This window comes from Pseudomonas sp. zfem002 (assembly GCF_032621685.1).
Taxonomy (GTDB): Bacteria; Pseudomonadota; Gammaproteobacteria; order Pseudomonadales; family Pseudomonadaceae; genus Aquipseudomonas; species Aquipseudomonas japonica.
The window spans coordinates 1-54,011 of the sequence record NZ_JAVYJH010000010.1 but is presented as its reverse complement, the minus strand read 5'-3'; the positions used below and the strand labels follow the sequence as shown (position 1 = coordinate 54,011).

The 54,011-nt window shown below is 62.6% G+C and carries 63 protein-coding genes, 1 pseudogene and 1 riboswitch (1 of these 65 running past the window's edge); of the genes and pseudogenes, 19 read left to right on the top strand and 45 right to left on the bottom strand.

The window, feature by feature from the left end:
* Both RTI28_RS13605 and RTI28_RS13600 read left to right on the top strand, forming a co-directional pair.
* Nucleotides 1-4,874: the 3' portion of an Hpt domain-containing protein gene (locus RTI28_RS13605; protein WP_316920914.1), read on the top strand. The gene continues 415 nt to the left of window position 1, outside the view; the window shows 4,874 of its 5,289 coding nt (coding positions 416-5,289); the start codon falls outside the window, past its left edge; its stop codon occupies nt 4,872-4,874.
* Complete coding sequence (locus RTI28_RS13600; protein WP_316920913.1) at nt 4,867-5,322, top strand: chemotaxis protein CheW; 456 nt, start codon at nt 4,867-4,869, stop codon at nt 5,320-5,322. The genes RTI28_RS13605 and RTI28_RS13600 overlap by 8 nt, the downstream gene beginning before the upstream one ends.
* On the opposite strand, the gene RTI28_RS13595 is transcribed toward RTI28_RS13600, so the two are convergent.
* The 3 genes from RTI28_RS13595 to RTI28_RS13585 form a co-directional block, all read right to left on the bottom strand.
* Nucleotides 5,319-6,038, bottom strand: coding sequence for a 16S rRNA (uracil(1498)-N(3))-methyltransferase (locus tag RTI28_RS13595; RefSeq protein ID WP_316920912.1), 720 nt, complete (start codon nt 6,036-6,038; stop codon nt 5,319-5,321). The genes RTI28_RS13600 and RTI28_RS13595 overlap by 4 nt on opposite strands.
* Nucleotides 6,039-6,184: 146 nt before the next feature.
* A complete protein-coding gene (locus tag RTI28_RS13590; protein ID WP_316920911.1) occupies nt 6,185-7,591 on the bottom strand; it encodes an adenosylmethionine--8-amino-7-oxononanoate transaminase in 1,407 nt (468 codons plus the stop codon).
* A 116-nt stretch (nt 7,592-7,707) separates the two neighbouring features.
* Nucleotides 7,708-8,268, bottom strand: a complete 561-nt coding sequence (locus RTI28_RS13585; protein ID WP_316920910.1) for a hypothetical protein — start codon at nt 8,266-8,268, stop codon at nt 7,708-7,710.
* Between the two features lie 232 nt (nt 8,269-8,500).
* Between RTI28_RS13585 and RTI28_RS13580 the strand changes: the two genes are divergently transcribed.
* Entirely contained in the window at nt 8,501-8,680 is a 180-nt protein-coding gene (locus RTI28_RS13580; protein WP_316920909.1) for a hypothetical protein, read from the top strand.
* Here the strand turns inward: RTI28_RS13580 and RTI28_RS13575 are convergent.
* Nucleotides 8,656-9,180, bottom strand: a complete 525-nt coding sequence (locus RTI28_RS13575) for a hypothetical protein (RefSeq protein ID WP_316920908.1) — start codon at nt 9,178-9,180, stop codon at nt 8,656-8,658. The two genes, RTI28_RS13580 and RTI28_RS13575, sit on opposite strands and share 25 nt — an antisense overlap.
* A gap of 213 nt (nt 9,181-9,393) precedes the next feature.
* Here RTI28_RS13575 and RTI28_RS13570 point away from each other — a divergent pair, with 213 nt between their 5' ends.
* From RTI28_RS13570 to RTI28_RS13560, 3 genes are all read left to right on the top strand, one after another.
* Entirely contained in the window at nt 9,394-11,154 is a 1,761-nt protein-coding gene (locus tag RTI28_RS13570) for a flavin monoamine oxidase family protein (RefSeq protein WP_316920907.1), read from the top strand.
* A 401-nt stretch (nt 11,155-11,555) separates the two neighbouring features.
* Nucleotides 11,556-12,107: a cytochrome b gene (locus RTI28_RS13565; protein ID WP_316920906.1), complete on the top strand. Its 552-nt coding sequence runs from the start codon at nt 11,556-11,558 to the stop codon at nt 12,105-12,107.
* Between the two features lie 31 nt (nt 12,108-12,138).
* Nucleotides 12,139-12,717: a YceI family protein gene (locus tag RTI28_RS13560; protein ID WP_316920905.1), complete on the top strand. Its 579-nt coding sequence runs from the start codon at nt 12,139-12,141 to the stop codon at nt 12,715-12,717.
* A gap of 60 nt (nt 12,718-12,777) precedes the next feature.
* On the opposite strand, the gene RTI28_RS13555 is transcribed toward RTI28_RS13560, so the two are convergent.
* The 4 genes from RTI28_RS13555 to ahcY all read right to left on the bottom strand — a co-directional run bounded on the left by RTI28_RS13555 (nt 12,778) and on the right by ahcY (nt 18,120).
* Complete coding sequence (locus tag RTI28_RS13555; RefSeq protein ID WP_316920904.1) at nt 12,778-14,694, bottom strand: DEAD/DEAH box helicase; 1,917 nt, start codon at nt 14,692-14,694, stop codon at nt 12,778-12,780.
* Nucleotides 14,695-14,916: 222 nt separating this feature from the next.
* A complete protein-coding gene (locus RTI28_RS13550) occupies nt 14,917-15,702 on the bottom strand; it encodes a transporter substrate-binding domain-containing protein (protein ID WP_316920903.1) in 786 nt (261 codons plus the stop codon).
* Nucleotides 15,703-15,771: 69 nt separating this feature from the next.
* Nucleotides 15,772-16,617 (bottom strand): methylenetetrahydrofolate reductase [NAD(P)H], encoded by an 846-nt coding sequence (metF, locus tag RTI28_RS13545; protein ID WP_316920902.1) that lies wholly within the window; start codon nt 16,615-16,617, stop codon nt 15,772-15,774.
* Nucleotides 16,618-16,710: 93 nt separating this feature from the next.
* Nucleotides 16,711-18,120: an adenosylhomocysteinase gene (ahcY, locus tag RTI28_RS13540; protein WP_316920901.1), complete on the bottom strand. Its 1,410-nt coding sequence runs from the start codon at nt 18,118-18,120 to the stop codon at nt 16,711-16,713.
* A 21-nt stretch (nt 18,121-18,141) separates the two neighbouring features.
* Nucleotides 18,142-18,244: riboswitch (S-adenosyl-L-homocysteine riboswitch) on the bottom strand.
* A 218-nt stretch (nt 18,245-18,462) separates the two neighbouring features.
* On the opposite strand from ahcY, the gene RTI28_RS13535 reads away from it, so the two are divergent.
* Entirely contained in the window at nt 18,463-18,864 is a 402-nt protein-coding gene (locus RTI28_RS13535) for an acyl-CoA thioesterase (RefSeq protein ID WP_316920900.1), read from the top strand.
* 157 nt (nt 18,865-19,021) lie between these two features.
* Here RTI28_RS13535 and RTI28_RS13530 read toward each other — a convergent pair whose 3' ends face one another.
* A complete protein-coding gene (locus RTI28_RS13530; protein WP_316920899.1) occupies nt 19,022-20,260 on the bottom strand; it encodes a sodium:proton antiporter in 1,239 nt (412 codons plus the stop codon).
* 194 nt (nt 20,261-20,454) lie between these two features.
* Here RTI28_RS13530 and RTI28_RS13525 point away from each other — a divergent pair, with 194 nt between their 5' ends.
* The 3 genes from RTI28_RS13525 to RTI28_RS13515 all read left to right on the top strand — a co-directional run bounded on the left by RTI28_RS13525 (nt 20,455) and on the right by RTI28_RS13515 (nt 22,884).
* On the top strand, nt 20,455-21,288 hold the full coding sequence (locus RTI28_RS13525; protein WP_316920898.1) for an EamA family transporter: 834 nt from the start codon (nt 20,455-20,457) through the stop codon (nt 21,286-21,288).
* A gap of 36 nt (nt 21,289-21,324) precedes the next feature.
* On the top strand, nt 21,325-21,711 hold the full coding sequence (locus RTI28_RS13520; RefSeq protein WP_316920897.1) for an MAPEG family protein: 387 nt from the start codon (nt 21,325-21,327) through the stop codon (nt 21,709-21,711).
* Nucleotides 21,712-21,921: 210 nt separating this feature from the next.
* Complete coding sequence (locus RTI28_RS13515; RefSeq protein WP_316920896.1) at nt 21,922-22,884, top strand: transposase; 963 nt, start codon at nt 21,922-21,924, stop codon at nt 22,882-22,884.
* 165 nt (nt 22,885-23,049) lie between these two features.
* On the opposite strand, the gene RTI28_RS13510 is transcribed toward RTI28_RS13515, so the two are convergent.
* Entirely contained in the window at nt 23,050-23,394 is a 345-nt protein-coding gene (locus RTI28_RS13510; RefSeq protein ID WP_316920895.1) for a hypothetical protein, read from the bottom strand.
* Nucleotides 23,395-23,527: 133 nt separating this feature from the next.
* On the opposite strand from RTI28_RS13510, the gene RTI28_RS13505 reads away from it, so the two are divergent.
* The 5 genes from RTI28_RS13505 to RTI28_RS13485 all read left to right on the top strand — a co-directional run bounded on the left by RTI28_RS13505 (nt 23,528) and on the right by RTI28_RS13485 (nt 27,469).
* A complete protein-coding gene (locus RTI28_RS13505; RefSeq protein ID WP_316920894.1) occupies nt 23,528-24,112 on the top strand; it encodes a DUF2796 domain-containing protein in 585 nt (194 codons plus the stop codon).
* Nucleotides 24,113-24,159: 47 nt separating this feature from the next.
* Nucleotides 24,160-24,879, top strand: a complete 720-nt coding sequence (locus RTI28_RS13500) for an ABC transporter ATP-binding protein (RefSeq protein WP_316920893.1) — start codon at nt 24,160-24,162, stop codon at nt 24,877-24,879.
* Nucleotides 24,879-26,144 carry an ABC transporter permease gene (locus RTI28_RS13495; protein WP_316920892.1) on the top strand — a complete coding sequence of 422 codons (1,266 nt, stop codon included), beginning with the start codon at nt 24,879-24,881 and terminating at the stop codon, nt 26,142-26,144. The genes RTI28_RS13500 and RTI28_RS13495 overlap by 1 nt, the downstream gene beginning before the upstream one ends.
* Nucleotides 26,145-26,155: 11 nt before the next feature.
* Complete coding sequence (locus RTI28_RS13490) at nt 26,156-26,677, top strand: DUF3299 domain-containing protein (protein ID WP_316920891.1); 522 nt, start codon at nt 26,156-26,158, stop codon at nt 26,675-26,677.
* Nucleotides 26,678-26,785: 108 nt separating this feature from the next.
* On the top strand, nt 26,786-27,469 hold the full coding sequence (locus tag RTI28_RS13485) for an OmpW/AlkL family protein (protein ID WP_316920890.1): 684 nt from the start codon (nt 26,786-26,788) through the stop codon (nt 27,467-27,469).
* An 81-nt stretch (nt 27,470-27,550) separates the two neighbouring features.
* Here RTI28_RS13485 and RTI28_RS13480 read toward each other — a convergent pair whose 3' ends face one another.
* Nucleotides 27,551-28,480: an NAD-dependent epimerase/dehydratase family protein gene (locus RTI28_RS13480; protein WP_042123583.1), complete on the bottom strand. Its 930-nt coding sequence runs from the start codon at nt 28,478-28,480 to the stop codon at nt 27,551-27,553.
* Complete coding sequence (locus RTI28_RS13475; protein ID WP_316920889.1) at nt 28,473-29,357, bottom strand: sugar nucleotide-binding protein; 885 nt, start codon at nt 29,355-29,357, stop codon at nt 28,473-28,475. Before RTI28_RS13475 ends, RTI28_RS13480 begins: the two co-directional genes overlap by 8 nt.
* Before the next feature lie 296 nt (nt 29,358-29,653).
* On the opposite strand from RTI28_RS13475, the gene RTI28_RS13470 reads away from it, so the two are divergent.
* A complete protein-coding gene (locus tag RTI28_RS13470; RefSeq protein WP_316920888.1) occupies nt 29,654-30,697 on the top strand; it encodes a TauD/TfdA family dioxygenase in 1,044 nt (347 codons plus the stop codon).
* Nucleotides 30,698-30,728: 31 nt separating this feature from the next.
* Here RTI28_RS13470 and RTI28_RS13465 read toward each other — a convergent pair whose 3' ends face one another.
* A complete protein-coding gene (locus tag RTI28_RS13465; RefSeq protein WP_316920887.1) occupies nt 30,729-31,547 on the bottom strand; it encodes a helix-turn-helix transcriptional regulator in 819 nt (272 codons plus the stop codon).
* A gap of 179 nt (nt 31,548-31,726) precedes the next feature.
* Here RTI28_RS13465 and RTI28_RS13460 point away from each other — a divergent pair, with 179 nt between their 5' ends.
* Both RTI28_RS13460 and RTI28_RS13455 read left to right on the top strand, forming a co-directional pair.
* Nucleotides 31,727-33,169 carry an alanine/glycine:cation symporter family protein gene (locus tag RTI28_RS13460; RefSeq protein WP_316920886.1) on the top strand — a complete coding sequence of 481 codons (1,443 nt, stop codon included), beginning with the start codon at nt 31,727-31,729 and terminating at the stop codon, nt 33,167-33,169.
* A gap of 92 nt (nt 33,170-33,261) precedes the next feature.
* Nucleotides 33,262-34,251 carry an asparaginase gene (locus RTI28_RS13455; protein WP_316920885.1) on the top strand — a complete coding sequence of 330 codons (990 nt, stop codon included), beginning with the start codon at nt 33,262-33,264 and terminating at the stop codon, nt 34,249-34,251.
* A 109-nt stretch (nt 34,252-34,360) separates the two neighbouring features.
* Here RTI28_RS13455 and RTI28_RS13450 read toward each other — a convergent pair whose 3' ends face one another.
* Together RTI28_RS13450 and RTI28_RS13445 are read right to left on the bottom strand one after the other, a co-directional pair.
* Entirely contained in the window at nt 34,361-34,873 is a 513-nt protein-coding gene (locus RTI28_RS13450; protein ID WP_042123551.1) for a single-stranded DNA-binding protein, read from the bottom strand.
* A 9-nt stretch (nt 34,874-34,882) separates the two neighbouring features.
* Entirely contained in the window at nt 34,883-36,277 is a 1,395-nt protein-coding gene (locus tag RTI28_RS13445; RefSeq protein ID WP_316920884.1) for an MFS transporter, read from the bottom strand.
* A 128-nt stretch (nt 36,278-36,405) separates the two neighbouring features.
* On the opposite strand from RTI28_RS13445, the gene uvrA reads away from it, so the two are divergent.
* Nucleotides 36,406-39,240, top strand: coding sequence for an excinuclease ABC subunit UvrA (uvrA, locus tag RTI28_RS13440; protein ID WP_316920883.1), 2,835 nt, complete (start codon nt 36,406-36,408; stop codon nt 39,238-39,240).
* A gap of 68 nt (nt 39,241-39,308) precedes the next feature.
* Here the strand turns inward: uvrA and bfr are convergent, their stop codons facing one another.
* From bfr to RTI28_RS13290, 30 genes and pseudogenes are all read right to left on the bottom strand, one after another.
* Entirely contained in the window at nt 39,309-39,773 is a 465-nt protein-coding gene (gene bfr, locus RTI28_RS13435) for a bacterioferritin (protein WP_042123545.1), read from the bottom strand.
* A 238-nt stretch (nt 39,774-40,011) separates the two neighbouring features.
* Nucleotides 40,012-40,398, bottom strand: a complete 387-nt coding sequence (rplQ, locus tag RTI28_RS13430; protein ID WP_042123543.1) for a 50S ribosomal protein L17 — start codon at nt 40,396-40,398, stop codon at nt 40,012-40,014.
* Between the two features lie 42 nt (nt 40,399-40,440).
* Entirely contained in the window at nt 40,441-41,442 is a 1,002-nt protein-coding gene (locus RTI28_RS13425) for a DNA-directed RNA polymerase subunit alpha (RefSeq protein ID WP_003186012.1), read from the bottom strand.
* Nucleotides 41,443-41,464: 22 nt separating this feature from the next.
* Nucleotides 41,465-42,085, bottom strand: a complete 621-nt coding sequence (gene rpsD / locus RTI28_RS13420) for a 30S ribosomal protein S4 (RefSeq protein ID WP_316920882.1) — start codon at nt 42,083-42,085, stop codon at nt 41,465-41,467.
* Between the two features lie 15 nt (nt 42,086-42,100).
* A complete protein-coding gene (gene rpsK, locus RTI28_RS13415; RefSeq protein ID WP_002555466.1) occupies nt 42,101-42,490 on the bottom strand; it encodes a 30S ribosomal protein S11 in 390 nt (129 codons plus the stop codon).
* A 30-nt stretch (nt 42,491-42,520) separates the two neighbouring features.
* Entirely contained in the window at nt 42,521-42,877 is a 357-nt protein-coding gene (rpsM, locus tag RTI28_RS13410) for a 30S ribosomal protein S13 (protein WP_009397487.1), read from the bottom strand.
* Between the two features lie 131 nt (nt 42,878-43,008).
* Nucleotides 43,009-43,125 carry a 50S ribosomal protein L36 gene (gene rpmJ / locus RTI28_RS13405; RefSeq protein WP_002555468.1) on the bottom strand — a complete coding sequence of 39 codons (117 nt, stop codon included), beginning with the start codon at nt 43,123-43,125 and terminating at the stop codon, nt 43,009-43,011.
* A gap of 26 nt (nt 43,126-43,151) precedes the next feature.
* The gene (gene secY / locus RTI28_RS13400) at nt 43,152-44,483 is read right to left on the bottom strand and encodes a preprotein translocase subunit SecY (protein WP_316920881.1); all 1,332 of its coding nucleotides are present in this window, start codon (nt 44,481-44,483) and stop codon (nt 43,152-43,154) included.
* Entirely contained in the window at nt 44,484-44,918 is a 435-nt protein-coding gene (rplO, locus tag RTI28_RS13395; protein ID WP_009397491.1) for a 50S ribosomal protein L15, read from the bottom strand.
* Between the two features lie 3 nt (nt 44,919-44,921).
* A complete protein-coding gene (gene rpmD, locus RTI28_RS13390; protein WP_009397493.1) occupies nt 44,922-45,098 on the bottom strand; it encodes a 50S ribosomal protein L30 in 177 nt (58 codons plus the stop codon).
* Between the two features lie 2 nt (nt 45,099-45,100).
* On the bottom strand, nt 45,101-45,601 hold the full coding sequence (rpsE, locus tag RTI28_RS13385) for a 30S ribosomal protein S5 (RefSeq protein WP_042123536.1): 501 nt from the start codon (nt 45,599-45,601) through the stop codon (nt 45,101-45,103).
* Between the two features lie 3 nt (nt 45,602-45,604).
* Nucleotides 45,605-45,955 carry a 50S ribosomal protein L18 gene (gene rplR, locus RTI28_RS13380; RefSeq protein ID WP_042123534.1) on the bottom strand — a complete coding sequence of 117 codons (351 nt, stop codon included), beginning with the start codon at nt 45,953-45,955 and terminating at the stop codon, nt 45,605-45,607.
* A 10-nt stretch (nt 45,956-45,965) separates the two neighbouring features.
* Nucleotides 45,966-46,499 (bottom strand): 50S ribosomal protein L6, encoded by a 534-nt coding sequence (gene rplF / locus RTI28_RS13375; RefSeq protein ID WP_009397497.1) that lies wholly within the window; start codon nt 46,497-46,499, stop codon nt 45,966-45,968.
* Between the two features lie 12 nt (nt 46,500-46,511).
* Nucleotides 46,512-46,904 (bottom strand): 30S ribosomal protein S8, encoded by a 393-nt coding sequence (rpsH, locus tag RTI28_RS13370; protein ID WP_042123529.1) that lies wholly within the window; start codon nt 46,902-46,904, stop codon nt 46,512-46,514.
* Nucleotides 46,905-47,112: 208 nt separating this feature from the next.
* Entirely contained in the window at nt 47,113-47,418 is a 306-nt protein-coding gene (rpsN, locus tag RTI28_RS13365) for a 30S ribosomal protein S14 (protein ID WP_316920880.1), read from the bottom strand.
* 13 nt (nt 47,419-47,431) lie between these two features.
* On the bottom strand, nt 47,432-47,971 hold the full coding sequence (gene rplE / locus RTI28_RS13360) for a 50S ribosomal protein L5 (protein ID WP_009397500.1): 540 nt from the start codon (nt 47,969-47,971) through the stop codon (nt 47,432-47,434).
* 20 nt (nt 47,972-47,991) lie between these two features.
* The gene (gene rplX / locus RTI28_RS13355; protein WP_009397501.1) at nt 47,992-48,306 is read right to left on the bottom strand and encodes a 50S ribosomal protein L24; all 315 of its coding nucleotides are present in this window, start codon (nt 48,304-48,306) and stop codon (nt 47,992-47,994) included.
* 11 nt (nt 48,307-48,317) lie between these two features.
* On the bottom strand, nt 48,318-48,686 hold the full coding sequence (rplN, locus tag RTI28_RS13350; RefSeq protein WP_009397502.1) for a 50S ribosomal protein L14: 369 nt from the start codon (nt 48,684-48,686) through the stop codon (nt 48,318-48,320).
* Nucleotides 48,687-48,709: 23 nt separating this feature from the next.
* Nucleotides 48,710-48,976: a 30S ribosomal protein S17 gene (gene rpsQ, locus RTI28_RS13345; protein WP_031303185.1), complete on the bottom strand. Its 267-nt coding sequence runs from the start codon at nt 48,974-48,976 to the stop codon at nt 48,710-48,712.
* A gap of 2 nt (nt 48,977-48,978) precedes the next feature.
* A complete protein-coding gene (gene rpmC, locus RTI28_RS13340) occupies nt 48,979-49,170 on the bottom strand; it encodes a 50S ribosomal protein L29 (RefSeq protein ID WP_042123524.1) in 192 nt (63 codons plus the stop codon).
* Nucleotides 49,170-49,583: a 50S ribosomal protein L16 gene (gene rplP, locus RTI28_RS13335; RefSeq protein ID WP_009397508.1), complete on the bottom strand. Its 414-nt coding sequence runs from the start codon at nt 49,581-49,583 to the stop codon at nt 49,170-49,172. The genes rpmC and rplP overlap by 1 nt, the downstream gene beginning before the upstream one ends.
* Before the next feature lie 12 nt (nt 49,584-49,595).
* The gene (gene rpsC / locus RTI28_RS13330) at nt 49,596-50,282 is read right to left on the bottom strand and encodes a 30S ribosomal protein S3 (RefSeq protein WP_009397510.1); all 687 of its coding nucleotides are present in this window, start codon (nt 50,280-50,282) and stop codon (nt 49,596-49,598) included.
* 13 nt (nt 50,283-50,295) lie between these two features.
* On the bottom strand, nt 50,296-50,628 hold the full coding sequence (gene rplV / locus RTI28_RS13325; RefSeq protein ID WP_003103908.1) for a 50S ribosomal protein L22: 333 nt from the start codon (nt 50,626-50,628) through the stop codon (nt 50,296-50,298).
* Nucleotides 50,629-50,639: 11 nt separating this feature from the next.
* Entirely contained in the window at nt 50,640-50,915 is a 276-nt protein-coding gene (gene rpsS, locus RTI28_RS13320; RefSeq protein ID WP_002555486.1) for a 30S ribosomal protein S19, read from the bottom strand.
* A gap of 16 nt (nt 50,916-50,931) precedes the next feature.
* Nucleotides 50,932-51,756 (bottom strand): 50S ribosomal protein L2, encoded by an 825-nt coding sequence (gene rplB, locus RTI28_RS13315; RefSeq protein WP_042123521.1) that lies wholly within the window; start codon nt 51,754-51,756, stop codon nt 50,932-50,934.
* A 14-nt stretch (nt 51,757-51,770) separates the two neighbouring features.
* Nucleotides 51,771-52,070: a 50S ribosomal protein L23 gene (gene rplW, locus RTI28_RS13310; protein WP_042123520.1), complete on the bottom strand. Its 300-nt coding sequence runs from the start codon at nt 52,068-52,070 to the stop codon at nt 51,771-51,773.
* A complete protein-coding gene (gene rplD, locus RTI28_RS13305; RefSeq protein ID WP_042123518.1) occupies nt 52,067-52,669 on the bottom strand; it encodes a 50S ribosomal protein L4 in 603 nt (200 codons plus the stop codon). Before rplD ends, rplW begins: the two co-directional genes overlap by 4 nt.
* Nucleotides 52,670-52,681: 12 nt before the next feature.
* Complete coding sequence (gene rplC / locus RTI28_RS13300) at nt 52,682-53,317, bottom strand: 50S ribosomal protein L3 (RefSeq protein ID WP_316920879.1); 636 nt, start codon at nt 53,315-53,317, stop codon at nt 52,682-52,684.
* 81 nt (nt 53,318-53,398) lie between these two features.
* Nucleotides 53,399-53,710, bottom strand: a complete 312-nt coding sequence (gene rpsJ / locus RTI28_RS13295; RefSeq protein ID WP_003186070.1) for a 30S ribosomal protein S10 — start codon at nt 53,708-53,710, stop codon at nt 53,399-53,401.
* A gap of 141 nt (nt 53,711-53,851) precedes the next feature.
* Nucleotides 53,852-54,011, bottom strand: a pseudogene (locus tag RTI28_RS13290) (elongation factor Tu); the annotation flags it as partial.

Genomic DNA, 54,011 nt, shown 5'->3' with positions numbered 1-54,011 from the left:
TTGCCACGGGGGAGGCGTTCGGCCTGTCGCTGGATGCCTTGCAGGGGCATCTGCCGGACATGCCCGGCCGTGACGCGATGCGCTCGGTGGTGGCGGCGATCAGCGAGGACCTGTTGCGTATCAAGGAGCGCATCGACCGCTTCGTCCGTGGCGAGTCGCGCCAGACGGAAGAACTGGAGCCGCTGCTGGCGCCGCTGCGGCAGCTCTGCGACACCCTCGCCGTGCTCGGTTTCAACCAGCCGCGGCGGGTCATCCTCGACCAGGTGGCGGCCCTGCAGGGCATGGTCAGCGGCCAGCGCGCCAGCGAGCTGCCGGCGCTGCTCGATGTGTCTGGCGCCTTGCAGTATGCCGAGGCGAGCCTGAGCGGGATGGTCGGTGCCATGGAGTCGCCGCAGCACAACCCGCCGACCGGTACCGATATCGGCGAGATTCGCCAACTGGTGCTGGATGAGGCGCACGGCGTGCTGCTGCAGGCCCGCGACCTGATCGCCGATTGCCTCGAAGCCGGCTGGGAGCGCCAGCGCCTGCAACCCTTGCCGGACCTGCTCGGACAGATTCGCGGCGCCCTGGCCATGCTGATGCTGCCGCAGCCGGCGGCGGTGGTGCAGCGCTGCACCGATTACCTGCAGGCCCATGTGCTGCAGGCCGAAAGCCTGCCCGGCAGTGTCGAGCTGGAGCACCTGGCGGATGTCATCAGCAGCCTGGAGTGCTACCTGCAGGCCCTGAGCATCGATCTGCAGGCCGATGTCGAAGCCTTGCTCGCCCGTGCCCGGCGGGCCCTGAGCGACCTGGGCTTCCCGGTGCTGGCGCGGCCGGTGCAACTGGCGCCGCTGACCATCGCCGCGCCGGAACCGGTGGACGACGAGCTGCGCGAAGTGTTTCTCGAAGAGGCCGAGGAAGTCCTGCAACAGCTCGACCAGGACTGGCAGCGCTGGCGCGGCGAAGGCTATCCGCGCGAGGCGCTGATCGAGCTGCGGCGGGGCTTCCACACGCTCAAGGGCAGTGGCCGCATGGTCCGCGCGCTGGTCCTGGCCGAACTGGCCTGGGCCGGCGAGCACCTGCTCAACCGCATGCTTGAAGGCCGCGTCGGCGGCAGCGAAGTGGTGCTCAAGGCCATCGGCCAGGCCATGACCCTGATGCCACCGCTGGTCGCCGAGTTCGCCACCGGCGAAGTGCATGCCCATGCCCATGTCGAGCACCTGGCCAGTCATCTGCACGCCCTGGCGATGAACGATGGCATGGGCGCCGAGGACCACGCCGAAGCCATCGACCCGCAACTGCTGGAGATCTTCCGCAACGAGGCACAGACCCACCTGGCCAGTCTCGATGTGTTTCTCGAAAGCGCCGAGTTGTACCTGCCGGCGCCGGTCAGCGACGACCTGCAGCGGGCCCTGCACACCCTCAAGGGCAGCGCGGCCATGGCCGGGGTCACGCCGATCGCCGAGCTGGCCGGCGCCCTCGATCTGCTGGCCCGCGAGTTCAAGGCGCACCAGGTCGGTTTCGACCTCGACGAAATCTATCTGCTGCAGACCGCCGAGCCCTTGCTGCGCCGCGGCCTGGAGCAGCTTGAAAGCACGCCGCTGGCGCCGATCAAGGGCGCAGACATCCTCATCGAGCAGGTCGACCAGGTCGTCGGCGCGCGGCTCAAGGCGCTGCTCGAATCCCCGGACCAGAGCCTGCGGATCAAGCGCGATCCGCAGCTGATCGCCAGCTTCCTCGAACAGGGCATGGACATCCTGCTCGATGCCGAGTCGCTGCTGCTGCGCTGGCAGGAGCACCCTGGCGAGCGCCAGGAGCTCAATGCCCTGCTGGACGAACTGACCACCCTCGGGCAGAGCGCGCACCTGGCCAACCTGTGGCAGGTGGACGAACTGTGCGAAGCGCTGCTGGACCTCTACGGCGCGGTGGAGGAGAGCAGCCTGGGCGCCGATGCGCGCTTCTTCGAGGAGGCGCAGGCGGCGCACGAAGCGTTGATCAACATGCTCGACCAGATTGCCGCCGGCCAGGAGGTCGAGCCGTGCCCGGAACGCCTGCACGGGCTGCGCGAACTGCTCGAGCAGGGCCTCGACCCGGGCGCCATGGGACTGGTGCGCAGGCAGGCCGACGGTACCTCGCGCATCAGCGAACTGACCGACGTTACCCGCGACCTGGCTGAGCAGGACAGCGATCATGAACTGGTGGCGCTCTTCCTCGAAGAAGCCATCGATGTGCTGGACAGCGCCGACCAGGCCCTCAAGCGCTGGCTCGACGATGCGGACAACGCCTCCGCGCTGTCTTCGCTGCAGCGCGACCTGCATACCCTCAAGGGCGGTGCGCGAATGGCCGGCATCGGGGCGCTGGATGTGCTCGCCCATGAACTGGAGCTGCTCTACGAAGGCCTGGTGGACCGCCGCTACAGCCCGACCCTGGAACTGCTCAGCCTGCTGCGCGCCAGTCACGCGCTGCTGGCCAGGCTGCTGGCGCAACTGAGCCAGGCGCAACCCCTGGAGTCGGTGGTGGAAACCCTCGCCGCGCTGCGCGAGTTTCGCCATCACGCGCAGCCGGCCGGCACTGCCGGCAAGGCCGAACAGCCAGCCCAGGAAGGCGACAAGGAACTGCTGGAGGTGTTCCTCGAAGAGGGCGTGGACATCGTCGAGAGTGCCGCCGCCGCGCTGACCCGCTGGCAGGCCGAGCCGCGCAACACGGTCGAGGTGGAAAACCTGCTGCGTGACCTGCACACCCTCAAGGGCGGCGCGCGCATGGTGGAAATCGCCCCGATCGGCGACCTCGCCCACGAGCTGGAATTCCTCTACGAACACCTCGCCGCCGGGCAACTGCAGCCCAGCGCGGCGCTGTTCAGCCTGCTGCAGAACTGCCATGACCGCCTCGCCCACATGCTCGACGCGGTGCGCCTGCAGCAACCGCTGCATGCGGCCACCGCGCTGATCGACTACATCCGCAACTTCAGCAGCGCCGCCCTCAGCGACAGCGCTGCCAGCGCCCCGGGCAACGAGGCCGCGCCCGCCGAGGCACCGGCGCCGGCCCCGGAGCGGGCGGCTCTGGACATGGTCAAGGTGAATGCCGAGCTGCTCGACGACCTGGGCAACCAGGCCGCGGAAACCTCGATCCTGCGCGGGCGCCTGGAGCAGCAGATCAACGACGCGCAGGTCGCCCTCAACGAGATGGAAACCACCCTGGAGCGCATGCGCGATCAGTTGCGCCGTCTCGACACCGAGACCCAGGGCAGCCTGCTCAGCCGGCTGCAGATCGACGGCGATGCCTACGAAGATTTCGACCCGCTGGAGATGGACCGCCACTCGCAGCTCCAGCAACTGTCGCGGGCGCTCTCCGAGTCGGCGTCCGACCTGCTCGACCTGAAGGAAACCCTGACCACGCGCAACCAGATGGCGCAAAGCCTGTTGTCGCAGCAGGCGCGGGTCAACAGCGAGTTGCAGGAAGGCCTGATGCGCACCCGCATGGTGCCGTTCGAGCGCCTGGTGCCGCGTCTGCAGCGCGTGGTGCGGCAGACCGCCAGCGAGCTGGGCAAGCAGGTCGAGCTGGTGGTGGGCAACGCCGAAGGCGAGATGGACCGCAGCGTTCTCGAACGCATGGTGGCCCCGCTGGAGCACATGCTGCGCAATGCCGTCGACCATGGCCTGGAAAGCCGCGAGGCACGCCTGGCGGCGGGCAAGCCGGAGCAGGGCATGATTGCCCTGAACCTGCTCCACGAAGGCGCCGACATCGTCATCGAGATGTTCGACGACGGCGCCGGGGTGCCGCTGGAGGCCGTGCGCAACAAGGCGATCAAGCGCGGCCTGCTGGACCCGCGCAGCGAGCTCAGCGACCACGAGGTGATGCAGTTCATCCTCCAGCCAGGCTTCTCCACCGCCGAGAAGATCACCCAGATTTCCGGACGCGGCCTGGGCATGGACGTGGTCCATGAAGAGGTCAAGCAACTGGGCGGTTCGATGGTCATCAGTTCGGTGGCGGGCAAGGGCGCGCGCTTCCTGATCCGCCTGCCGTTCACCGTGTCGGTCAACCGCGCGCTGATGGTGCATTGCGGCGAAGAACAGTACGCCGTGCCGCTGAACGCCATCGACGGCGTGGTGCGGGTACCGCCGGCGGAGCTGGAGGCCTGCTACCGCCTCGATCCGCCGCGCTACGAATACGCCGGGCGCGGCTATGAATTGCGCTACCTCGGCGAACTGCTGCAGGGCGAGCGCCAGCCGCGCTTGCTCGGGCAGACCCTGCCGCTGCCGGTGCTGCTGGTGCATGCCCATGACCAGCAGTTCGCCGTGCAGGTGGACAGCCTGTCGGCCAGCCGCGAAATCGTGGTCAAGAGCCTCGGCCCGCAGTTCGCCGCGGTGCAGGGCCTGGCGGGTGCGACCCTGCTCGGTGATGGCCGGGTGGTGCTGATTCTCGATGTCCTGGCGCAGTTGCGCGGCCTGCACCTGCGCCTGGCGCAGCAGGCCGGACGCGCCGAGCACCAGCCGTTGTTGCCGGTTGGCAGCGGTCCGGCGCGGCCGCTGCTGGTGCTGGTGGTGGACGACTCGGTCACCGTGCGCAAGGTTACCGGGCGCCTGCTGGAGCGCCATGGCATGAACGTGCTGACCGCCAAGGACGGTGTCGATGCCATGGCCGTCCTGGCCGAACACCGCCCCGACGTGCTGCTGCTGGATATCGAGATGCCGCGCATGGACGGCTTCGAGGTGGCGACCCAGGTGCGTCAGGACCCGTGCTTGCACGACCTGCCGATCATCATGATCACTTCGCGCACCGGGCAGAAGCACCGCGACCGGGCCATGGCGATCGGCGTCAACGACTATCTGGGCAAGCCGTATCAGGAATCGGTGCTGTTGCAGAGCATCGCCCGCTGGAGCCAATTCAATGCTTGAACAAGCACCCCGCAGTGGCCGGCGCAGCAGCCTGACCGGGTTGTTGCTGCCGCTGAGCGACCGCAGCCTGGTGCTGCCCAATGTGGCGGTAGCCGAGCTGATCGGCTACCAGCACTGTGCGCCGGCGCCGGAGCATCCGGCCTGGTTGCTGGGCTGGATCGACTGGCGCGGCCAGCGCCTGCCGCTGTTGAGTTTCGAGGCGGCCTGCGGTGGCCAGACCCAGGTCGGCGCGCGGGCGCGGATCGTCGTGCTCAACGCCCTCGGCGGTACCACGCGCAGCTTCTTCGCCCTGCTGGTGCAGGGTATTCCCCGCTCCTGCAAGCTGGACAGCCAGCTCAACTACGTCGATGTACCGCTCGGCGAACTGGAACTGGCGGCGGTGCAGGTGGGCGAGCAGGTCGCCCGGGTGCCGGATCTGGTGGCGCTGGAGAAGCTCCTGCCAGCCTAGAAATCACCCCACAGTTGCTGCGCCACGGCCAGCGCCACCACCGGCGCGGTTTCCGTGCGCAGTACCCGCGGACCGAGGCGGGCGGAATGGAAGCCGCTGGCCTTGGCCTGTTCGACCTCGGCGTCTGACAGGCCGCCTTCCGGACCGATCAGGAACGCCAGACTGGCCGGGCGCTCATGGCTGACCAGCGGCTCGGCCACCGGGTGGAGGACCAGTTTCAGTGCTTCGTCGCGGGCGGCCAGCCATTCGGCCAGGGTGGCCGGTGGCTCGATGCGCGGCACGCTGGAGCGGCCGCATTGCTCGCAGGCGCTGATCGCCACCTGGCGCCAGTGGGCCAGGCGCTTGTCGGCGCGTTCGTCCTTGAGGCGCACTTCGCAGCGCTCGCTGACGATCGGGGTGATCACGTCGACGCCCAGCTCGGTGGCTTTCTGGATCGCCCAGTCCATGCGTTCGCCACGGGACAGGCCCTGGCCGAGGTGGATGCGCAGGGGCGATTCGGCCTGGCCGGGGAGGGCCTGGTCGAGGCGCACGCGCACGGTCTTCTTGCCTACTTCCAGCAGCTCGCCGAGGAATTCCTCGCCGCTGCCGTCGAACAGTTGCACGGTATCGCCGGCGTTCATGCGCAGTACGCGGCCAATGTAGTGGGCCTGGGCTTCAGGCAGGTCGTGCTCGCCGAGGCTCAGCGGGGCATCGATGAAAAAGCGGGAGAGTCGCATTGGGGGCTCTACTGTTCAAAGGTATCTGCGTTGACCTTGCGGGCCTCATCGCGGGCAACGCCCGCTCCCACGGAACCTGCGGTGCACGCTGTCCTTGTGGGAGCGGGCGTTGCCCGCGATGAGGCCAGAAAGGCCACTGAAATCAATCAACCCGGATCGCGGAAATCCGGATGGAAATCCGCCGGCACCGCCATGCTGATCTTGTCCCGGGTGGCAATGTCGATCCCCTCGCTGGCCACTTCGGCCAGGAAGTCGATCTGCTCCGGGGTGATCACATACGGCGGCAGGAAGTACACCACGCTGCCCAGCGGCCGCAGCAGCGCACCGCGGGTCAGGGCGTGCTCGAAGACCTTCAGGCCGCGCCGCTCCTGCCAGGGATAGGGGGTCTTGCTCGCTTTGTCCTGGACCATCTCGATGGCCAGTGCCATGCCGGTCTGGCGCACCTCCGCCACATGCGGATGGTCGACCAGGTGCGCCGTGGCACTGGCCATGCGCTGGCTCAGGGCCTTGTTGGCCTCGATCACGTTGTCCTGCTCGAAGATGTCCAGGGTCGCCAGCGCTGCCGCGCAGGCCAGCGGGTTGCCGGTGTAGCTGTGCGAGTGGAGGAAGGCGCGCAGGGTCGGGTAGTCGTCATAGAAGGCGCCATACACCTCGTCGGTGGTCAGGCAGGCGGCCAGCGGCAGGTAGCCGCCGGTCAGGGCCTTGGACAGGCAGAGGAAGTCCGGGCGGATACCGGCCTGTTCGCAGGCGAACATCGTCCCGGTGCGACCGAAGCCCACGGCGATCTCGTCGTGGATCAGGTGCACCTCATAGCGGTCGCAGGCCTCGCGCAGCAGCTTGAGGTACACCGGGTGGTACATGCGCATGCCGCCGGCACCCTGGATCAGCGGCTCGACGATCACCGCGGCGATACTTTCGTGGTGTTCGGCGAGGGTCTGCTCCATCGCCGCGAACATCGTCCGCGAATGCGCCTCCCAGCTCACGCCCTCGGGGCGCAGGTAGCAGTCCGGGCTTGGCACCTTCAAGGTGTCCAGCAGCAGCGCCTTGTAGGTTTCGGTGAACAGCGGCACGTCGCCCACCGACATCGCCGCGATGGTCTCGCCGTGGTAGCTGTTGCTCAGGGTGACGAAGCGCTTCTTCTGCGTGCGGCCCTTGTTGAGCCAGTAGTGGAAGCTCATCTTCAGCGCCACTTCGATGCACGACGAACCGTTGTCGGCGTAGAAGCAGCGGTTCAGTCCCTCGGGGGTGATGCTGACCAGGCGCTCGGACAGCTCGATCACCGGCTGGTGGCTGAAGCCGGCGAGGATCACGTGCTCCAGCTGGTCGACCTGGTCCTTGATGCGCTGGTTGATGCGCGGATTGGCGTGACCGAACGCATTGACCCACCAGGAGCTGACCGCATCGAGGTAGCGCTTGCCTTCGAAGTCCTCCAGCCAGACGCCTTCACCGCGTTTGATCGGAATCAGCGGCAGTTGCTCGTGGTCTTTCATCTGGGTGCAGGGATGCCACAGGACCTTGAGATCGCGGTCCATCCACTGTTGGTTGAGGCCCATGGGCTTGTACTCCTGGCAACGCGGGTTGGGGAAACCCGGACAAGCCTAAGCAAAGCCGGAGGGCAGGACAATGTTTCAGTTCGCCTGGCCGCTCTGGTCGACAGGCCGGCCGTCGATCAGACGGCCGGTTTCCAGTTGAAGTTGTCGAACCACACTTTCCCGCGTCTGGAGGTGGTGAAGAGAATTTCGTCCAGTTCGATCCCTGCCAGGCTCACGTTGCTCAAGGAACTGACCGGTGGCGAGTAGTTGCTCCAGGCATAGGCCTTGCCTTCCCGGCGTAACTCCATGCGGATCGGTTCGGCGAAGACGATGCGTTTGTTCTCGAAATCGATCGCGTCCTGTTTCGCGTCTTCCGCGGTGTAATCGGGATGGCTGGCCCAGCCGAACTTGACGTCCTTGACCAGCATCGGTTTGCCATTCGCATCCTTGAACTGCATGCGCACTTCCGACTGATCGCCGAGGATCAGCGACAGCCCCTGGGTGTTGGCTTTGCCGTCGGCCAGGACAACTTCATCGATGCAACTTTGCAGCGTGCCGGCCGTGTTGGGGCGTTCGATGAATGTCAGCAGTACGCCGCACTTGGGATCGTCGTATCGTTCGCCGGGTTTGAATAAATGTTTATTCACGGCGAAATCGAAGTCTTCGATGTGAACCTTGTCTTTTTCCATCACGAACATGATCGGTCTCCTGTGGAAAGTTGCACTCTGATGGAAACTTGAAGCGCTGACTCGTCATGCGCGGATATCGTCGCGCTCGCTGCGCACGTCGTCTACTGACAGAAATATCAGGTGCCCGCTGTGTTTCATGCCCATGCGCTGTCGAGCCCGGTAGCCGTGACGTATCCTTCAGAGCATCTTCCCGGGGATTTCCTTCCCCGTTTTTCCTGCCTTGAAATCCGGAGTTCGACACATGTCTGCTGGTTGGCTGCGCGCTGGCATTTATCGGGTTGTTCAGCGCAGGAGCGCTGGCTGCGAACAAGACCCCGGCAACAGCAAGGCGCAGCCGGTGCTCAACCAGTACCTTCGCGCGGCGAATGTGTCGCGCGAGACGGGCAAACGAGTGGCTTACGCGATTTTCCAGGTGAAATGATCGAAGTGAACCTTGCCGCGCCGTGAGGTGGTGAAGAGGATTTCATCCAGTTCGATGTTCTTCATCTCGACCTGCGTCCAGGCCTTGCTTGGCGGCGTGTAGTTGTTCCAGGCATATGCCTTGCCTTCCCGGCGCAGTTCCATGCGCACCGGTTCGGCGAAGGTGATGCGCTTTGCGCTGGCATCGATGGCATCCTGCTTGGCATCTTCATCGGTGTAGTCGGGGTGGGTCGCCCAGTGGAATCCCACCTCGGTGACCAGGACCGGTTTGCCGCTGTCGTCCTTGAATTGAATACGTACTTCCGAGTGGTCGCCGATATTCAGAAAGGAATCATTTTCCTCGCGTGATAGTCCACTTGGCAACGTCCCGGCGGTGTTGGGGCGGGCGATCAAGGTAATGATCAGGCCGCATGACGGATTATTGAACGTTTCATCGGTTTTCAGCGGTGCGGAGCTCAACTTTTCGAAGTTCTCGACAAAAACCGATCCGATCTTGTGCATGATCCCTCTCCAGATTGTTCAACCAATTGGGTGCCGATGGGGGAATAATCTTCGCGTTGATGTCAAAGCCCGTCTACTGACAGAAATATCAGGTGCCCGCTGTGTTTCATGCCCACGCGCTGGCGAGCCCGGCAGCCGTGACGTATCCTTCAGAGCATCTTCCCGGGGATTTCCTTCCCCGTTTTTCCTGCCTTGAAATCCGGAGTTCGACACATGTCTGCTGGTTGGCTGCGCGGCTGCGCGCTGGTATTTATCGGGTTGTTCAGCGCAGGAGCGATGGCAGCGAACAAGACTCCGACGGCCATCGTCGTCGGTGGTGGCCTGTCGGGCCTGACCGCGGCCTACGAACTGCAGAACAAGGGTTGGCAGGTGACCCTGCTGGAAGCCAAGTCCGGCATCGGCGGCCGCTCCGGGCTGGCCACCAGCGAATGGATCGGCAACAGCAAGGCGCAGCCGGTGCTCAACCAGTACCTGGATACCTTCAAGATCACCACGCTGCCGGCGCCGGAGTTCGTGCGTACGCCGGGCTACCTGATCGATGGCGAGTACTTCAGCGCTGCCGACCTGACCACCAAACAGCCGGCCACCGCCGAGGCGCTGAAGCGCTACGAGAAGACCCTCGACGACCTCGCCGCCTCCATCAGCGATCCGGAAAACCCGGCGGCCAACAGCACCCTGTTCGCCCTCGACCAGATGAACGTGTCGGCCTGGCTGGACAAGCTGCAACTGCCGACCACCGCGCGACAACTGGTCAACCAGCAGATCCGTACCCGCTACGACGAGCCGTCGCGCCTGTCGCTGCTGTATTTCGCCCAGCAGACCCGGGTCTACCGCGGCGTCAACGACCGTGACCTGCGCGCCGCGCGCCTGCCCGGCGGCAGTCCGGTGCTGGCCCAGGCCTTCGTCAAGCAACTGAAGACCATCAAGACCAGCTCGCCGGTCACCGCCATCACCCAGGACAAGGACGGCGTGACGGTCAAGGTCGGCAGCGTCGGCTACCAGGCCGATTACCTGGTACTGGCGGTGCCGTTGCGCGCGCTGTCGAAGATCCAGTTGACCCCGGCCCTGGGCAGCCAGCACCTGGCGGCGCTCAAGGGCACCAACTACGGCTGGCGCGACCAGTTGATGCTGAAGTTCAAGAGCCCGGTGTGGGAAAGCCGCGCGCGCATGTCCGGCGAGATCTACAGCAACACCGGCCTCGGCATGCTGTGGATCGAACCGGCGCTCAAGGGTGGCGCCAATGTGGTGATCAACCTGTCCGGCGACAACGCACGGGTGATGCAGGCATTCGGCGACAAGCAGATAGTCGACCAGGTGCTGATCCGTCTGCATGCGTTCTATCCACAGGCCCGTGGTGCGTTCACCGGCTATGAGATCCGCCGCTACAGCACCGACGTCGGCACTGGCGGTTCCTACCTGGCCTATGGTCCGGGGCAGATCAGCAAATACTGGCGTCTGTGGGAGCGTCCGCTGCAGCGCATCGCCTTCGCCGGCGAGCATACCGACGCGCTGTACCCGGGCACCCTGGAAGGTGCGTTGCGCAGTGGCAAGCGTGCGGCGGGGCAGGTCGAGGACCTGGCCGCGGGCAAGTCCTTCGATGCCAGGCCGGCGGTAGCGGCTGCGGCGGCCGGTGCCGCGGCGGCGGCAGTGGCGAGCAAGGGCAAGGACGACAAGCCGGGCTTCTTCTCGCGCCTGTTCGGTGGCGATGACAAGCCGGCGGCGGCGGAGACGACCAAGGCGGCGGAAACGACGGTAGCGCCGGCACCTGCTCCGGCAGCGGCACCGGCTGTCGTGGCCAAGGAAGAACCGGCCAAGGTCGCGCCTGCCGCCAAGCCGGCGCCTGTGAAAAAGGCGGAAAGCAAGCCGGCGCCAGTCAAGAAAACCGCGACCACCCATGCGCCGGCGAAGAAGACCGAGGCCAAGGCTCAGCCGGTCAAGAAGCCGGCGGCAGACAGCCAGGCCAAGGCCGACTGACAGCCTGGCGTCATGCCCTCGTAGGAGCGCGGCTTGCCCGCGAAAGGAGCGCGCAGCGGTCCCTATCCCACGCAATCCCGATTTGGGACCGCTTTGCGGTCCTTTCGCGGGCAAGCCGCGTTCCTACGGGGTGTTTCGCGGGCAAGCCGCGTTCCTACGGGGTGTTTCGCGGGCAAGCCGTGTTCCTATGGAGCGTTTCGCGGGGCCAGCCGGTTCCGTGCCTTGCCTCCCGGCGACGCAAAGCCCCCCTCTGCAGCCTTTCCCCCGGTGTTAATGTTTCCTTAACGCCCTTCCTACAGACTTAACATCTATTTTTCTGATAGTTCAAAGCGAAATTTTCCGCTTTATATCGATAGATAACCGGTTAGTCTTGGTAGCAATTCTTACGGGGAAACGGGTAAATGCAGCTTCGCAATTCATCTTCTCGTTACGGTCTGGTCAGCATCGTCATGCACTGGGGTATAGCCCTGGCGGTGTTCGGGCTGTTCGGTCTGGGCCTCTGGATGGTCGGCCTGGATTACTACAGCTCCTGGCGGCACACCGCGCCGGAACTGCACAAGGGCATCGGCCTGACCGTGCTGGCGCTGATGCTGCTGCGAGTGCTCTGGCGTTTCCTCAGCCCGCCGCCACCGGCACCGGCCAACCACGGTCCGCTGACCCGCGTTGCCGCCAAGCTTGGGCATCTGCTGCTCTACGTCGGCCTGTTCAGCGTGCTGATCGCCGGCTACCTGATTTCCACCGCCGACGGTGCCGGGATTCCGGTGTTTGGCCTGTTCGAAGTCCCTGCACTGATTTCCGGCCTGCCCGATCAGGCCGATATCGCAGGTCTGGTTCACCTCTATCTGGCCTGGGGACTGGTGGTGTTCGCCGTCCTGCACGGGCTGGCCGCTCTGAAGCACCACTTTATCGACCGTGATGCGACCCTGACACGCATGCTGGGCCGCAAGGCTTGATGTTCAACCTCCACTCAAAGGAATCGAAAGTATGTTGAAAAAGACTTTTGCCGCTCTGGCACTGGGTACTGCTCTGCTCTCGGCTGGCCAGGCAATGGCCGCCGACTACAAGATCGACAAGGAAGGCCAGCACGCATTCGTCGACTGGAAGATCAGCCACCTGGGCTACAGCTTCATCCACGGGACCTTCAAGGACTTCGACGGCACCTTCTCCTGGGATGCGGCCAAGCCTGAAGCCAGCAAGATCAGCGTCGATGTGAAAACCGCCAGCCTGTGGTCGAACCACGCCGAGCGTGACAAGCACATCGCCAGCGCCGACTTCCTCGACGTGAAGAAATACCCGGACGCCAAGTTCGTCTCCACCAGCGTCAAGTCCACTGGCGAGAAAACCGCCGACGTGACCGGCGACCTGACCTTCCACGGCGTGACCAAGCCAGTCACCTTCAAGGCGACCTTCGTTGGCGAAGGCAAGGATCCATGGGGCGGCGAGCGTGCCGGTTTCAACGCCACCACCACCGTCAACCTGAACGATTTCGGTATCAAAGGCCCGGGCCCAGCGTCCCAGACCTTCGATCTGGACATCTCCCTGGAAGGCGTGAAGCAGAAGTAATTTCCGCCGTGCCAACAAAAACGCCGCCCTTCGGGGCGGCGTTTTTGTTTCAGCGAAGACTCAGCGATTGCGCGTCAGCAAGGCCGGCTTCTCGCCACGTGGGCGGCTTGGCAGTTGCTCCAGCTGTTCCATGGACGGGAAGCGATCGATCTTCGATTCCTTGTGCATGATCTTCGGCTGGTTCTGTGGCTGGCCTTCACGCGGGCTGCGTACCGCCGGCTCCTGACGATCGTCACGGGCCGGACGGCGGTTGCGGTTGTTGCTGCCGTCGCGACGTTGCTGGCCATCACGAGCGCCACCACCGTTGCTACCGCCGCCATTGCGCGCACCGCCACGTTTCTCGCCGTTGGCCGCGCCACCGCTACGTGGCTGGGCGGAGCCGCCGTTGTTGTTACGCGGCTGATTGCCACGGGACTGGCCGCCCGCGTTGCCGGCACCGGCCTGGGCACCCGGACGCCGATTGCGACCCTGGCCGCCCTTGTTCTGGTACGGGCTGACGTAGTCGGCGCGGTTGCCGAAGTTGTCGACGTCGTCATCCAGGAACTCTTCCGGATCACGATCGACCGGCGCCGACGGGGCGGCCTGCTGGCCGTTCTGCTGCTGACGCGGCTTCTTGTCCCGCGGCTTGCGCTGCTCCTGACGACCCGCGGTGGATTTCTCCGCGGCTTTCTCGCCGGCCGGCTTGTCCTTGCTGGCGTCTTTCTCTTTGCCCTTGTCCTTGCCCTTGTCCTTGCGGCCACCGGCATTGCTGCCATCGGCACGCTGGCCACGGCGCGGGTTGTTCTGCGGACGCGGCTCGCGGACTTCCGGTTTTTCCGCCTCGACGGCGGCGAAGTCGAAGCCCATCAGGTCGCCATCCGGAATCTTCTGGCGAGTGACGCGCTCGATGCTCTTGAGCAGTTTTTCCTCATCCGGTGCGACCAGCGAGATGGCCTCGCCGGAGCGGCCCGCACGACCGGTACGGCCGATACGGTGGACGTAGTCCTCTTCGACGTTGGGCAGCTCGAAGTTGACCACGTGAGGCAGTTGGTCGATATCCAGGCCGCGGGCGGCGATATCGGTGGCGACCATGATCCGCACGGCACCCGACTTGAAGTCGGCGAGGGCCTTGGTGCGGGCGTTCTGGCTCTTGTTGCCGTGGATCGCGGCGGCGGTGAGGCCGTGCTTTTCCAGGTACTCGGCGAGACGGTTGGCGCCATGCTTGGTGCGGGTGAAGACCAGGACCTGTTCCCACGCGCCGGCGGTGATCAGGTGCGCCAGCAGGGCCCGCTTGTGGCTGGCCGGCAGGCGGAACACGCGCTGCTCGATGCGCTCGACCGTGGTGTTCGGCGGCGTGACTTCGATGCGTTCCGGGTTGTGCAGGAGCTTGTCGGCGAGGTCGGTGATGTCCTTGGAGAAGGTCGCCGAGAACAGCAGGTTCTGGCGTTTCGCCGGGAGGCGGGCGAGGACCTTCTTCACATCGTGGATGAAGCCCATGTCGAGCATGCGGTCGGCTTCGTCCAGGACCAGGATCTCGACGTGACTGAGGTCGACGCTGCCCTGGCCGGCCAGGTCGAGCAGGCGACCGGGGCAGGCCACCAGGACGTCGACGCCACGAGCCATGGCCTGGACCTGCGGGTTCATGCCGACGCCGCCGAAGATGCAGGCGCTGACGAACTTCAGGTCACGGGCGTAGATCTTGAAGCTGTCGTGCACCTGGGCCGCCAGCTCGCGGGTCGGGGTCAGGACCAGCACGCGCGGCTGACGCGGACCATGGCGCTGGGACTTGTCGGGGTGACCACCGGGAAACAGGCGTTCGAGGATCGGCAGGGCGAAACCGCCGGTTTTACCAGTACCTGTCTGTGCGGCGACCATCAGGTCACGACCTTGCAACACGGCGGGAATGGCCCGCTGTTGCACCGGAGTAGGCTGGGTATAGCCCGCAGCCTCGATAGCGCGGACTAGAGCCTCGGAGAGACCGAGGGATGCAAAGGACATGAGAAATCCTGTTCTAGTGGGGGCTGTGCCCTATGGGGATGATCGTGCCTGGCGCGAGGGGCATCGGGTCGATGCTGTCGCGTCCGGTCCTGCTGGTCTTTACCGCGCATCCGGGAGCGGCGGACGGGCCTTGGAGGCGCGCAATCCTGCGGTCGGGATGCCTTTTGCAAGGCCAGCGTCCGGGCGTAAGCCTGGCGGAAAGGCCCGAGTATAACAGAGCAATCAGGGAGTGCTGCGTTCCTGCTGCTCAACGGTTTCTGTAGCGGTCGGCATTACAACGTGATAACGCGCCTGCAACTCGGCGTAGGCCGGCTCGTGCTTGAAGCGGCGCAGTTCGGCGGCGAAGCGCTGGGCCAGCAGGTCCATGCCGGCATTGCGGCGCACGGCGAGGTACTGGGCCTGGCGGCTGATCACCAGTGGCAGTTCGCTGACCTGGCCCTGCAGGCCGAGCTGGTTGACCATGAACTGGCCGACGCGGCGGTCGGTGATCAGCAGGTCGATGCGTCCGAGCAGCAGCTTGCCGAAGTTGGCTTCCTGGGTCGGCGCGGCTTCGCGGCGAAACAGCGGTGATTCGAGAAACGCCTCGCCGTAGTTGTAGCCCGGCGAGGTGCCGACATTGAGGCCGCGCAGGTCTTCCAGGTCGTCGACCGCATGGGGGCGCGCGTTGGTCTGGTAGAGCACGAACTCGACGTGCGACAGCGGCTCGCTGGGGTAGAACAGCTGGCTGTCGCGCTCGCTGGTCTGGAAGATATCGATCACCCCGTCCGCCAGGCCCTGCTCGAGCATCAGCAGGCAGCGCCGCCACGGCATGAACTCCCAGCGCACCTCGATACCGAGCCGGCGGAACACCTCGGCGGTGACTTCGTAGTCGATCCCCTTGGGTTCGCCGTTTTCCTCGTAGACATACGGCGCCCAGGGGTCGGTGACGATGCGCAACTGTTCGGCACGGGCCAGCAGGCTCATGCAGCTCAACAGCACAATGATCGACAGTCGGGCGAGATAGGACATTACGGGCGGGCCGGAAGGCCGGAGACGGCGATGAAGCTGAAGGATACAGGCATCATCGCCGCTCGGGGATCAGCGTGGCAGCTTCAGGTTGTTCCAGATCGCCAGGCTCGGTTCAGCCTGGTTCAGGGTATAGAAGTGCAGGCCCGGTGCGCCGCCTTGCAGCAGTTGTTCGCACATCTGGGTGATGACCTCTTCGCCGAAGGCCTGGATGCTCTTGACGTCGTCGCCGTAGGCTTCCAGCTGCTTGCGGATCCAGCGCGGGATCTCGGCGCCGCAGGCGTCGGAGAAGCGCGCCAGCTTGCTGTAGTTGGTGATCGGCATGATGCCGGGCACCACCGGGATCTTCACGCCCAGCTTCTGCACACGTTCGACGAAGTAGAAATAGCTTTCGGCGTTGAAGAAGTACTGGGTGATGGCGCTGTCGGCGCCGGCGTTGGCCTTGCGCACGAAGTTGGCCAGATCGTCCTCGAAATTGCGTGCCTGCGGATGCATCTCCGGGTAGGCGGCGATTTCGATGTGGAACTGGTCGGCGGTTTCCTGGCGGATGAACTCCACCAGTTCGTTGGCGTAGCGCAGCTCACCGCTGGCCATGCCCATGCCCGACGGCAGGTCGCCGCGCAGGGCGACGATGCGCTTGATCCCGGCAGCCTTGTACTGGGCGAGCAGGGCGCGCAGTTCGGCCTTGCTGTCGCCGACGCAGGACAGGTGCGGTGCGGCGGGGATCTTCACTTCGCTTTCCAGCTGCAGCACGGTGTTCAGGGTGCGGTCGCGGGTCGAGCCGCCGGCCCCGTAGGTGCAGGAGAAGAAATCCGGGTTGTAGCTTGCCAGGGTGCGGGCGGTGGCGAGCAGTTTTTCATGTCCAGCGTCGGTCTTGGTCGGGAAGAACTCGAAGCTGTAACGGCGTTCCTGAGTCATTTCGAAAGTTCCTTCAGCGTCGGATTGCACACCGCAAACCGCCGGCAGGCACCGTGGAAACGGTACCCGCCGGCGGCTGGGGTCGCCTGCGTATCAGTAGCGATAGGCGTGCGGCTTGAATGGACCTTCGACGGCCACGCCGATGTACTCGGCCTGTTTCGGGGTCAGCTGGGTGATCACGCCGCCGAAGCCGCGCACCATTTCCAGGGCCACTTCCTCGTCGAGTTTCTTCGGCAGGACTTCGACGGTCAGGCGCTCGGCCTTCTGCTCGGCGTTCAGGCTGGCGAACTTCTGTGCGAACAGGAAGATCTGCGCCAGGACCTGGTTGGCGAAGGAACCGTCCATGATCCGGCTCGGGTGACCGGTGGCGTTGCCCAGGTTCACCAGGCGGCCTTCGGCCAGCAGGATCAGGTAGTCGTCGTTCTGCGGGTCGAAGTCGCCGTGACCGGTGCGGTGGATCTTGTGCACCTGTGGCTTGACCTCTTCCCACGCCCAGTTCTTGCGCATGAAGGCGGTGTCGATCTCGTTGTCGAAGTGACCGATGTTGCAGACCACGGCGCGCTTCTTCAGGGCCTTGAGCATGTTGGCGTCGCAGACGTTGACGTTACCGGTGGTGGTGACGATCAGGTCGATCTTGCCCAGCAGGGCCGCGTCGATGCTGGCTTCGGTGCCATCGTTGATGCCGTCCTTGAACGGCGAAACCACTTCGAAACCGTCCATGCAGGCCTGCATGGCGCAGATCGGGTCGACTTCGGTGACCTTGACGATCATGCCTTCCTGACGCAGCGACTGGGCCGAGCCCTTGCCCACGTCACCGTAGCCGATCACCAGGGCCTGCTTGCCTGACAGCAGGTGGTCGGTACCGCGCTTGATGGCGTCGTTCAGGCTGTGACGGCAGCCGTACTTGTTGTCGTTCTTGCTCTTGGTGACCGAGTCGTTGACGTTGATCGCCGGGATCTTCAGCTCGCCCTTGGCCAGCATGTCCAGCAGGCGGTGCACGCCGGTGGTGGTCTCTTCGGTGACGCCGTGGATCTTGTCCAGCATCGCCGGGTATTTCTTGTGCAGGATCTCGGTCAGGTCACCGCCGTCGTCGAGGACCATGTTGGCGTCCCATGGCTGACCGTCCTTGAGGATGGTCTGCTCGATGCACCACTCGTATTCCTGCTCGGTTTCGCCTTTCCAGGCGAACACCGGGATACCGGCGGCGGCGATGGCGGCAGCGGCCTGGTCCTGGGTGGAGAAGATGTTGCAGGACGACCAGCGTACTTCGGCACCCAGGGCAACCAGGGTTTCGATCAGCACGGCGGTCTGGATGGTCATGTGGATGCAGCCGAGGATTTTCGCGCCCTTGAGCGGTTGCTCTTCCTGGTACTTGCGGCGCAGGCCCATCAGTGCGGGCATTTCCGATTCGGCGATGATGACTTCGCGACGGCCCCAGGCGGCCAGGGAGATGTCGGCGACCTTGTAATCGGTGAAACCTGCAGGCGTGTTTACAGCGCTCATGTAGAGCCTCCATTCGTAGTGTGCGAATGGGCGCCGTTGTGCGTTGAGCGTCCGCGGGCGAGCCGTGGACAACGCCCCGACCGAGCCTGACAGGAGCGAACCTGCTGCAGCGCCCCTCGGTCGGGTGGCGGGAGCGACGACCGCGGAGGGTCGGCGCCGGATAAAAACGCGGGGATTATAGCCGGGCTTTCGTGTCGGCCCAAGGATTAAAGCAGCGCGCACGACCGGTGACTGGACCATGGTCGTACAAAGGCCGTGGACATGGCCTGCAAAAATGCGGCTACCCTGTACGGGCGGGGCCCGGGAGGCCCTGCTTCACCTGTCCGGTTGTCAGGAGCACGCATGAATTTCCACACCCGCAAGTGGGTCAAACCCGAAGACCTCAACCCCAACGGCACCCTGTTCGGCGGCAGCCTGCTGCGCTGGATCGACGAGGAAGCGGCGATCTACGCGATCGTCCAGCTGGGCAACCAGCGCGTGGTGACCAAGTACATTTCCGAGATCAACTTCGTCAGCGCCTCGCGCCAGGGCGACATCATCGAACTGGGCATCACCGCCACCGAGTTCGGCCGCACCTCCATCACCCTCAAGTGCGAAGTGCGCAACAAGATCACGCGCAAGGCGATCCTCACCGTCGACCGCATGGTCTTCGTCAACCTTGGCGAGGATGGTCTGCCGGCGGCGCATGGGCGGACGCAGATCAAGTATGTCCAGGACCAGTTCCCGGACAGTACGGTGGAATAACCGGCGTGCGGATGGGGCCCCCGTAGGAGCGTGGCTTGCCCGCGAAAGGACCGCGTAGCGGTCCCGATGTGGTTTACCCCGTCATCGGGACCGCTACGCGGTCCTTTCGCGGGCAAGCCACGCTCCTACGAGGTGATGCGCGCGTGCCTCAGGGCTGTCAGGTTGGTTGCTCGCTGACACCCCGAACGACGCGGCCGACGGTCAACCCCTGTACCAGGATCGACGACAGCACCACGATGTAGGTGATCGACAGCAGCAGGTCCCGCTCCTCGCCCACCGGCAGCGACAGCGCCAGGGCCACCGAGACACCCCCGCGCAGACCACCCCAGGTCAGCACCCGCACCGTGCCCTTCGGCACACTGCGCCAGCGTCGCAGCAGGAGGATGGCCGGCGCCACGGTCAGCAAGCGCGAAGCCAGCACCGCCAGCGCCAGCACGCCGCCGGCCGCCAGGTGCATCCAGTTGAATGGCAGCAGCAACAGCTCCAGGCCGATCAGGGCGAACAGCAGGGCGTTGAGCATGTCGTCGATCAGTTCCCAGAAACCGTCCATGTAGCGCCGGGTCATGTCGTTCATCGCCAGGTTGCGTCCCAGGTTGCCGATGATCAGCCCGGCCACGACCATGGCGATCGGCGCCGAGACGTGCAGCTCGTAGCACATCGCCGAGCCGCCGATGACCAGGGCCAGGGTCAGCATGACCTCGACCTGGTACTGCTCGATGCTCTTGATCATGCGGTAGGTGGCGTAGCCGATCAGGCCGCCGAAGATCACCCCGCCGATGGCCTCGCGCACGAACAGGAGGGCGGTGTCGGAGACGCTCGGGGTCTCGCCGAGCTGGATGATCCCCAGCAACACGGTGAACACCACCACCGCGGTACCGTCGTTGAACAGCGATTCGCCGACGATGGTGGTCTTCAGTGGTTTCGAGGCGTTGGCGGTACGCAGCGCGCCGAGCACCGCGATCGGGTCGGTCGGCGAGATCAGCGCGCCGAACAGCAGGCAGTAGATCAGGCTGACGTGCCAGCCGAACAGGGCGAACACCCAGTGGGCCAGGTAACCGATCACCACGGTGGCGATCAGCACGCCGAAGGTGGCCAGCAGGCCGATCGGCCAGCGATAGCTGCGCAGGTCGGTGAGGTTGACGTGCAGGGCGCCGGCGAACAGCAGGAACGACAGCATCCAGTGCATCAGCAGGTCATTGAAATCGATCTGGTTCATCAGGCCCTCGACCCGCTCTTCCAGGCCGGGGTAGCCGATCAGGCTCAGGCCTTGAAGCATCAGGGAGAACAGCAGGGCGGTGACCATCACGCCGATGGCGGGTGGCAGGCCGATGAAGCGGTAGTTCACGTAGGTGAGCAGAGTGGTGAGGCAGATAAACGCGGCAACTAATTCGAGCATCCTGATTCCTGTAGCGGCTTCCAAGTCGGTGCCCACGCGCGGCGGGCACCAGGTTTGATGACCGTTCGCGCGCTTGGGGACACAGTTTTTTTCAATGTCGCGATTGACAGCGTGCTGGCTGTTTTGTTGCGAGTGGTTGAAACTCCGCCCTCTGGTGGACGGACCCGGTCCGTGGATGGCGAAGGAATCGAGACGTGGTAGCGACTTCCCTGGTGCTCGTCGCGGCACTGCTGCATGCAACCTGGAACACCCTGGTCAAGTTCAGTGGCGAGCGCCTGCTGATGATCGCCAGCATGGACAGCGTGGCGCTGGTGTTCGCCGTGGGCATGGTCGGCTTCGTCGAGTTCCCGCCGGCCGGGATCTGGCCGTGGCTGCTGGCGTCGGCGTTGTTCGAGCTGCTCTACCGCTTCCTGCTGATCCAGGCCTACAAGGTCGGTGACCTCGGCCTGGTCTATCCGTTGATGCGCGGCCTGTCGCCGCTGGTGGTGCTGGCACTGACCCTGGTGTTCGCCGGCGAGCAGCTGAGCAGCCAGCAGATCCTCGGCATCCTCCTGATTCCCTGCGGCATGGCCTGCCTGCTCTGGCATGGCGGCGGCGGTGACCGCCTGCCCTGGAGCATGCTGCCGGTGGTGGCGCTGATCGGGCTGTGCATCGGTTGCTACACCTGGCTCGACGGCCAGGCCATCCGCCGCTGGGCGCAGCCGCTGGACTACCTGGTGTGGCTGACCCTGGCCTGCTCCCTGCCATTTCCGCTGATCGCCGGCGTGGCCCGGCGCGCGCCGTTCGTGATGTTCTGGCGCAGCCAGTGGAAGCTGGGGTTGACGGTCGGCGTCTGCGTGTTGCTGAGCTACGCTCTGGTGCTCTGGGCCATGCACCTGGGGTCGGTGGCGGAAGCGGCGGCGCTGCGCGAGGTCAGCGTGATCCTCGTGGTGCTGATGGGCATGCGCTACCTCAAAGAACCTTTTGGCGGACCCAGGCTCTTAGCCTGTGCGCTGGTGCTGCTGGGCATGCTGGTGATGAAGCTCTGACCGGCCGCGAACTCTCACATTGCAAAGGACCTGACCATGACCGTCGCTTTCTGGTGCGTACTGATCGCGTTGATGCTGCCGTACCTGTGCACCAGCATCGCCAAGATCGCCAGTGGACGTTTCAATCTGCAGCAGAACCATGATCCACGGGCGTTCCAGGACCGCCTCGAGGGCATGCCGCGCCGTGCTCATTCCGCGCAGTTGAACAGCTTCGAGATTCTCCCGGCGTTCATCGCGGCGGTGCTGATCGCCGATGTGGTGGGCAATGCCGAGCAGGTGACCCAGGACGTGCTGGCGGTGCTGTTCATCACCAGCCGGTTGCTCTACATCATCTGCTACCTGGCGGACTGGGCGGCGTTGCGCTCGCTGGTGTGGTTCGTGGGGGTGGGGTTGATCGTGGGGTTCTTCGTGGCTTCGGCCTGACTTGACGGCCTCATCGCGGGCAATGCCCGCTTGTGTCTTCAGGACCTCTTAAAATCAAGGTGTGAGAGCGGTGGATGGCAGACTGGATGCCGGCGGTGCCCTAGAGCACGTGTGGGAGCATAGTCGCCATCCACCTCTCACTCTGACCCGAAGCCCGAGCCCGGGATAGGTCAGAGCGCTCTCACTTCCGAAGTGTAAGAGGGTCTGACCATGATTTCCTGCTTCGTTGGTATCGATGTCTCCAAAGCCACCCTGGACGTGGCTTTCTGGCCTGAACGCTCCAAGCCGTTTCAGCTCAAGAATGATCCTGAAGGCATTGCTCAAATGCTGGTATGCCTGAATGAGATTGAACCTGAGCGGGTCGTACTGGAGGCCACGGGCGGCTACGAGAACGCCGTATTCAAAGCGTTGCGCGTAGCTGGGTTGAACGCCACCCGGGTGAATCCCAAGCGTTCACGTGCCTACGCGGATGCCGTCGGGCAAATAGCCAAGACGGACAGAATCGATGCCCAGATACTGGCGAAGTTTGCTCAGCACCTCGAAACCAGGACGCTGGTTGAACCCAGCCAGGCGCGCGATGAACTGGCAGAACTGGTCAAGCTCAGGGACCAGATCATAGGGCATCGGGACGATGATCGGCGCCGCGCCAAACAAGCTACTTCGGCGATAGCGCTTGCCTTTTTCGCCAGTCACATCGCCTCTCTGGAGGCTGAGCTGAGGTCACTGAACAAACACATTGATCTCGCCACGAAGGCGCTGGACCGCGACAAGGTCGAGCGCTTGCAGTCAATAAAGGGGATCGGGCGGGTCACGACGGCCAAGCTGTTGGCCTACCTGCCTGAGCTGGGCCTGTTGACGGGGCGCGAGATCACGGCCTTGGTGGGACTGGCGCCGTACAACAAGGACAGCGGTAGCAAGAGTAGCCCCAGGCACATTGAGGGTGGGCGCTACAAGGTACGCGGAGCCTTGTACATGGCTGCCTGGGTAATGATCAGGCATACCGCTGACTTCAAGGCTCGCTACAACGCCCTGATAGCTCGCGGCAAATGTTCCAAGAAGGCTGTGGTCGCGTGCATGCGTGTATTGCTGATACGTCTGAATGCCATGATGCGAGATGGTGTGTCGTGGAAGGGGCGCCCGCTGCCTGAAAAAGCACCAGGACTGAAATATTGAGCGGGGTTTTCGCCAGCAACACCGGAGAGCTGTGTTGCTGGCGAAGCTATGTCTGGAGGAATCGTTTTTAAAAAAGTCCTCGAAGACAGTTGCTCCCACAAGGTCCGCGTACACCGCCGAACCTGTGGGAGCTGGCGTTGCCAGCGATGAGGCCCTCAAGGCCTATCACCCTATCCAGTGATACACCGGCGCATCCGCCCCACTCTCCACCTTCACTTCGCTGCTATGCCGCAAGCGCACCAGCAACCGCTTGCCCGCCGCGGTACTCCCGGCCAGCCCCTCCAGCAACTCCAGCAACGCCGGCCCGTCCATTTCCCCGGCCTTGCGCAGCAACTCCTTTGCCGCCAGCCACAAGGTGTCGTCCGGCCGCGCCTGTGCCACCGGCGCACTGGCACTGACCGGCGCCGCCACGGACTCAGCCGCCCTTCCGGCCAGGCTGGCCCATTCCGCCGGATCCAACTCGATGGTCAGATCCACCGGCCACTCGCCGATATGTCCTCGAATTCGCACGATTGCACTCTCCCTCGATGAAGACGGCCATGCTCCCATGCGCGCCCCCGCTCGCCAAGGCACCCCTTCCACGGGCCACTTACTTTGTTATAACATTTCAAAACCTTTCCAAGCCCGCTTCGGAGTTCCGCCCATGCGTCGCCTGCTGCTTGCCTTGCCCTTTGCGCTGCTGCCCCTGGCCCTCACCGCCCACGCGCATGCCGATCACGATCACGAGCATGACCACGCCCACGGCAGCCTCGGCGCCCACGAGCACGGCGTCGCCCACCTGAACGCCGTGCTCGATGGCAACACCCTGGAACTGGAACTGGAAAGCCCGGCGATGAACCTGGTGGGTTTCGAACATGTCGCCCAGAGCGATGCCGACAAGGCCAAGGTCGCCGCCGTGCGCGCGCAACTGGAGCAACCGCTGAAACTGTTCGGCCTGAGCGCCGCCGCCGGCTGCAAGGAAAGCGACCAGGAGCTGGAAAGCCCGCTGTTCGGCGATGCCCCGGCCAAGGATGACGACGGTGACGGCGACGAGCACGAACACGGCCACAGCGATATCCACGCCCACTACCGTTTCGAGTGCGCCAAGCCGGAGCAGTTGGCGAGCCTGGACCTGGCCCCGCTGTTCAAAACCTACCCCTCGACCCAGAAAATCCAGCTACAACTGATCGGGCCGAATGGGCAGAAAGGCGTCGAAGCCACGCCGAACAGCCCCCGGATCACTTTCTAAGTCACCTTCTTGCAGTGAAGCGCCCGGGGTAACCCGGGCGTCGACATATGAGCCAGGCACTGATTGAACTGACCGACCTGGGCTTCGCCTGGCCGGGTCACCCGCCCCTGCTGGACATCCCCACCCTGCGCCTCGAAGCCGGCGAGTCGCTGTTTCTCAAAGGTCCCAGCGGCAGCGGCAAGACCACCCTGCTGGGCCTGCTCGGCGGTGTGCAGAAGGCCGACCGCGGCACTATCCGCCTGCTCGGCCAGGACCTCGGCGAGCTGAGCCAGAGCGCTCGCGACCGTTTCCGCGTCGACCACACCGGCTACATCTTCCAGCAGTTCAACCTGCTGCCGTTTCTCTCGGTGATCGAGAACGTCGAGCTGCCCTGCCGGTTTTCCAGGGCCCGCGCGCAACGGGCGATCCAGCGTCACGGCAGCGTCGCCGAAGCGGCCACGCAGTTGCTCGCGCACCTCGGCCTGAAGGATCCGGAGCTGCTCGCGCGCCGCGCCGACAGCCTGTCCATCGGCCAGCAGCAACGGGTCGCCGCGGCCCGCGCGCTGATCGGCCAGCCGGCGCTGGTGATCGCCGACGAACCGACCTCGGCCCTCGATGCCGACACCCGCGAGGCCTTTATCCGCCTGCTGTTCGCCGAATGCCGCGACGCCGGCTCGAGCCTGCTGTTCGTCAGCCATGACCAGAGCCTGGCGCCGCTGTTCGACCGCCAGCTGTCCCTCGCCGAACTCAACCGCGCGGCCCGTCCCGCCAGCGACACGGAGGCCTGATGTACCTGCTCCGCCTTGCCCTGGCCAGCCTGGCCAACCGCCGTTTCACCGCCTTTCTCACCGCCTTCGCGATCGCCCTGTCGGTGTGCCTGCTGCTGGCCGTCGAGCGGGTGCGCACCGAGGCGCGGACCAGCTTCGCCAGCACCATCAGCGGCACCGACCTGATCGTCGGCGCGCGCTCCGGCTCGGTGAACCTGCTGCTGTATTCGGTGTTCCGCATCGGCAACGCCACCAACAACATCCGCTGGGACAGCTTCGAGCACTACGCCAATGACCGCCGGGTGAAATGGGCGATCCCGATTTCCCTCGGCGACTCGCACCGCGGCTACCGGGTGATGGGTACCACCGAGGCGTATTTCGCCCACTACCAGTACGGCCGCCGGCAGAATCTGGAACTGAGCCAGGGCCGCGCCTTCGCCACGGACCCGTTCGAAGTGGTGCTCGGCGCCGAAGTGGCCGAGGCCCTGCACTACACGCTCGGCGACAAGCTGGTACTGGCCCACGGCGTCGCCGCCATCAGCCTGGTCAAGCACGACGACAAGCCGTTCACCGTGGTCGGCGTGCTCAAGCGCACCGGCACCCCGGTGGACCGCACCCTGCACATCAGCCTCGGCGGCATGGAAGCCATCCACATCGACTGGCACAACGGCGTGCCGGCCCGCGGCGACGGGCGCATCAGCGCCGACCAGGCGCGCAACATGGACCTGACTCCGAGCGCCATCACCGCCGTCATGCTCGGTCTCAACAACAAGGTGGCAACCTTCGCCCTGCAGCGGGAGATCAACGAATTCCGCGGCGAACCGCTGCTGGCGATCCTCCCCGGCGTGGCCCTGCAGGAGCTGTGGAGCCTGATGGGCACGGCGGAGCAGGCACTGTTCGTGGTGTCGCTGTTCGTGGTCCTGACCGGGTTGATCGGCATGCTCACGGCGATCCTCACCAGCCTCAACGAACGCCGGCGGGAAATGGCCATTCTGCGCTCGGTGGGCGCGCGGCCCTGGCATGTCGGCGGCCTGCTGGTGCTGGAGGCGTTCGCCCTGGCCGTGGCCGGGATCGGCGCCGGCCTCGGCCTGCTCTACGTGGGAATCGCCGCTGCCCAGGGTTACGTGCAGGCCAACTATGGGTTATACCTGCCGCTGGCCTTGCCGAGCAGCCACGAATGGACCCTGCTGGCGATCATCCTCGGCGCCGCGGTGCTGATGGGCAGCATCCCTGCCTGGCGGGCCTATCGACAGTCCCTGGCCGATGGCCTGTCCATTCATCTGTGAGTACCCGTGCAATGCGCCGTGCCCTGTCGTTGCTGTTGTTCATCGCCCTGCCCGCCCTGGCGGGCGAACCGCGAACCCTGGAATGGCCACAGCTGATTCCGCCCGGCGCGCCGGTGATCGCGCCGCAACTGGCGCCGATCCACAACCTCTCGCAACTCTCGCAACTGGGTGACGCGCTGGCAGCCGAAGCGGCGCCGGCGGCCCAGCAGCAGGTGCCTGACGCACCGGTGGTGAAGGCGCTGGACGGCCAGCAGGTGAAGTTGCCGGGTTATATCGTGCCGCTGGAAGTCAGCGAGGAAGGACGCACCACGGAGTTTCTCCTGGTGCCCTACTACGGCGCCTGCATCCATGTGCCACCGCCGCCGTCGAACCAGATCGTGCATGTGGTCAGCGAGATCGGCATCAAGGTCGAAGAGCTGTACCAGCCGTACTGGATCGAAGGGCCGATGCGCGTCCAGTCGTCGTCCAGTGAGCTGGCCGAGGCCGGTTACCAGATGGATGCCGAGAAGATCTACGCCTACGAACTACAATGAATGGCCGCGCCGGGGCGCCTTCGCTTTCATTGAGCTGAATCAAAATTCCCCCTTCGGCAGCTCCTTAACATTGGGACCATCGAATCCAAATGTCCCCTGGGAGCTTCCATGAACAAGTCCTTGCTCGGCGCCTCGCTGATCGCCCTCGCGCTCACGGCCCCTGCCGCCTACGCCCACAAAGCTGGTGATTTCATCGTCCGCGCCGGCGCCGCCACCGTTGCTCCGAACGAGGACAGCGGCAATCTGAAGCTCGACGGCGCCAAGGTCAGCGGCACCAAGGCCACGGTGGACAGCGACACCCAGCTGGGCCTGGCCTTCGCCTATATGGTCACCGACCACGTCGGCATCGAATTGCTCGCCGCCACACCGTTCCAGCATCAAGTGAACGTCAAGGGTCTCGGCGCGGCGCTGGATGGCAAGCTGGCCGACATCAAGCACCTGCCACCGACCCTGTCGGTACAGTACTACCCGATGGACGCAGGCTCGAAGTTCCAGCCGTATGCCGGCATCGGCCTGAACTACACCCTGTTCTTCAATGAAGACCTGACCAGCGAGCGCAAGTCGCAAGGCTTCAGCAACATGAAGATGAAGAACTCGGTCGGCCTGGCTGGCCAGCTGGGCATGGATTACATGGTCAGCGACAACCTGCTGGTCAACGCCTCGGTCTGGTACGTCGACATCAACACCGAAGCCAGCATCGACGGCCCTAGCGCCCTGGGCGTGGGCAAGACCAAGGTCGATGTGGATATCGATCCGTGGGTGTACATGGTGGGTATCGGGTACAAGTTCTAAGACCCGGAAACACTTGGGGCCGCTTTGTGGCCCTTCGCGACGGTTCGGCGCGAAGGGCTGCAAAGCGGCCCCAAACTCGTATCAGCGACCCAGCAGGCGAGCCAGTCCTTCCGCCAGCGGCGTTGCCACCGGAAACGCGAAGCGCGTCAGCAGCCTGCTGTTGTCCGCCCGCGAATGACGGATATCGCCACTGCGCGCCGGCCCGTAGCTGACCGCCGGCAGATCCCCCAGCACGCTTTTCAGCGCCGCCAGCAACTGGTTCAGCGAGGTGGCCTGGTTCAGCCCGATATTCACCGCGCCCTCTTCCACCTGCGGCATTTCCAGGGCCTGCAGCATCACCGACACCAGGTCGCCGACATAGAGAAAATCGCGGGTCTGCTCGCCATCGCCGAACACGGTGATCGGCGTGCCGCTCAGCGCGCGCTCGCAGAAGATGCTGATCACCCCGGAATACGGCGAGGACGGATCCTGGCGCGGCCCGAAGATGTTGAAGAAGCGGAACACCACCGGCTCCAGGCCATGCTGGCGACGATAGAAGTCCAGGTACTGCTCGCTGGCCAGCTTGTCCACCGCATAGGGCGTCAGCGGCGCCTTGGTGACCTCCTCGCCGATCGAAAGCCCTTCGCCGTTGTTGCCGTACACCGCGGCACTGGAGGCGAACAGCACACGCTTGATGCCGGCCAGGCGCATGGCCTCGCAGACATTCAGGGTGCCGACGAAATTGCTCCGGTGCGTGCGCACCGGGTCATCCACCGAGGCCTGCACGGAAGCCACCGCGGCCAGGTGGACCACGGCGCGACAGCCTTCGGCGGCCTTCGCCACCAGGGCGGCGTCGGCGACATCGCCTTCGATCAGTTGCAGCCTGGGGTTGTCCAGTTGCAGGTTGGCCCGCTTGCCGGTGGACAGGTCGTCCAGCACGCGCACGGCGTAGCCGTTTTCCAGCAGGGCGTCACACAGGTGGGAACCGATGAAGCCGGCGCCACCGGTGATGAGAATGGGGGCATCAGCCATGACGGTAGAATCGATCCAGTAGGGTCGGCAGGCCGGAGCGCCAGGCGCGCGGCTTGATGCCGAAGGTGTGGAGAATTTTCTTGCAGGCCAGCACCGCATGCTGCGGCTCTTCGAAAGCGTCGGCGCGGGCGGCATGGGCCTGGGCCGTCGGTGCCTCGACCGCCAGCTGGCGCAGTTGCGCCGCCTCGCCGAGGATCGCCTGGCCCAGCGCCAGCGGGGTGGTCGCTTCGTTGCCGGCGTAATGGTAGGTGCCCCACAGCGGCGCGGCACAGTCGAGCTGCTTGAGCACCGAGAGGATCACCCGCGCGGCGTCATCCACCGGGGTCGGGTTGCCGCGGCGATCGTCCGCCAGCAGCAGTTCCTGGGCGACCTCGGCACGGGTCAGGAAACGCCCGAGCACACCGTCGATGCTGTCGTCCAGCACCCAGCCGAAGCGCAGCAGCACATGCTGCGGGCAGGTCGCCCGCACGCTCTGCTCGATGCGCCACAGCGCCTGGCCACGCAGGCCCAGCGGCACCGGCTCGTCCTTCTCGCTGTAGGCGGTGGCGCGCGAACCGTCGAACACGCGGTAGCTGGAAGGCTGGACGAGGATGATGTTGTGGTGCTGACACAGTTCGGCCAGGCGCTCCACCGAACGCTCCTGCGACGCCAGGCGCTGTTCGCTGACCGACTCGGCCTGGAACCAGTCGAAGTAGTAGGCCAGGTTGACCAAGGCGTCCGGGCGAGTGTCGTCGAGCAACTGGGTCAGGCTGGCGGCATCCCAGCCCTGCTCCGGCGGACGTGGCGCGAGAAAGCCGATGTCCTCCTCCGCCCCGAGACGAATCAGCGCTTGCCCAAGGGCATTTCCACCACCCAACAGCATCAGGCGCATTCGCATACGTTCAGCAGGTCCGCTCAGGTTGATTGAAAGGGAAAGCGCATAGTTTGCGGCTTCCGCCAGGGGAAGTCCAACCCGCCCAACGACACGGCACGTTTAACCCGGCCCGGCAATACGGGCACTTTCCCACACTGTGAATTAAGAATCAGCTTACACCGGCAAAAGAACCTGCCGACTTCGATAGTCGAAAAAACCACCTTCAATATGACACCCAGCGGTTCCCTGTCTACGCAGTCGGGAGCCACTCCGGGCAAGGACCGCCCAGGACCCGTCAGCTCACTAAGGAAGGTTTCCTCATGAAAGACTGCGAAGTCGCCACCCTGAAGTTCGACAACGAGCAGCTCGACCAACTGCACACGGCCAGCCTCGACCTCGCCCGCCATGGCGGGCCGCAGGCCCCCGGCGCCGCGCTCAAGGCCCGGCTGTGGGCGCGGCTGCTGGAAGCGCGCCTGGATCCGGTGCAGCAGGCCACGGTGAACCTGTTCGCCGACGGCCGCCTCGCCGCCCTGCTCTTCGCCCGCCTGCGCGCGCCCAAGGACGATCCGTTGCCCGAGCAACTGCCGGAACTGCGCGTGCTGGAGAAGGATCTCACCTGCCTCTACCTGGGCGCGCGCAACCAGGTGTTGCTGGAGCTGGTGCGCTACCGGGCGTTCGCCTTCGATATCGACAACGACGGCAAGCACCTGCGCCTGGTCGGCAACTTCAAGGGCGGCGGGCGCCAGCCCAGGCCCGGCGAAAACCGCCAGACCCCGGTCGAACTCAGCTCCCATGCCGGCCTGCGCCTCGGCCCGCACACCGAGGCGCCGTACCACTGCTCGGTGCTGGCCCGCGACGGACACTCGCCGGCCCCCTCGGCGCTGGTCCTCAGCGCCCGCTGGAACCCGGCCAACCAGCCCACGCGCATCGTCCCGCTGCGCGCGGTCATCGAAGGCCTGGGCAGCCTCGACGTGCTGGCGCTCAATTCGCGCTCCTTCGACTTCACCCGCAGCGAATGCTTCGTCGATGGCCGCGGCGCCGGCGGCAGCGCCACCTCGATCATCGACTTCGACGCCCAGGGCGGCTTCAGCGTGCGCTACAACGCCTACCGCTTCTCCCTCAACGAACAGGCCAGCGACGCCGCGGCCCGGGCGTTCGATGCCTTCCAGGCGCGCCTGGCGCAGACACCGTCTGTGGATTTCGTCCTGCAGCCCGACAGCGTCCTGCTGGTCAACAACACCCGCGCCCTGCATGGCCGGGAGCGCCTCGACGACAACCGCCGCCTGCTGGTGCGGCTGTTCGGCTATTCACGCTTCGCCCGTCCGCTGATCCTCCGAGAAGACCCGCTGCTGGTTCGCGGCTGAACACCTGGAGCGCCGGTCCCATGCGGGAGGCCTATTCGATCTCGAACAGACCGTTGCGGATCGGCCCCGCGGTCAGGCGTTCACGGACGTCGTCGTCGATCCGCGGATCGTCCGGGCGATACAGCTTCACCTGGCGGTAGGCGTTGATGCGGTTGATCTCCGGGCCCAGGTATTCCCAGACCACCCGGGTACAGGCGGGCGTGCGCCGGTCGCCGCTGGAGACCCCGGTCTTGAGGCCGTTGAGACGGGTGATGCGGCTCTTGAAGCTGGGGATCAGCACCGTCTGGCTCATCTCGTTGACGGTCAGCGACTCGTAGTCGAGCAGGAACACCCGGTCCTGCAACTGGAACGCCGCGCCCAGGTAGCGGCAGCGCGTCCAGTCCTCGGCCTGCACGTCGGTACTGCTGGAGCGCTCCTGGCGCTCCTGGCGTTCGAACAGGTAGTTGCCGTTCTCCTCGCGCAGGTGCACCAGCGACAGCAGGATGCTGCCCGGCACCGACATGCAGTTGGAGTACTCGAAGTAATAGCCGCAGTAACGCGACAGATTGCCGGCGTGCTCGCGCAGCGGGCGCAGCAGATCGAGCAGGGGGTCGTGCTGCACCGTATTGGCCACGGCGCTGCCACGCGCGCCGATCAAGCGGGCGAACTGCTCCGGCGGCAGGCCCAGCTCGTAGTCCTCGACACCGAAGAAGTCGCCGATGCGCTTGAGGTTGTACGCCGTCGGCTGGCTCTGCCCGCTCAGGTACTTGTTGAATTGCGCCCGGTTGATCGACAGCTGGCGGCAAACCTCGGAGATAGAGCGGTAGTGGCTGCAGGCCAACTTGAGGTTGATGCCGAGGTTTTCACTCATGAAGGGAAGTCCGATTGATGCGATGAGTGCGAGTTTAGCATCAAGTCGCACCAAAACAGAGCAACTGGCGAAATTGTAACCGTAGTTGTCATGGCCAAACATGCGCCCCATGGAACTGGCGCCCCGGCGCCAGCCTGTCTGTCTTTCATGCAAAGAATAAGAATCTCGAGGTCATTGCCATGCTCGAAGCGCTCAACGATTTCCTTTCGGGGAAACTCCTCATCGTGCTCATCGTCGGACTGGGTAGCTATTTCACCATCCGCTCCCGTTTCGTCCAGTTCCGCCATTTCGGCCACATGTTCGGTGTATTCAAGGAATCGTTGCGCGGCCAGGCTGGCCAACTGAGCTCTTTCCAGGCGCTGATGCTGAGCCTGGCCGGTCGTGTCGGTGCCGGTAACATCGCCGGTGTCGGTATCGCCGTAACCCTGGGCGGCCCTGGTGCCGTGTTCTGGATGTGGGTTACCGCGCTGGTCGGCATGTCCAGCAGCTTCTTCGAATGTACCCTCGCCCAGGTCTACAAGCGCGCCGATGGCGATGGCCTGTACCGCGGCGGTCCGGCCTACTACATCCAGCACGGCCTGAAGCTGAAGAGCATGGCCGTGGTGTTCTCCCTGCTGCTGCTGGTCACCTACGGCTTCGCCTTCAACGGCCTGCAGTCCTACACCGTGACCCACTCGCTGCAGAACGCCTTCGGCTTCGCCCCGAACCACACCGGCATCGCCCTGGCCGTGCTGCTGGCGATCGTCTTCGTGGGTGGCATCAAGCGCATCGCCGCGGTGTCCGACCTGCTGGTACCGGTCAAGACCCTGGCCTACATCGGCGTCACCCTGTACGTGATCGGCACCCAGATCGAACACGTTCCGGCCATGCTGGAAACCATCTTCAAAAGCGCCTTCGGTCTCGACCCGGCCTTCGCCGGCCTGCTCGGCAGCGCTATCGTCATGGGCGTGAAACGCGGCGTGTTCGCCAACGAAGCCGGCCTGGGCAGCGCACCGAACGTCGCCGCCGTAGCCGCGGTGAAACACCCGGGCGCACAAGGCGTGGTCCAGGCGTTCAGCGTGTTCCTCGACACCTTCGTCATCTGCACCTGCACCGCCCTGCTGATCCTGCTGTCGGGCTTCTACACCCCGGGCTTCGAAGGTGACGGCATCGTCCTGACCCAGAACTCCCTGGCCGCGGTAGTCGGTGACTGGGGCCGTGTGTTCGTCAGCGTCGCCCTGTCGCTGTTCGTCTTCACCTGCATCCTCTACAACTACTACCTGGGCGAGAACAGCCTGCAGTTCCTGACCCGCAACCGTGTAGTGCTGATGGCCTACCGTGGTCTGGTCCTGGCCCTGATCGTCTGGGGTTCGGTACAGAACCTGGGTACCGTGTTCGCCTTCGCCGACATCACCATGACCCTGCTGGCCTTCGTCAACCTGATCGCCCTGGCCCTGCTGTTCAAGATCGGCCTGCGGGTGATGCGCGACTACGACGAGCAGCGCAAGGCCGGCATCGCCCAGCCGGTGTTCGACTCGGCCAAGTTCGCCGACCTGGACCTGGACCGTGCCGCCTGGCCGGCCGGCGCCAAGGCTGACGCCGCCGACAAGACCGTGGCCGGCGCCGCGCAGACCCAGCGCTAAGCAAGCTCCGGTCGTCGCTCCACAAGAGAGCCGCCCCTTCGCGGGCGGCTTTTTTTTGCCCGAATTTCCTGTCCCTGCTCCGGAATACCCTTATGCGCGCAGTCAACAACCTCCTCGTCCTCTACACCGGCGGCACCATCGGCATGCTGCAGACGCCCCAGGGCCTGGCCCCGGCGGGTGGCTTCGAGGCGCGCATGCGTGCCTGGCTGGAGCACAACCCGCAGGTGCGCAGCCCGGCATGGACGCTGCGGGAAATGTCGCCGCTGCTCGACAGCGCCAACATGCAACAGGGCAACTGGCTGGCGATGCGCGATGCCATCGTCGAGGCGGTCAAGCAGCACGGCCATGACGGCATCCTCCTGCTGCACGGCACCGACACCCTGGCCTACAGCGCCGCGGCCCTGTCGTTCCTGTTGCTGGGGCTGAACGTGCCGGTGCTGCTGACCGGCTCGATGCTGCCGGCCGGCGCCCCGGACAGCGACGCCTGGGACAACCTCGGCGGTGCCCTGACGCTGCTCGCCGAAGGGGTGGAAAACGGCGTGCAGTTGTTCTTCGCCGGCAAGCTGCTGTCCGGCGTGCGCGCCAGCAAGCTGCGCAGCGAAGCCTTCGATGCCTTCGCCGCGCTGCCGCGGCATCGCGAAGGCGAGCGCGCTGCCGAACTGCCCGCGGTGCTGAGCTACGCCCAGCCGCGCACCTCGGTGAACCTCGCCGTGCTGCCGGTGTACCCGGGCTTGCAGGCGGCGCATGCGCGCGCGCTGCTGGACACCGGCGTGAAGGGCCTGCTGCTGGAGTGCTATGGCAGCGGCACCGGGCCATCGGACGACGAAGCGTTGCTCGACGTCCTGAGCGAGGCTGGCCGCCGGGGTGTGCTGGTGGCAGCGATCAGCCAGTGCGCGGAAGGCAGCGTGGTGTTCGATACCTACGCCGCGGGCAGCCGGCTGCGCGATACCGGCCTGGTCTCGGCCGGCGGCATGACCCGCGAAGCGGCGCTGGGCAAGCTGTTCGGCCTGCTCGGCGCCGGGCTGGACCTGGCGACGGCGCGGCACTGGTTTGCGTTGGACCTGTGTGGGGAGCGGGCGTAGCACCCGGCTTCAGGACGTCATCGCTGGCAAGCGCAACAGCAGGAATGAAAAAGGCCCGGCTTCGTGAGAAGACCGGGCCTTTGACGTCTAGCGCAGCGGCGGCGACGAATCAGAACGGAATGTCGTCATCGAAGCTGTCGAAGTCCGGAGCCGGCTGTGGCGCTGGCTGCTGTGGAGCCGGACGCTGTGGCGCCTGCTGCGGACGCGGAGCCTGCTGGCGTGGAGCCTGGGGCGCCTGGTTGTAGTTGTCACGCGGTGCACCGCCGTCCTGGTTCTGTGGACGACCGCCCAGCAGCTGCATGGTGCCCTGCATGTCGACGATGATTTCGGTGGTGTAGCGCTTGATGCCGTCCTTTTCCCACTCGCGAGTCTGCAGCTTGCCCTCGATGTAGACCTGGGAGCCCTTGCGCAGGTACTCGCCAGCGATCTCGGCGACCTTGCCGAACATCGAGACACGGTGCCACTCGGTACGCTCGACCTTCTGGCCGGTCTGCTTGTCGGTCCACTGCTCGCTGGTGGCCAGGCTCAGGTTGGTGACAGCGTTACCGTTCGGCAGGTAGCGAACTTCAGGATCCTGGCCACAGGTGCCGACCAAAATGACTTTGTTAACCCCACGGGCCATAACGTTCTCCTAGGCTTCGCACGCCGCGGACGCCGGATTGACCAGGCGTTCCAGGGTCGAGCGATCCAAAATTTGTGTATCCAGTTTGATATAGATGGCGGCTTCATCTGCCACCACCACTGCGTCGGTCACACCCGGCACGGCCTTGAGGCGCTCGGACAAGCCCGCTTCGCGCAGCGCCTCGGGCGACAACGGCATGCGCAGGCTCGTTACATAAGGTGGTTCGTTCATGGTACCAGCAACGACGAGCCAGAGCGCGCACAAAGCGGCGCAACCGAGGAACACCGTGCCCAGGCCACCATGCTGGAACATCCAGCCACCGAGTATCCCGCCCAACGCCGCCCCGAGGAACTGGCTGGTGGAATAGACCCCCATCGCCGTGCCTTTGCCGCCAGCCGGCGACACCTTGCTGATCAGCGACGGCAACGACGCTTCCAGCAGGTTGAAGGCGGTGAAGAAGACCACGGTGCCGATCACCAGTGCCGACAGGCTGTTCCCCAGCTCCCAGAAGAACAGTTCCGTCAGCAGCAAGACACTGACCGCGCCCAGAAGGACACGTTTCATCTTGCGCTTTTTCTCACCATAGATAATGAACGGAATCATTGCGAAGAATGAAATCAGCAACGCCGTCAGGTACACCCACCAGTGCTCTTCCTTGGGCAGCCCGCCGCGCTCGACGAAGGCCAGCGGCAAGGCGACGAAGCTGGCCATGAGGATCGCGTGGAGGACGAAGATGCCCACGTCCAGGCGCAGCAGGTCCGGGTGACGCAGGGTCGGACCGAGGGCCTGTTTCGCCACGCCGGACTCGCGGTGATGCAGCAGCGTGTTGGACGCCGGCACCACGAACGCGATCAGGGCGATGCCCACCAGCGCCAGCACCGCCGTCGCCAGGAACAGCCCCGACAGGCCGAAGGTGCGGGTCAGCAACGGCCCGACCACCATCGCCACGGCGAACGACAGACCGATGCTCATGCCGATCATGGCCATGGCCTTGGTCCGATGCTGTTCGCGGGTCAGGTCCGACAGCAAGGCCATCACGGCAGCGGAAATCGCCCCGGCCCCCTGCAGGATGCGTCCTGCGATCACGCCCCAGATCGAATCGGCCTGCGCCGCCAGCACGCTCCCCAGCGCAAAGATCACCAGCCCCAGGTAAATCACCGGGCGCCGGCCGATACGGTCGGAAACGATGCCGAACGGGATCTGCAACACTGCCTGGGTCAGGCCGTAGGCACCGATGGCCAGACCGATCAGGGTCGGGGTGGCGCCAGCCAGGTCCATGCCATAGGTCGCCAGTACCGGCAGGACCATGAACATGCCCAGCATACGGAAGGCGAACACCAGGGCCAGACCGCCTGCGGCGCGGGTTTCGCTGCCGCTCATGCGTTCGCTGTGGGGATCGTGCATGGATTAACCTCGTGTGAACCGGCGGCGATTCTACCAGTCCCATCGGTTAACGGCATCTACGCGACGCTTTGCCGCGCAACGGCGACGAGCCGTATACTTGCGCGTTTAGCCCGCCAAGCGAGGCCGTAGTGGACAAGATCCTGATTCGTGGGGCGCGTACCCACAACCTGAAGAACATTGACCTGACTCTGCCTCGGGACAAGCTGATCGTCATCACCGGCCTGTCCGGCTCCGGCAAGTCCTCGCTGGCCTTCGATACCCTCTATGCCGAGGGCCAGCGGCGTTACGTGGAGTCGCTGTCGGCCTATGCCCGGCAGTTCCTGTCGATGATGGAAAAACCCGATGTCGACACCATCGAAGGCCTGTCGCCAGCGATTTCCATCGAGCAGAAATCCACCTCGCACAACCCCCGCTCCACCGTCGGCACCATCACCGAAATCTACGACTACCTGCGCCTGCTCTATGCCCGCGTCGGTACGCCGCGCTGCCCGGATCACGATATCCCGCTGGAGGCGCAAACGGTCAGCCAGATGGTCGACCTGGTCCTGGCGCAGCCCGAAGGCAGCAAGCTGATGCTCCTGGCGCCGGTGGTGCGCGAGCGCAAGGGCGAACACCTGGCGGTGTTCGAGGAACTGCGCGCGCAGGGCTTCGTCCGCGCACGGGTCAACGGCAAGCTGTTCGAGCTGGACGAGTTGCCCAAGCTCGACAAGCAGAAGAAACACAGCATCGATGTGGTGGTGGACCGCTTCAAGGTTCGCGCCGATCTGCAGCAGCGTCTGGCCGAGTCCTTCGAGACCGCGCTGAACCTGGCCGACGGCATTGCCCTGGTCGCGCCGATGGACGACGAGGCCGGCGAAGAAATGATCTTCTCCGCGCGCTTCGCCTGCCCCATCTGCGGCCATGCGATCAGCGAGCTGGAACCCAAGCTGTTCTCCTTCAACAACCCGGCCGGTGCCTGCCCGACCTGCGATGGCCTGGGGGTCAAGCAGTTCTTCGACACCAAGCGCCTCGTCAATGGCGAGCTGACCCTGGCCGAGGGTGCGATCCGCGGCTGGGACCGGCGCAACGTCTATTACTTCCAGATGCTCGGCTCGCTGGCCGCGCATTTCGGCTTCAGCCTGGAAGAACCGTTCAATCAACTGCCCGCCGACCGGCAGAAGACCATCCTGCATGGCAGCGGCAGCCAGAACGTCGACTTCAAGTACCTCAACGACCGCGGCGACATCGTCAAGCGCTCGCACCCGTTCGAAGGCATCGTGCCGAACCTGGAGCGACGCTATCGCGAGACCGAATCCGCCACCGTCCGCGAGGAACTGGCCAAGTTCCTCAGCACTCAGCCCTGCCCGGATTGCCGCGGCACCCGCCTGCGCCGCGAGGCGCGGCATGTGTGGGTTGGCGAGAAGACCCTGCCGGCGGTCACCGGCCTGCCGATCGGCGATGCCAGCGAGTATTTCGGCGGGCTGAAGCTGACGGGGCGCCGCGGCGAAATCGCCGACAAGATCCTCAAGGAAATCTGCGAGCGCCTGCAGTTCCTGGTGAACGTCGGCCTCGACTACCTGACCCTCGATCGCAGCGCCGACACCCTGTCCGGCGGCGAGGCCCAGCGTATCCGCCTGGCCAGCCAGATCGGCGCCGGCCTGGTCGGGGTGATGTACATCCTCGACGAGCCGTCCATCGGCCTGCACCAACGTGACAACGACCGCCTGCTGGCGACCCTCAACCACCTGCGCGACATCGGTAATACGGTGATCGTGGTCGAACACGACGAGGACGCCATTCGTCTGGCCGACTACGTCGTCGACATCGGTCCCGGGGCCGGTGTGCATGGCGGACAGATCGTCGCCGAGGGTTCGCCGGCCGAGGTCATGGCCCACCCGGACTCGCTGACTGGCATGTACCTGTCCGGACGCAAGAAGATCGTCGTGCCGGCCAAGCGCACGCCGCGCAACAAGAAGCTGTCGATCAAGCTCAAGGGCGCGCGGGGCAACAACCTGCAGAACGTCGACCTGGAAATCCCGATCGGCCTGCTGACCTGCGTGACCGGTGTGTCCGGTTCCGGCAAGTCGACCCTGATCAACAACACCCTGTTCCCACTCGCCGCTACCGCGCTGAACGGTGCCACCACCCAGGAAGCGGCCGCCCACGACAGCTGCGATGGCCTGCAGCACCTGGACAAGGTGGTGGATATCGACCAGAGCCCGATCGGCCGGACCCCGCGTTCCAACCCGGCGACCTATACCGGGCTCTTCACGCCGATCCGCGAACTGTTCTCCGGCGTACCGGAGGCACGGGCCCGGGGCTACGGTCCGGGGCGCTTCTCGTTCAACGTCAAGGGTGGCCGCTGCGAAGCCTGCCAGGGCGACGGCCTGATCAAGGTGGAGATGCACTTCCTGCCGGACATCTACGTGCCCTGCGACGTCTGCAAGAGCAAGCGCTACAACCGCGAAACCCTGGAGATCAAGTACAAGGGCAAGAACATCCACGAGGTCCTGGAAATGACCATCGAGGACGCCCGCGAGTTCTTCGACGCCGTGCCGGCACTGGCGCGCAAGCTGCAGACGCTGATGGATGTCGGCCTGTCCTACATCAAACTCGGACAGTCGGCGACCACGTTGTCGGGCGGGGAAGCCCAGCGGGTCAAGCTATCCCGCGAGCTGTCCAAGCGCGATACCGGCAAGACCCTGTATATCCTCGACGAGCCGACCACCGGCCTGCACTTCGCCGATATCCAGCAATTGCTCGACGTCCTGCACCGTCTGCGCGATCACGGCAATACCGTGGTGGTGATCGAGCACAACCTGGACGTGATCAAGACTGCCGACTGGCTGGTGGACCTCGGTCCGGAAGGTGGCTCCAAGGGCGGCCAGATCATCGCCTGCGGTACGCCGGAGGAGCTGGCGAAAATGAAGCAGTCCCACACCGGGCACTACCTCAAGCCGCTGCTGGAACGCGATCGGGCCTGATTCCCGCGGCCAGCAAAAAGCCCCTGTCGTGTTGAACGACAGGGGCTTTTTGTTGAGCGTCGGAAAGATTACATCTGCGATTGCAGGTAGTTCTCCAGGCCCAGCGACTTGATCAGGCCTTGCTGCTTCTCCAGCCAGTAGGTGTGATCTTCTTCGGTGTCGGCCAGTTGCAGGCGCAGGATATCGCGGCTGATGTAGTCCTTGTGCAGCTCGCACAGCTCGATACCTTTGCACAGCGCGGCGCGAACCTTGTACTCCAGGCGCAGGTCGGCGGCGATCATGTCCGGGACGCTGGTGCCCACGTCCAGATCGTCAGGGCGCATGCGCGGGGTACCTTCGAGCATGAGGATGCGACGAATCAGGGCATCGGCGTGCTGCGCCTCTTCTTCCATTTCGTGGTTGATGCGTTCGTAGAGCTTGCTGAAGCCCCAGTCTTCGTACATCCGCGAATGGATGAAATATTGATCGCGTGCCGCCAGTTCGCCCGTCAGCAACGTGTTGAGATAGTCGATTACGTCCGGGTGACCTTGCATCGTCCCGCATCTCCCTGTGTGAAAGCCATAGTGTGAACCAGGATGACCAGGAGGTCACTGAGATTTGCGCAAAAAGCGCAAAAAAGCGGGTGAACAGTAGTGATTTTCATTGAAAAACCAGCCAAATGAGGCGAGTTCTCCTTATCATTTCGACTCTGACGCAATACCGCTTTGCATGACGATTGCAGAAAACAAAAAACCGGGCACGAGGCCCGGTTTCTTGTTCAGACTGAACGTCTTATTCAGCAGCTTCTACCGAGCCACCGACAGCACGATCAACCAGCTCGACGTACGCCATAGGCGCGTTGTCGCCAGCGCGGAAACCGCACTTCAGGATGCGCAGGTAGCCGCCCTGACGAGTGGCGTAGCGCTTGCCCAGATCGTTGAACAGCTTACCAACGGCTTCTTTCGAACGAGTACGGTCGAAAGCCAGACGACGGTTAGCTACGCTGTCTTCCTTGGCCAGGGTGATCAGCGGCTCGGCAACGCGGCGCAGTTCCTTGGCTTTTGGCAGGGTGGTTTTGATCAGCTCGTGCTCGATCAGCGACACCGCCATGTTCTGGAACATGGCTTTGCGGTGAGAGCTGGTACGGCTCAGGTGACGTCCACTTTTACGATGACGCATGATTCATTCCTTACCAAACACTACGTTCGGTGATTACGACGATCAGGCAGTCGCCTTGTCGTCTTTCTTAAGACTTGCAGGCGGCCAGTTGTCGAGGCGCATGCCGAGGGACAGACCACGGGAAGCCAGAACGTCCTTGATTTCAGTCAGGGACTTCTTGCCGAGGTTCGGAGTTTTCAACAGCTCTACTTCGGTGCGCTGAATCAGATCGCCGATGTAGTAGATGTTCTCCGCCTTCAGGCAGTTGGCCGAACGTACGGTCAATTCCAGATCGTCAACTGGACGAAGCAGGATCGGATCGATCTCGTCTTCCTGCTCGACTACCACGGGCTCGCTGTCACCTTTGAGGTCGACGAATGCAGCCAACTGCTGTTGCAGGATGGTTGCAGCACGACGGATGGCCTCTTCAGGATCCAGGGTACCGTTGGTTTCCAGATCAATAACCAGCTTGTCCAGGTTGGTACGCTGTTCGACACGGGCGTTTTCCACCACGTATGCGATACGGCGAACCGGGCTGAACGAAGAGTCGAGCTGCAAGCGACCGATGCTGCGGCTTTCGTCTTCATCGCTCTGACGCGAATCGGCCGGTTCATAACCACGACCACGAGCTACGGTGAGCTTCATGTTCAGGGCGCCGTTGGACGCCAGGTTAGCGATTACGTGATCGGGATTAACGATCTCGACATCATGATCCAGCTGAATATCGGCAGCGGTAACCACCCCCGAACCCTTTTTCGACAAGGTCAGCGTAACTTCGTCACGACCGTGCAGCTTGATAGCCAGGCCTTTCAGGTTCAACAGGATTTCAATGACATCTTCCTGTACACCTTCGATCGCGGAGTACTCATGGAGTACGCCGTCGATCTCGGCCTCGACTACTGCACAGCCAGGCATGGAGGACAACAGGATGCGGCGCAGCGCGTTGCCCAGGGTATGGCCGAAACCACGCTCGAGAGGCTCGAGCGTGATCTTGGCGCGGGTTGGACTGACGACCTGCACATCGATGTGGCGGGGCGTCAGGAACTCATTTACCGAAATCTGCATGGATGCACCTATTTTCTAGCCCTTACTTGGAGTAGAGCTCGACAATCAGGTTTTCGTTGATGTCGGCAGACAGGTCGCTGCGAGCAGGAACGTTCTTGAAAACGCCCGACTTCTTGGCAGCGTCCACGTCAACCCACTCAACGCGGCCACGCTGAGCACACAGTTCAAGGGCTTGAACAATGCGCAGCTGGTTCTGCGATTTCTCGCGAACTGCGACCACGTCACCCGGACGAACTTGGTAGGACGGAATGTTTACAGTCTTGCCGTTGATGCTGATCGCCTTGTGCGAAACCAGCTGACGGGATTCAGCACGGGTAGCGCCGAAGCCCATACGGTAAACGACGTTATCCAGGCGGCATTCGAGCAGTTGCAGCAGGTTCTCGCCGGTAGCGCCTTTCTTGGACGCTGCTTGCTTGTAGTAACCGCTGAATTGACGCTCGAGAACGCCGTAGATGCGACGGACTTTTTGCTTCTCGCGCAGCTGGGTGCCGTAGTCGGACTGACGGCCACGGCGCTGGCCGTGGATACCTGGGGCTGCTTCGATGTTGCACTTCGATTCCAGAGCGCGAACGCCGCTCTTCAGGAACAGGTCGGTGCCTTCACGACGAGACAGTTTGCATTTTGGACCAATGTAACGTGCCATTTATCTGTCTCCTGATTACACGCGACGCTTCTTCGGCGGACGGCACCCGTTGTGCGGGATTGGCGTCACGTCGGTGATGCTGGCGATCTTATAGCCGCAGCCGTTCAGTGCACGAACAGCGGACTCACGACCTGGACCTGGACCCTTGACGTTGACGTCGAGGTTCTTCAGGCCGTATTCCAGCGCAGCTTGACCAGCACGTTCAGCAGCTACCTGAGCGGCGAACGGGGTCGATTTGCGGGAACCACGGAAACCCGAACCGCCGGAGGTAGCCCAGGACAGAGCGTTACCTTGACGATCGGTGATGGTCACGATGGTGTTGTTGAAAGACGCATGGATGTGGGCGATGCCATCAACCACTGTCTTTTTGACTTTCTTACGAGGACGAGCAGCAGGTTTTGCCATGTCTATATTCCTGTCGATTCGCTGGTGCGATTACTTGCGGATCGGCTTACGCGGACCCTTACGGGTACGGGCATTGGTCTTGGTACGCTGACCGCGTACTGGCAGACCCCGACGATGGCGCAGACCGCGGTAGCAGCCCAGGTCCATCAAACGCTTGATTTTCATGTTGATGTCACGACGCAGGTCACCTTCGGTGGTGAACTTCGCGACTTCGCCACGCAGCTGTTCAATCTGCTCGTCGCTCAGATCCTTGATCTTAGCGGCTGGGTTTACACCAGCGTCTGCACAGATTTTCTGTGCAGTAGTGCGACCAACACCATAGATGTAGGTCAGCGAGATAACAGTGTGCTTGTTATCTGGAATGTTAACGCCTGCAATACGGGCCATTCAGTGGGACTCCAATTGACAGCTACCTACGCCCCGGAAGCCAAGAAATAGGGCGCGAGATAATATCGCTGTAGAAACAATTAATCAACCCAGCAGCACACTAGCTGCTGGGTTTGAAGCACAGATCACACTCAGCCTTGGCGCTGCTTGTGACGTGGTTCCGCGCTGCAAATTACTCGAACGACACCTTCGCGGCGAATAATCTTGCAGTTGCGGCACAGTTTTTTCACCGATGCACGAACTTTCATCACCAACTCCTCGAACCTTAGGGGTTTCAGCGCAGCAGACCGCTGCCACCGTAGCCTTTCAGGTTGGCTTTCTTCATCAGGGATTCGTACTGGTGCGAAACGAGGTGCGATTGTACTTGGGACATAAAGTCCATCACAACCACTACCACGATCAGCAACGAGGTCCCGCCAAGGTAGAACGGAACGTTTGCAGCCACGACCAGGAACTGGGGCAGCAAGCAGACGGCCGTCATATAAAGAGCACCGAACATGGTCAGACAAGTCAGAACGCCATCAATGTAGCGCGCGGACTGCTCACCAGGACGGATACCCGGAATAAAGGCACCGGACTTCTTAAGGTTTTCCGCTACGTCCTTCGGATTGAACATCAGTGCGGTATAGAAGAAGCAGAAGAAAACGATCCCTGCACTAAACAGCAAAATGTTCAACGGCTGACCAGGAGCGATCGACTGCGCGACATCCTGCAACCAGCCCAGACCTTCGGACTGGCCGAACCAGGAACCCAGCGAAGCCGGAAACAGCAGAATGCTGCTTGCGAAAATGGCCGGAATAACACCAGCCATGTTCACTTTCAGCGGCAAGTGGCTCGTCTGCGCAGCGAAGACCTTGCGGCCCTGCTGACGCTTGGCGTAGTGAACGGCGATACGACGCTGACCACGCTCGATGAAGACCACAAAACCGATGATCGCTACTGCCAGCAGACCGATAGCGACCAAGGCGAAGATGTTGATATCGCCCGTGCGTGCAGACTCGAAAGACTGCCCGATTGCTCTCGGAAGACCGGCAACGATACCTGCGAAAATCAGCATCGAGATACCGTTGCCCACACCGCGCTCCGTGATCTGCTCGCCCAGCCACATCATGAACATTGCGCCGGCCACGAAAGTGGACACCGCAACGAAATGGAAGCCGAAGCCTGCAGAAAACGCCACGCCCTGACCGGCCAGACCAATGGACATGCCAGTGGCCTGGACCAACGCCAGGATAACGGTGAGGTAGCGGGTGTACTGGCTGATCTTGCGACGGCCAGATTCACCTTCCTTCTTCAACTGCTCCAGCTGCGGGCTGACCGCGGTCATGAGCTGCATGATGATCGATGCCGAAATGTACGGCATGATCCCCAGTGCAAATACGCTCATGCGCTCCAGCGCGCCGCCGGAAAACATGTTGAACAAGCTAAGAATGGTCCCCTCATTCTGTCGAAACAGTTCCGCCAGCCGGTCCGGGTTAACACCTGGAACTGGGATATGCGCACCTATCCGATAGACGATAATCGCCAGGAACAGAAAACGCAGACGAGCCCAAAGTTCAGACATCCCGCCTTTGCCGAGCGAAGAGAGAGCACCTTGCTTAGCCATTTATTCCTCGAACTTGCCGCCAGCTGCTTCGATAGCCGCACGCGCACCCTTGGTGGCTGCGATGCCCTTGATGGTGACCGCGCGAGTAACTTCGCCGGACAGCATGATTTTCACACGCTGTACGTTCTGGTTAATCACGTTGGCGTCCTTCAGGGACTGAACGGTGATCACGTCGCCTTCGACTTTGGCCAGCTCGGACAGACGCACTTCGGCGCGGTCCATGGCTTTCAGCGAAACGAAGCCGAACTTCGGCAGACGACGGTGCAGCGGCTGTTGACCGCCTTCAAAGCCAGGAGCGATGGTGCCACCGGAGCGGGAGGTCTGACCTTTGTGGCCGCGGCCACCGGTCTTGCCCAAACCACTACCGATACCACGACCCGGACGATGCTTCTCGCGACGGGAACCCGGCGCTGGACTCAGATCATTGAGTTTCATCGATTAACCCTCGACGCGCAGCATGTAGTAAGCCTTGTTGATCATCCCGCGGTTCTCGGGAGTATCCTGGACTTCTACAGTGTGACCGATGCGACGCAGACCCAGGCCTTTAACGCACAGCTTGTGGTTAGGCAGGCGGCCGGCGGTGCTTTTGATCAGCGTTACTTTAACGGTAGCCATGATCAGAGGATCTCCTCAACGCTCTTGCCGCGCTTGGCAGCAATGGACTCAGGAGATTGCATAGCCTTCAGACCCTTGAAGGTGGCGTGAACCACGTTGACAGGGTTGGTCGAGCCGTAGCACTTGGCCAGGACGTTCTGAACGCCAGCAACTTCCAGGACGGCACGCATTGCGCCACCGGCGATGATACCGGTACCTTCGGAAGCAGGCTGCATGTAGACCTTCGACGCGCCATGGGCGGACTTGGTAGCGTACTGCAGGGTAGTGCCGTCCAGGTCAACCTGAATCATGTTGCGGCGAGCGGCTTCCATGGCTTTCTGGATCGCAGCTGGTACTTCGCGCGACTTGCCACGGCCAAAGCCAACACGACCTTTACCATCACCTACCACGGTCAGCGCGGTGAAGGTGAAGATACGGCCGCCTTTTACGGTTTTGGCAACGCGGTTAACTTGAACCAGCTTCTCGATGTAGCCTTCGTCGCGCTTTTGATCGTTATTTGCCATAACTTAGAACTCCAGCCCGCCTTCACGAGCAGCATCAGCCAGCGCTTTCACGCGGCCATGGTACTTGAAGCCGGAACGGTCAAAGGCAACTTGAGATACACCGGCGGCTTTCGCACGCTCAGCTACCAGCTTGCCAACCTTAGTGGCCGCGTCGATGTTGCCGGTGGCGCCATCACGCAGTTCTTTGTCCAAAGTCGAGGCGCTGGCCAGGACTTTGCTGCCGTCGGCCGAAATGACCTGGGCGTAGATGTGCTGCGAGGAGCGGAACACGCAGAGACGCACGACTTCGAGATCGTGCATTTTCAGGCGTGCTTTGCGAGCGCGACGCAGACGAGTAACTTTTTTGTCGGTCATTTGCTATGCCCTACTTCTTCTTGGCTTCTTTACGACGGACTACTTCGTCCGCGTAACGCACACCCTTGCCTTTGTAAGGCTCTGGCGGACGGAAGTCGCGGATTTCAGCGGCCACCTGACCTACCAGCTGCTTGTCGATACCCTTGATCAGGATATCGGTCTGGCTTGGGGTCTCAGCGGTGATACCGGCTGGCAGTTCGTAATCCACTGGATGCGAGAAGCCGAGCGCCAGGTTCAGCACGTTGCCTTTGGCTTGTGCCTTGTAACCAACACCGACCAGCTGGAGCTTGCGCTCGAAGCCTTGGCTAACGCCTTGGACCATGTTGTTCACCAGGGCACGGGTGGTACCGGCCATAGCGCGGGTTTGTTGATCGCCGTTGCGAGCAGCGAAACGCAGCTCACCAGCTTCTTCGATCACTTCTACGGACGAGTGAACATTCAGTTCGAGAGTGCCCTTGGCACCCTTCACCGAAAGCTGTTGACCGGCGAATTTGACTTCGACACCGGCTGGCAGCTTAACGGGGTTCTTAGCGACGCGAGACATGCTTATCCCCCCTTAGAACACTGTGCAGAGAACTTCGCCGCCAACACCGGCAGCACGCGCAGCACGATCAGTCATCACACCTTTGTTGGTGGAGACGATAGACACGCCCAGACCGCCACGAACTTTCGGCAGATCTTCGACGGACTTGTACTGGCGCAGGCCAGGACGGCTTACGCGCTTGACTTCCTCGATGACCGGACGGCCTTCGAAGTATTTCAGCTCGATGGAGAGCGATGGCTTGGCATCGGTAGTTACCTGGTAACCAGCGATGTAACCTTCGTCTTTCAGAACTTTGGCGACCGCAACCTTCAGAGTCGAAGAAGGCATGCTTACGACGGACTTTTCAGCCATCTGGGCATTACGGATGCGAGTTAGCATGTCCGCTAACGGGTCCTGCATACTCATGGGCTAGACGCTCCTGATACAAAAAAAATTAGCCTTTCGGCTACTACTGTCACCTGGTAGCGCACGGCAAAAAACCCGGGCTCAGGTGAGCCGGTCATTCTAGACACATCCCTGAAACGAAACAAGCCCCAAAAGGGGCTTGTTTCGATGCAAGATCACCGGCGGCCGGAAGATCACTCCCCCGCCGCCAGGACGCTGCCGGTGCGTCTTACCAGCTGGCCTTGACCAGACCTGGAACGTCACCGCGCATTGCTGCTTCACGCAGCTTGTTACGGCCGAGGCCGAACTTGCGGTAAACGCCATGTGGACGACCGGTGAGGCGGCAACGGTTACGCATGCGCGAAGGGCTTGCGTCACGTGGTTGCTTCTGCAGAGCTACGACAGCAGCGAAACGCTCTTCTGGACTTGCGTTCAGATCGACGATGATCGCTTTCAGCTCAGCACGCTTCTTGGCGTATTTAGCGACCGTGAGCTGACGCTTCAGCTCGCGGTTTTTCATGCTCTTCTTGGCCATTTTCCTACTCCAATCAGTTGCGGAACGGGAATTTGAAAGCACGCAGCAGGGCGCGGCCTTCGTCATCCGTACGAGCAGTGGTGGTCAGGGTAATGTCCAGACCGCGGAGAGCATCGATCTTGTCGTAGTCGATTTCCGGGAAGATGATCTGCTCTTTCACGCCCATGCTGTAGTTGCCACGACCGTCGAAGGACTTGGCATTCAGGCCGCGGAAGTCGCGAACCCGAGGCAGGGAGATCGCCAGCAGGCGGTCCAGGAATTCGTACATACGGTCACGGCGCAGGGTGACTTTAACGCCGATCGGCCAGCCTTCGCGGACTTTGAAGCCAGCGATGGATTTCCGGGCGAAGGTCACAACAGCTTTCTGGCCGGTGATCTTTTCCAGGTCGGCAACAGCGTGCTCGATGACTTTCTTGTCGCCGATCGCTTCGCCCAGACCCATGTTCAGGGTGATCTTGGTAACGCGCGGAACTTCCATCACGTTCGCCAGCTTAAGTTCTTCCTTAAGCTTGGGAGCGATTTCCTTCCGATAAATCTCTTTCAGTCGTGCCATGGTCTTCTACCTAGCAGTGTTCAAGCATCAACCGCTTTTTGGGTCGACTTGAAGACACGAATTTTTTTGCCGTCTTCTACTTTGAAACCAACGCGGTCAGCCTTGTTGGTTTCGCCGTTGAAAATGGCGACGTTGGAAGCGTGCAGAGGCGCTTCTTTCTCGACGATACCGCCTTGTACGCCCGACATCGGGTTAGGCTTGGTATGACGCTTCACCAGGTTGATCCCACCAACAACCAGACGGTCGTCAGCGAGAACCTTCAGCACCTTACCGCGCTTACCTTTGTCTTTGCCGGCGATCACGATGATCTCGTCGTCACGACGAATCTTTTGCATGTCGGATCTCCTTACAGCACTTCTGGGGCGAGCGAGACGATCTTCATGAACTTCTCGGAACGAAGTTCACGGGTCACTGGCCCAAAGATACGGGTGCCGATCGGCTCTTGCTTGTTGTTCAGCAGAACAGCAGCATTGCCATCAAAGCGGATGATGGAGCCGTCAGCGCGACGGACGCCATGGCGGGTACGGACCACAACAGCGGTCATTACCTGGCCTTTCTTCACTTTACCGCGAGGAATTGCTTCCTTGACGGTTACTTTGATGATGTCACCGATGGCGGCGTAACGGCGGTGCGAACCACCGAGAACCTTGATGCACATGACGCGACGAGCGCCGCTGTTATCGGCCACATCGAGCATGGATTGAGTCTGAATCATAAAATATCTCCGACCCTTAGCCCTTAGACTTCAACAGCGCGTTCGAGAACTTCAACCAGTGCCCAGGACTTGGTCTTGGCCAGCGGACGGGTTTCACGGATGGAAACCTTGTCGCCGATATGGCACTGATTGTTTTCGTCGTGAGCGTGCAGCTTAGTCGAACGCTTAACGTATTTACCGTAGATCGGGTGCTTTACGCGACGCTCGATCAGAACGGTGATGGTCTTGTCCATCTTGTCGCTGACCACACGGCCAGTCAGCGTACGGACGGTTTTTTCAGCTTCAGCCATGATTACTTACCTGCCTGCTGGTTGAGCACAGTTTTCACGCGAGCGATGTCACGCTTAACTTGCGAGAGCAGGTGCGACTGCCCCAACTGGCCAGTTGCTTTCTGCATACGCAGATTGAACTGGTCGCGCAGCAAGCCGAGCAGTTGCTCGTTCAGCTGCTGTGCTGATTGTTCACGAAGTTCATTCGCTTTCATCACATCACCGTCCGCTTAACAAAGGAGGTGGCGAGAGGCAGCTTTGCAGCAGCCAGGGCGAAAGCCTCACGCGCCAGCTCTTCAGAAACACCCTCGATCTCGTACAGGACTTTGCCTGGTTGGATCTGGGCAACCCAGTACTCAACGGAACCCTTACCTTTACCCATCCGCACTTCGAGAGGCTTCTTGGTGACCGGCTTGTCCGGGAATACGCGGATCCAGATTTTACCGCCACGCTTGACGTGACGGGTCAGCGCACGACGCGCGGACTCAATCTGACGAGCGGTGAGACGACCGCGGGCAACAGCTTTCAGAGCGAACTCGCCGAAGCTGACCTTGCTACCGCGCAGTGCCAGACCACGGTTGTGGCCGGTCATCTGCTTGCGGAATTTTGTACGCTTTGGTTGCAACATTTGGCGTACCCCTTACTTAGCAGCTTTTTTACGAGGCGCTGGTGCTTGTGGTTTCAGTTCTTCTTGGCGACCACCAATAACTTCGCCTTTGAAGATCCAAACCTTGACACCGATCACACCGTAGGTGGTGTGAGCTTCGTAGGTGGCATAGTCGATATCGGCACGCAGGGTGTGCAGCGGCACACGACCTTCGCGATACCATTCAGTACGTGCGATTTCAGCACCGCCGAGACGACCGCTCACTTGGATCTTGATGCCTTTGGCACCAATGCGCATGGCGTTCTGTACGGCGCGCTTCATGGCGCGACGGAACATAACGCGGCGCTCCAGCTGCTGAGCTACGCTCTGAGCAACCAGCATACCGTCGAGCTCCGGCTTGCGGATCTCTTCGATATTGATGTGCACAGGCACACCCATTTGCTTGGTCAGGTCCTGACGCAGTTTTTCAACATCTTCACCTTTCTTCCCGATAACGATACCTGGACGAGCGGTGTGGATGGTGATGCGTGCAGTTTGAGCCGGACGATGAATATCGATACGGCTAACGGACGCGCTTTTTAGTTTGTCTTGGAGGTACTCACGAGTTTTCAGATCCTTCAACAGGTAATCTGCGTAAGTAGCGCCGTCTGCATACCAGACGGAGGTGTGCTCCTTGACGATTCCCAGGCGAATGCCAGTGGGATGTACTTTCTGACCCATCTGATCGACTCCGTTACTTGTCCGCAACCTTGACAGTGATATGGCAAGACCGCTTGACGATGCGATCAGCGCGGCCTTTGGCACGCGGCATGATGCGCTTCAGCGAACGCCCTTCGTTGACGAAAACGGTGGAGACCTTCAGGTCATCAACGTCTGCGCCTTCGTTATGCTCGGCGTTGGCTACGGCCGACTCGAGGACTTTCTTCATGATTTCAGCAGCTTTCTTGCTGCTGAAAGCCAACAGGTTGAGCGCTTCGCCCACCTTCTTCCCGCGGATCTGGTCGGCGACCAAGCGGGCTTTCTGGGCGGAGATGCGAGCGCCCGACAACTTAGCGGCTACTTCCATTTCCTTACCCCTTAACGCTTGGCTTTCTTGTCAGCCACGTGCCCGCGGTAGGTGCGGGTACCGGCGAACTCGCCCAGTTTATGGCCGACCATGTCTTCGTTCACCAGAACTGGGACGTGTTGACGACCGTTGTGTACCGCGATGGTCAGACCGACCATTTGTGGCAGGATCATGGAGCGACGCGACCAGGTTTTAACTGGTTTGCGATCGTTCTTTTCCGCCGCCACTTCGATCTTCTTCAGTAGGTGAAGATCAATAAAAGGACCTTTTTTCAGAGAACGTGGCACTGTCGTATCCCTCTATTTACTTGCGACGACGGACGATCATGTTGTCGGTACGCTTATTACCACGAGTCTTCGCACCCTTGGTCGGGAAGCCCCATGGCGATACCGGATGACGACCACCGGAGGTACGACCTTCACCACCACCATGCGGGTGGTCAACCGGGTTCATGGCAACACCACGAACGGTTGGGCGAACGCCACGCCAGCGTTTGGCACCAGCTTTACCCAGCGAACGCAGGCTGTGCTCGGAGTTCGAGACTTCGCCCAGGGTCGCACGGCACTCAGCCAGTACCTTACGCATTTCGCCAGAGCGCAGACGCAGGGTCACGTAGACACCTTCGCGAGCGATCAGCTGAGCCGAAGCACCAGCGGAACGAGCGATTTGTGCACCTTTGCCTGGCTTCAGTTCGATGCCGTGAACGGTGCTACCTACTGGGATGTTGCGCAGTTGCAGGGAGTTGCCTGGCTTGATTGGAGCCAGAGCACCTGCGATCAGCTGGTCGCCAGCGCTCACGCCCTTAGGCGCGATGATGTAGCGACGTTCGCCGTCTGCGTAGCACAGCAGGGCAATGTGAGCAGTACGGTTCGGGTCGTATTCGATACGCTCGACAGTGGCGGCGATGCCGTCCTTGTCGTTGCGACGGAAGTCGACCAGACGGTAATGCTGCTTGTGACCACCACCAACGTGACGAGTGGTGATACGACCATTGTTGTTACGACCACCAGACTTCGATTTCTTCTCGATCAGCGGTGCGTGAGGAGCGCCTTTGTGCAGCTCCTGGTTGACCACCTTGACCACGAAACGGCGGCCAGGGGAAGTCGGTTTGCATTTAACGATTGCCATGATGCACCCCTTCCTTACTCAGCACTGCTGCTGAAATCGAGATCTTGGCCTGGCTGAAGGGAGATGATCGCCTTCTTCCAGTCATTACGCTTGCCCAGGCCACGAGCGGTGCGCTTGGTCTTACCCAGAACGTTCAGGGTAGTAACGCTTTCCACTTTGACGTTGAACAGGCTTTCGACGGCCTTCTTGATTTCCAGCTTGGTTGCGTCAGTAGCAACCTTGAAAACGAACTGGCCTTTCTTGTCAGCCAGAACCGTGGCCTTCTCGGAAACGTGCGGGCCAAGTAGAACTTTAAATACGCGTTCCTGGTTCATCCCAGCAGCTCCTCGAATTTCTTCACGGCCGAAACAGTGATCAACACTTTTTCGTAGGCGATCAGGCTGACTGGGTCGGAGCCCTGGACGTCACGTACATCGACGTGCGGCAGGTTGCGAGCGGCCAGGTACAGGTTCTGATCAACAGCATCCGAAACGATCAGCACGTCGTTCAGACCCATGCCGTTCAGCTTGTTCAGCAGGTCTTTGGTTTTTGGCGCTTCAACAGCGAAGTCCTGAACCACGACCAGACGGTCGCTACGCACCAGCTCGGAGAGGATCGAACGCATTGCTGCGCGATACATCTTCTTGTTGAGCTTTTGCGAATGATCCTGAGGACGGGCTGCGAAGGTCACACCACCGCCACGCCAGATCGGACCACGAGTGGTACCGGCACGAGCACGGCCAGTACCCTTCTGACGCCATGGGCGCTTACCGCCACCTGCTACGTCGGAACGGGTCTTTTGCTGCTTGGTGCCCTGACGGCCGCCGGCCATGTAGGCCACGACTGCTTGGTGTACCAGCGTCTCGTTGAATTCGCCACCGAAGGTCAGTTCGGAAACTTCGATCGCCTGAGCGTCATTTACATTAAGTTGCATGTCAGCTTCCCCTTACCCGCGAGCCTTGACAGCCGGACGCACAACAACATCACCGCCAGTAGCGCCAGGAACGGCACCCTTGACCAGCAACAGGTTGCGTTCAGCGTCGACGCGCACTACTTCCAGGGACTGAACGGTCACGCGCTCGGCGCCCATGTGACCGGACATTTTCTTGCCCTTGAATACACGACCAGGAGTCTGGCACTGGCCGATAGAGCCCGGGACGCGGTGGGAAACGGAGTTACCGTGGGTGTTGTCTTGACCGCGGAAGTTCCAGCGCTTGATGGTACCGGCAAAGCCTTTACCTTTGGACTGACCGGTAACGTCTACCAGTTGGCCCGCAGCGAAGAGTTCAGCATTGATCAAGTCGCCAGCCTGGTAATCGCCGTCTTCGAGACGGAATTCCCAGACACCGCGACCAGCGGCAACGTTCGCTTTGGCGAAGTGACCTGCCTGAGCGGCAGTCACGCGCGAAGCACGACGCTCACCAACAGTGACTTGCACTGCACGGTAGCCATCGGTTTCTTCAGTTTTGAACTGGGTGACACGATTCGGTTCGATCTCGATGACCGTGACCGGAATGGAGACACCTTCTTCGGTGAAAATGCGGGTCATACCGCACTTACGACCGATTACACCAATAGTCATGTTGTAAACCTCATGAGTGTACGGGGCTTTCACCCGCTATGGCCGCCCATTTCAGAGCGTTACACGACCAAGACCCGAGTCTTAGCCGAGGCTGATCTGCACTTCCACACCTGCCGCAAGATCGAGCTTCATAAGAGCGTCAACGGTTTTATCCGTTGGCTGGACGATGTCCAGAACGCGCTTGTGAGTACGGATCTCGTACTGGTCACGCGCGTCTTTGTTGACGTGCGGGGAGACCAGAACAGTGAACCGCTCTTTGCGAGTAGGCAGTGGAATTGGACCACGCACCTGAGCACCAGTACGTTTCGCGGTTTCCACGATTTCCTGGGTAGATTGGTCGATCAGGCGATGGTCGAATGCCTTCAACCTGATACGGATTTGCTGATTTTGCATTGGATTTCAGACTCCAGGCTGCTATTCCCACCGGGCGCACTACGCCCGTTAAAAGGAGGCGTGATTCTATAGACGCCCCTATTGGGTGTCAACCCAATAAAAAAGCCCCCGCTGAGCGGGGGCTTTTTCAACCGATCGATATTACTCGATGATTTTGGCTACGACGCCGGCGCCGACGGTACGACCGCCTTCACGGATGGCGAAACGCAGACCATCTTCCATCGCGATGGTTTTGATCAGGGTAACAGTCATCTGAATGTTATCGCCTGGCATAACCATTTCTACGCCTTCCGGCAGTTCG

Excerpts from the sequence above, each read along its gene's own strand:
- RTI28_RS13600 (WP_316920913.1), top strand. The coding sequence starts at position 4,867 with ATGCTTGAACAAGCACCCCGCAGTGGCCGGCGCAGCAGCCTGACCGGG.
- RTI28_RS13595 (WP_316920912.1), bottom strand. The coding sequence starts at position 6,038 with ATGCGACTCTCCCGCTTTTTCATCGATGCCCCGCTGAGCCTCGGCGAG.
- RTI28_RS13590 (WP_316920911.1), bottom strand. The coding sequence starts at position 7,591 with ATGGGCCTCAACCAACAGTGGATGGACCGCGATCTCAAGGTCCTGTGG.
- RTI28_RS13585 (WP_316920910.1), bottom strand. The coding sequence starts at position 8,268 with ATGTTCGTGATGGAAAAAGACAAGGTTCACATCGAAGACTTCGATTTC.
- RTI28_RS13580 (WP_316920909.1), top strand. The coding sequence starts at position 8,501 with ATGTCTGCTGGTTGGCTGCGCGCTGGCATTTATCGGGTTGTTCAGCGC.
- RTI28_RS13575 (WP_316920908.1), bottom strand. The coding sequence starts at position 9,180 with ATGCACAAGATCGGATCGGTTTTTGTCGAGAACTTCGAAAAGTTGAGC.
- RTI28_RS13570 (WP_316920907.1), top strand. The coding sequence starts at position 9,394 with ATGTCTGCTGGTTGGCTGCGCGGCTGCGCGCTGGTATTTATCGGGTTG.
- RTI28_RS13565 (WP_316920906.1), top strand. The coding sequence starts at position 11,556 with ATGCAGCTTCGCAATTCATCTTCTCGTTACGGTCTGGTCAGCATCGTC.
- RTI28_RS13560 (WP_316920905.1), top strand. The coding sequence starts at position 12,139 with ATGTTGAAAAAGACTTTTGCCGCTCTGGCACTGGGTACTGCTCTGCTC.
- RTI28_RS13555 (WP_316920904.1), bottom strand. The coding sequence starts at position 14,694 with ATGTCCTTTGCATCCCTCGGTCTCTCCGAGGCTCTAGTCCGCGCTATC.
- RTI28_RS13550 (WP_316920903.1), bottom strand. The coding sequence starts at position 15,702 with ATGTCCTATCTCGCCCGACTGTCGATCATTGTGCTGTTGAGCTGCATG.
- metF (WP_316920902.1), bottom strand. The coding sequence starts at position 16,617 with ATGACTCAGGAACGCCGTTACAGCTTCGAGTTCTTCCCGACCAAGACC.
- ahcY (WP_316920901.1), bottom strand. The coding sequence starts at position 18,120 with ATGAGCGCTGTAAACACGCCTGCAGGTTTCACCGATTACAAGGTCGCC.
- RTI28_RS13535 (WP_316920900.1), top strand. The coding sequence starts at position 18,463 with ATGAATTTCCACACCCGCAAGTGGGTCAAACCCGAAGACCTCAACCCC.
- RTI28_RS13530 (WP_316920899.1), bottom strand. The coding sequence starts at position 20,260 with ATGCTCGAATTAGTTGCCGCGTTTATCTGCCTCACCACTCTGCTCACC.
- RTI28_RS13520 (WP_316920897.1), top strand. The coding sequence starts at position 21,325 with ATGACCGTCGCTTTCTGGTGCGTACTGATCGCGTTGATGCTGCCGTAC.
- RTI28_RS13515 (WP_316920896.1), top strand. The coding sequence starts at position 21,922 with ATGATTTCCTGCTTCGTTGGTATCGATGTCTCCAAAGCCACCCTGGAC.
- RTI28_RS13505 (WP_316920894.1), top strand. The coding sequence starts at position 23,528 with ATGCGTCGCCTGCTGCTTGCCTTGCCCTTTGCGCTGCTGCCCCTGGCC.
- RTI28_RS13500 (WP_316920893.1), top strand. The coding sequence starts at position 24,160 with ATGAGCCAGGCACTGATTGAACTGACCGACCTGGGCTTCGCCTGGCCG.
- RTI28_RS13495 (WP_316920892.1), top strand. The coding sequence starts at position 24,879 with ATGTACCTGCTCCGCCTTGCCCTGGCCAGCCTGGCCAACCGCCGTTTC.
- RTI28_RS13490 (WP_316920891.1), top strand. The coding sequence starts at position 26,156 with ATGCGCCGTGCCCTGTCGTTGCTGTTGTTCATCGCCCTGCCCGCCCTG.
- RTI28_RS13485 (WP_316920890.1), top strand. The coding sequence starts at position 26,786 with ATGAACAAGTCCTTGCTCGGCGCCTCGCTGATCGCCCTCGCGCTCACG.
- RTI28_RS13480 (WP_042123583.1), bottom strand. The coding sequence starts at position 28,480 with ATGGCTGATGCCCCCATTCTCATCACCGGTGGCGCCGGCTTCATCGGT.
- RTI28_RS13475 (WP_316920889.1), bottom strand. The coding sequence starts at position 29,357 with ATGCGAATGCGCCTGATGCTGTTGGGTGGTGGAAATGCCCTTGGGCAA.
- RTI28_RS13470 (WP_316920888.1), top strand. The coding sequence starts at position 29,654 with ATGAAAGACTGCGAAGTCGCCACCCTGAAGTTCGACAACGAGCAGCTC.
- RTI28_RS13465 (WP_316920887.1), bottom strand. The coding sequence starts at position 31,547 with ATGAGTGAAAACCTCGGCATCAACCTCAAGTTGGCCTGCAGCCACTAC.
- RTI28_RS13460 (WP_316920886.1), top strand. The coding sequence starts at position 31,727 with ATGCTCGAAGCGCTCAACGATTTCCTTTCGGGGAAACTCCTCATCGTG.
- RTI28_RS13455 (WP_316920885.1), top strand. The coding sequence starts at position 33,262 with ATGCGCGCAGTCAACAACCTCCTCGTCCTCTACACCGGCGGCACCATC.
- RTI28_RS13450 (WP_042123551.1), bottom strand. The coding sequence starts at position 34,873 with ATGGCCCGTGGGGTTAACAAAGTCATTTTGGTCGGCACCTGTGGCCAG.
- RTI28_RS13445 (WP_316920884.1), bottom strand. The coding sequence starts at position 36,277 with ATGCACGATCCCCACAGCGAACGCATGAGCGGCAGCGAAACCCGCGCC.
- bfr (WP_042123545.1), bottom strand. The coding sequence starts at position 39,773 with ATGCAAGGTCACCCGGACGTAATCGACTATCTCAACACGTTGCTGACG.
- rplQ (WP_042123543.1), bottom strand. The coding sequence starts at position 40,398 with ATGCGTCATCGTAAAAGTGGACGTCACCTGAGCCGTACCAGCTCTCAC.
- RTI28_RS13425 (WP_003186012.1), bottom strand. The coding sequence starts at position 41,442 with ATGCAGATTTCGGTAAATGAGTTCCTGACGCCCCGCCACATCGATGTG.
- rpsD (WP_316920882.1), bottom strand. The coding sequence starts at position 42,085 with ATGGCACGTTACATTGGTCCAAAATGCAAACTGTCTCGTCGTGAAGGC.
- rpsK (WP_002555466.1), bottom strand. The coding sequence starts at position 42,490 with ATGGCAAAACCTGCTGCTCGTCCTCGTAAGAAAGTCAAAAAGACAGTG.
- rpsM (WP_009397487.1), bottom strand. The coding sequence starts at position 42,877 with ATGGCCCGTATTGCAGGCGTTAACATTCCAGATAACAAGCACACTGTT.
- rpmJ (WP_002555468.1), bottom strand. The coding sequence starts at position 43,125 with ATGAAAGTTCGTGCATCGGTGAAAAAACTGTGCCGCAACTGCAAGATT.
- secY (WP_316920881.1), bottom strand. The coding sequence starts at position 44,483 with ATGGCTAAGCAAGGTGCTCTCTCTTCGCTCGGCAAAGGCGGGATGTCT.
- rplO (WP_009397491.1), bottom strand. The coding sequence starts at position 44,918 with ATGAAACTCAATGATCTGAGTCCAGCGCCGGGTTCCCGTCGCGAGAAG.
- rpmD (WP_009397493.1), bottom strand. The coding sequence starts at position 45,098 with ATGGCTACCGTTAAAGTAACGCTGATCAAAAGCACCGCCGGCCGCCTG.
- rpsE (WP_042123536.1), bottom strand. The coding sequence starts at position 45,601 with ATGGCAAATAACGATCAAAAGCGCGACGAAGGCTACATCGAGAAGCTG.
- rplR (WP_042123534.1), bottom strand. The coding sequence starts at position 45,955 with ATGACCGACAAAAAAGTTACTCGTCTGCGTCGCGCTCGCAAAGCACGC.
- rplF (WP_009397497.1), bottom strand. The coding sequence starts at position 46,499 with ATGTCTCGCGTCGCTAAGAACCCCGTTAAGCTGCCAGCCGGTGTCGAA.
- rpsH (WP_042123529.1), bottom strand. The coding sequence starts at position 46,904 with ATGAGTATGCAGGACCCGTTAGCGGACATGCTAACTCGCATCCGTAAT.
- rpsN (WP_316920880.1), bottom strand. The coding sequence starts at position 47,418 with ATGGCCAAGAAGAGCATGAAAAACCGCGAGCTGAAGCGTCAGCTCACG.
- rplE (WP_009397500.1), bottom strand. The coding sequence starts at position 47,971 with ATGGCACGACTGAAAGAGATTTATCGGAAGGAAATCGCTCCCAAGCTT.
- rplX (WP_009397501.1), bottom strand. The coding sequence starts at position 48,306 with ATGCAAAAGATTCGTCGTGACGACGAGATCATCGTGATCGCCGGCAAA.
- rplN (WP_009397502.1), bottom strand. The coding sequence starts at position 48,686 with ATGATTCAGACTCAATCCATGCTCGATGTGGCCGATAACAGCGGCGCT.
- rpsQ (WP_031303185.1), bottom strand. The coding sequence starts at position 48,976 with ATGGCTGAAGCTGAAAAAACCGTCCGTACGCTGACTGGCCGTGTGGTC.
- rpmC (WP_042123524.1), bottom strand. The coding sequence starts at position 49,170 with ATGAAAGCGAATGAACTTCGTGAACAATCAGCACAGCAGCTGAACGAG.
- rplP (WP_009397508.1), bottom strand. The coding sequence starts at position 49,583 with ATGTTGCAACCAAAGCGTACAAAATTCCGCAAGCAGATGACCGGCCAC.
- rpsC (WP_009397510.1), bottom strand. The coding sequence starts at position 50,282 with ATGGGTCAGAAAGTACATCCCACTGGCATTCGCCTGGGAATCGTCAAG.
- rplV (WP_003103908.1), bottom strand. The coding sequence starts at position 50,628 with ATGGAAGTAGCCGCTAAGTTGTCGGGCGCTCGCATCTCCGCCCAGAAA.
- rplB (WP_042123521.1), bottom strand. The coding sequence starts at position 51,756 with ATGGCAATCGTTAAATGCAAACCGACTTCCCCTGGCCGCCGTTTCGTG.
- rplW (WP_042123520.1), bottom strand. The coding sequence starts at position 52,070 with ATGAACCAGGAACGCGTATTTAAAGTTCTACTTGGCCCGCACGTTTCC.
- rplD (WP_042123518.1), bottom strand. The coding sequence starts at position 52,669 with ATGCAACTTAATGTAAATGACGCTCAGGCGATCGAAGTTTCCGAACTG.
- rplC (WP_316920879.1), bottom strand. The coding sequence starts at position 53,317 with ATGACTATTGGTGTAATCGGTCGTAAGTGCGGTATGACCCGCATTTTC.
- rpsJ (WP_003186070.1), bottom strand. The coding sequence starts at position 53,710 with ATGCAAAATCAGCAAATCCGTATCAGGTTGAAGGCATTCGACCATCGC.